Here is a 57,671-nt window from a genome sequence, read left to right as displayed (position 1 = left end):
CGTGGTGCTCGGCGGGGGCTACACCTGGGATCCACAATGGGCTCCCAGCTCCAATCTGATCAATAACAGCCTGCCGCGCCTCAATGAAGGCATGCGGCTGTGGCTGGCAAATCCCGGGTCGAAGATGATCTTCACCGGGGCGGCAGCACAAAGCAATCCTGTGAGTACCGCCGAAGCGGGCGCGCGCGTGGCGCAGTCGCTGGGCGTGCCGCGCGAGGCGATCATCACTCTCGACAGTCCAAAGGATACCGAAGAGGAAGCCGCCGCGGTGAAGCAGGCGATAGGCGATGCGCCGTTCCTGCTGGTGACCTCAGCCTCTCATTTACCGCGGGCGATGATCTTCTTTGAACGCCAGGGTCTCCATCCTCTACCCGCGCCCGCGAACCAGCTGGCGATTAGCGCCCCGCTTAACCCCTGGGAACGGATCATTCCGTCCCCGGTATGGCTGATGCACAGCGATCGCGTGGGCTATGAAACGCTTGGGCGCGTCTGGCAGTGGCTGAAGGGCCTGTCAGGCGAGCCAGGGAAGCAGTGATTTCGAGGCCAGATCGAAGTTGGCGCGGCTAAAATGCCCGGTATTCACCAGCTGCGCCACTTCGTCCCACAGCGTATAGAGCCAGCGCCGCCAGAGGAACGACTCTGAGACCGGCGCGCGCCGCAGGTAGTGCCAGAGTAAATCCTCCGCCTGCCCGCTCTCGCTCAGGCGAAACAGTTCATACTCCCGGGGGGCCCACAGCATCACGCCGGGCCCGACCATCGCCAGCAGCTGATCGCTGCGGGGATCTTTGAGCATACTGCGCAGCGTAAAATTACCGTGGATCAGCACGCTGTTGTCATTGAATCCTTCAAACAGGGTGGGCAGGCACTCGCGGGTACGAAACAGGATCCGTTTATCCTGCATGGTCAGGCCGGTGTTGTGATACTGGTTTAGCGTCCCCCACAGCACCTCGACCCGCTGGCGGTACCAGAGGGGCCAGAGATTTTCCTGGGTGCTGTCCACCGAGCCGACCAGCCCTCCGCTGTCCAGCCGGTGCCAGGCCAGCAGCGCTTCAACTATCTGATCTTTTAGCTGCTCCCAGCGTTCAGGCGTGCGGGCTGGCGCTTCCACCGGGACACCGCGCAGACGCTCAATCAGCAGGACATCCGGGCCCGGATGTTCTTCGTGGGTCATCACGCCATAAACGGTCGGCATTCTTACCGTGCCGCTGCGGGCCAGCATGGAGATTTTCCACGCCAGCTGTCGGGCCACATCCGGTGAAGAGAAGCTTCGCGCCAGTAACGGCATGGGGTTTCCCTGGCTGTCGTACAGCGACCATAGCGTGGTATCCGCCTTTTCATGCACACATTCCAGACGGCTCAGTTTTTCACCCAGCAGATGGCTGAGTTCGGCTCGCAGCTGTTCCATTTGAGATTACCCCCATTAAGACTACTGCTTTTATAATGAGCGTCTGGCAGGCGGATGTCACCCTCATGAGAAGATTCTGTAGCAGAAATTCAGAAAATTGAGACAAAAAAATCCCCTCAAAAGAGGGGATGACGGGGATTAGCGAAGTTCAGCGCGAACGCGGGCCAGATCGTCTGGCGTATCGACGCCTGTGCCCGGGACCTTATGCGCGACAGCGACGTGGATCTTTTCGCCGTACCACAGCACGCGCAGCTGCTCGAGCATTTCGATGTTCTCCAGCGGGCTCGGCTGCCAGTTGACATAACGGCGGATAAAGCCTGCACGATAGCCATAAATACCCAGATGACGCAGGATGCTGTCACCAATGTTATCCCGGGATTCGGCAAAGCGATCGCGATCCCAGGGGATGGTGGCGCGGGAGAAATAGAGCGCATAGCCTTCAGCGTCCAGTACCACCTTCACCGCATTAGGGTTGAATGCCTCTTCTGCGCTATGAACCGGCACGGCCAGCGTCGCCATGCCCACCTGACGCTGGGCCAGGTTTTCCGCCACCTGACGAATAATGACCGCCGGGATCATCGGCTCATCGCCCTGGACGTTAACAATCACCGTGTCGTCGCTGAAACCGCATTTTTCCACCACTTCGGCCAGGCGCTCAGTGCCGGACTGGTGATCGGCGCGGGTCATGCAGACTTCGCCGCCCGCCGCTTCGACCGCACGCGCCACCTCTTCATGATCGGTGGCGACAATGATCCGCTCCGCGCCGGACTCACGGGCACGTTCAAGCACATGCACGATCATCGGCTTGCCGTTGATATCGACCAGCGGTTTACCCGGCAGACGCGTGGAGGCAAAGCGCGCCGGAATAATGACAACAAAACTCATGGTTTGCTCTCTTCTGGCGCCAGGGCGCGGGCTTCGGTTTCCAGCAGGACGGGAATGCCGTCGCGCAGAGGGAAGGCAAGGCTATCCACTTTGCAAATCAGCTCCTGCTTATCCTGGCTGTAGTAGAGTTTGCCGTTGCACACCGGGCAGGCAATAATTTCCAGTAAACGGTGATCCATAGTTCCTCCGTATCAATAATCGGTAAAGTTTACCATATTCCTTTTTCAGACCGCGTCTATTTCCCAGCCCGTTCGACAGGCGTGAAAAAGTCCGTCAGGAAGATGGCCCAGCGCGATGCGTGTCGCCCCCTGCCAGCCCGCAAAATCACTGATTGCCGTGGCGAGCCCTTTCTCCAGCGCGACGCTTATCCGAACACCCTCTTCAAGATAAAGGGCGATAACCTGTAGCTCGCCGGTTTTGCGGTCCATCCTGGCATCCATCCGCCCTACCAGTTGCCCTCTATGCAACAGCGGCAGAACGAAATAGCCGTACTGGCGTTTCGGCGCCGGGGTATAACACTCCAGCCGGTAGCTGAAGTTAAAGAGCTGTTCCGCACGCTTGCGATCCCAGACCACCGGATCGAAGGGTGAGAGAACGGCGCTATGGGTTGCGGTGAGCTTCCCTTCCTGCGCTTCGTTAAGCAAAGGCAGCAGATCGGCATGCAGCCACATCTCCCCCAGCGTCTCCACCTCGACGCGGACCACCTGCTGCTGCGCCTGCCAGCGCTCAAGCAAGGGAGCCAACGCGGGCTGACGCAGGCGGTAATAGTCGGCCAACCACTGGGGGCGGAAAATGCCTAAGCTGCGGGCGCTGTTTTCCAGCATTATGGCCTCTGCCGCCGCCTGGGTCAGCATATCCCGGCTGTCATCCCACTGGGGCATCACCCGATGCGTGAGATCGTAAACGCGCTGAAAGTTACGCCTTTCGACCACCATCACCTTGCCAGCGGTGAATAATCCCTCAAGATGGCGTTTATGCGGCTTCCACTCCCACCATCCGCTCGTTCCTTTGTGGGGATGTTCAAAATCGGCGGAACGGACAGGGCCTTTCTCCTGAATATGGGCGATAAGCTTTTCTATTTCATCCGCATGTTCCTGCATCCAGGCCTGACTATATTTCCAGCCCATTTTATCGGGCGCGAGCATTCTGTGACGCACCAGCGCAAAGTCGCTGCGCGGCAGGAAACACGCCTCGTGCGCCCAGTACTCCATCAACTCTCCCTGACGCAGGGCGTTATCCAGCCAGTCGGGTGAATAGGGGCCGAGACGGCTGAAGAGCACCAGGTAAGGACTGCGGGCGACGATATTGATGGTGTCGATCTGGAGCAGCGACATGCGCTTGATGGTGGTAAGAATATCGGCGGGTCGGGCGCGACGACGGGGCTTTTTCAAAAGCCCCTGGGCGGCAAGATGCAGATGACGTGCGGCTGAAAGCGTGAGTTGCGGTAAAGCCATGCCTTTTCCTGTCAGTTAGTGCGCGGGCGAAACCTCTTTTACCTGCCCAGCAAGGGCGATAAGCGCCTGGAGCAGTTGTTCAGGCTGTTCACCCTGCAGTTGGGCATCAACCGGTAAATACCACCAGTTATCCCGGGCAAAGGCGCGGCATTTCACCGCATCTTTTTCGGTCATGATCAACGTCTGACCAGGCCCAGTAAACGCCGCAACCTGCTCCAGGCTCAGCGCCTGGTGGTCGGCCAGCGGCACGCTACGCTGAAGTTTGGCGCCGCAGGCTTCGAGGGTAGAGAAAAAGCGCGGAGGATGACCGATACCGGCCATCGCCACCAGATAGTTAAGCTCAGCAACGTCGCGCCGTTCGCCGGTCAGAAGATTCACGGCAAGTCCTGGGTGCAGCTGCATCGGTATCTCCCCCGCCTGCGCCGTACCACCATTGACGATAACCGCATCCACGGACCGCAAACGCGACGCGCGCTCGCGCATCGGTCCGGCAGGTAACCACCAGCCGTTACCAAAGCGGCGGACGCCATCAATCACCACGATCTCTTTATCCCGGGCCAGCGCGTAGTGCTGTAGTCCGTCGTCAGTAATCACGATCTGGACATCCGTCTGGTTCAGCAGAGCCTGCACCGCCTCGCTGCGCACCGGCGAAACCGCTACCGGCACTCCGGTACGCTGAAAGATTAGCACCGGTTCATCCCCCGCTTGCGCCGTGGTGGTTTGCGCGGTCAGCAGCAACGGATAGCGCTCCGCCTTGCCGCCATATCCCCGGGAGACGACCCCCACGCGAATCCCGCGTTTTGTCAGTTGTTCCACCAGCCAGATCACCACCGGCGTTTTACCGTTACCGCCAGCGGTGAGATTGCCTACCACCACCACCGGCACCGGCGCGCGCCAGGCCCGTTTGAGCCCCACTTTATAACTCAGGCGGATCAGGCCGCTGACCAGGCCATACAGCCAGGAGAGCGGCAACAGCAACCGCCAGAGCGGAGACTCACCGGACCAGATACGAGCGATCATTCGCCAAACTGCATTTTATGAAGCTGAGCATATACGCCCTGGTGCGCCAGCAGGTCGGCGTGGCTGCCCCGTTCGACGATGTAGCCATCTTCCACCACCACGATTTCGTCGGCTTTTTCAATCGTCGACAGGCGGTGGGCAATCACCAGTGAGGTACGGTTCTTCTGCAGCTCATCCAGCGCAGACTGGATAGCGCGTTCGGACTCGGTATCCAGCGCCGAGGTGGCTTCATCGAGGATCAGGATTGGGCTGTCACGCAGCAGCGCGCGCGCAATAGCGATACGCTGGCGCTGACCGCCGGAGAGCAGGACACCGTTTTCACCGATAATGGTATCCAGGCCGTTATCCATCTTATTGATGAAGTCCATGGCGTAGGCCATCCGCGCCGCCGCTTCGATCTGCTCACGGCTGTACTCTTCATTCCGGGCATAGGCGATGTTATTAGCCACGGTGTCGTTGAACAGGTGCACATTCTGGGAGACCAGCGCGACCTGATTACGCAGCGACCGCAGGGTGTACTCGCGCAGATCGTGGCCATCAATCAGGATCTCACCCTCATCAATATCGTAGAAGCGGGTGATCAGGCTGGCGATGGTCGATTTACCCGAGCCAGAACGGCCCACCAGGGCCACGGTCTTGCCTGCCGGAATTTTCAGATTGATATTGCGCAGAGCAGGCGTATCACGACCCGGATAGGTAAAGGTCACATTGCGGAACTCCACGTCGCCGGTTGAGCGCTCAATCACGCGTTTGCCTTCGTCTTTTTCCTGTTCGGAATCAAGGATCGCAAACAGCGTCTGGCAGGCTGCCATCCCGCGCTGGAACTGGGCGTTAACGTTGGTTAACGATTTCAGCGGGCGCATCAGGGCAATCATCGACGAGAAGACCACGGTAATGGTACCGGCGGTGAGGGTTTCCATCACGCTCGGGAAGCTGGCGGCATAGAGCACAAACGCCAGCGCCAGGGAGGCGATAAGCTGAATGATCGGATCGGAGATGGAAGAAGCAGACACCATCTTCATCCCCTGCAGACGCATCTTATTGCTGACCTTATCGAAGCGCTTGGTTTCGAGCTCCTGGCCGCCAAAAATCAGCACCTCTTTGTGGCCTTTCAGCATCTGCTCGGCGCTGGTGGTCACCTGCCCCATCGTGTTCTGCATGTTCTTACTGATGCTGCGGAAACGCTTCGAGACGACGCGGATCGCAATCGACACAATCGGCGCCAGCACAATCAGGATCAGCGACAGCTGCCAGCTGTACCAGAACATCAGGGCGAACAGACCAATAATCGACGCCCCTTCACGCACAACGGTGATCAGCGCGCTGGAGGAGGAGGAAGCCACCTGCTCGGAGTCGTAAGTAATGCGCGACAGCAGAGTGCCGGTCGACTGCTTGTCAAAAAACGCGACCGGCATGCCCATCATATGGCTGAACAGGCGGCGGCGCATGGTCATCACCACTTTGCCCGAAACCCAGGAGAGGCAGTAGCTGGAGATATAGCTGGTGATGCCGCGTAAAATCATCAGGCCGATAACCACCAGCGGCATCCATAGCAACACTGAGCGATCCGTTTTACCAAAACCGTCGTCCAGTAACGGTTTGAGGAGCGATAACATGAAGGTATCGCTGGCTGCGTTGAGGATTAACGCTACGCCCGCCACGATTAGGCCCGTTCTGAAGGGTGCAATCACCGGCCAGAGTCGGCGGAAGGTCTGCCACGTGGAGAGATCTTTGTCGTTATGCATTCAAAAAACCAGCATTTGTTGAAATAGCCGCATATTCTACCCGTTATCTCCGGGCGCGCCAAACCACTGATGATACCAACGGGGCAAAATTTGATCCCGTAAGCTATGGATTTGCCAGCCATGTTGCGAAAAAGAAACGGTAAGTTGTCCCAGTCGGGGTGTTGTTAGCCAGCGATACCCCTCCTTTTGGTAGCGGCGAGCCACTTTAAACGAAGGCAGTCGCCACGCGTTATAGCGGGAGGCAGACACCAGAGCGATCTGCCCACCCACGCGCTGCACCAGAGGGAGTGACGAGGAGGTATTACTGCCATGGTGCGGCACCTGGATAAGTGTAGACGCAAGATATTGCCAGTGACGACTGAGCATCGCTTTTTCTCCCTTCGCTTCAATATCGCCGGTTAACAACACGCTATGGGTACCGTCCTCAACTTTAACCACGCAGGAACCGTTATTGCCGCGCTGCGGTTTGTTGGCGAGGGGCCAGTGTGCGCTGAAGGTCAGCCCTCGCCACTGCCAGCGCTCTCCGCGCACACACGGGCCATGCCCGGCCCAGCGCAGCGGGCTTCTTATCCACATAGACGGCCACGCCTTACGTAGCGATACCAGCCCGCCGATATGGTCGAGGTGTTCGTGGCTGATAATCACCCCCTCCGGGCGTAAATGGTGCCACCGTAACCAGGGAATGATCAGCTGTTGCGCACTGTCCCCGCCCGTCCAGGCGGGGCCGGTGTCATAAAGGATCGCTCTCCCCTGCCGCTCGATCACCATTGCCAGCCCCTGTCCGACATCCAGCATATGCACCGCCCAGCCCTCGGTTTTATCAGCCCGCCATAGCGGACTACTTGCCAGCACCAGTGCCGAGACACAGACCACCGGACAGGTACGCGCCCCGCGCAGACGCCAGGCGACAATGGCGGCCCAGGGCAGCAGGGTCAGCCACAGCCAGCGTTTATCGACCGGGATCCAACCGTCAGGCAGCGCGGTTAAAAATCTGAACAGCAGCGACAGTGAGCCATCCGCCAGCGTCCAGACCATATTTTCCGCCCCCGGCCACCTCCAGAGATGCAGCCCCATTCCCAATAAGATCAACGGCACCGAAATAAAGGTTACCAGCGGCACCGCCACCAGATTCGCGACCAGTGAAGAGAGGCTGAAACCATGGAAGACGACAATCTGTACCGGCAGCAACAGCAACAGCATGCCAAGCTGCAGGTGCAGCAAGCTAACCACGGCCCTGACGACCCACGGGCCAGAAAAGCGCGGAGCAGGCACCCACTGATACCAGAAAATCAGCACCGCCACGGCAAAAGCGGACAGTAAAAGACTGTGCGACAGCACGGCCAGCGGATCGGCCAGTAAAATGGCAGCAATGCAGACGCGCCATACCTGCCAGGGCGACCAGAGACGACCGCTCAATTGCAACGCCAGGCAAGCGCCCAGTGAGACGACGGTACGCAACGCAGGAGGCTGCATTCCGGTAAGCCAGGCGTAAAAGGCGGCAAAGCAGAACCCTGCCACCAGCGGGGCTCGCCAGCTTACCCAACGCCCCGGAATGAAAAACTGTATGCCCCGCACCAGCAGCCAGACAACCGACGCCGCCAGGGCTATGTGCAAACCCGAGATCGCCATCAGATGCCCGGTGCCGGTTTCCCGCATCAGATTTTTTATCTCTGGCGTTACCGCCAGCCGCTCTCCCATCCCCAGCCCCAGCAGAACCGGCCCCTGGGTATAGGGAGAAAGTGTGGCCATCAGCGAGGTGAGATAGCGGGCGCGTAAGCTACAGCGAGCATCTGTTACATCGGCATGGGTAAAACGCCCGGTCAGGGGCTGATGCTGTGCCAGGGCATAGCGCTGGGAATCGAACCCGCCATCGTTGAGTTGCCCATGAACGGCGCGTAACGATAAGGTCATCGACCACCGCTGCCCGGCGCAGCCCGGTTGCGGCAGCGTGTTGCCATACAGCGTGACGCCTACTGCTGGCACCATCGCTTTGCCGTTGAGCTGGGTAATACGGGCCCGATAGGCCGCGTCGTTTTCAACCGCTACGATCTCTATCTCCGCTTTCTGCGGACCCCGGGTCAGATGCTGCATTGGCCAGACCGCACTTTGCGCGGCCAGCGCTCCCCAGGCGAAGAAGAGCAGCCAGAAACCACTGTAGCGGGCCACGTTATGACGAATTAAGGCGAGCAGAAATCCGGCAACCGCTATGGCCTGGATAAACGGCAGCGCTGGCAGAGCGGGCAGCCACAGAAGCGGCAGGATAGCCAGGATCAGACATGTCGCTAACGACGTTAAACGCATTTACACCTCCCTGTGTCAGGGCAGTGTGCGTTCAGACGTTACGTCTGTCAGGTGTGAAATCAGGCGGTTGCGACGCAGGCTGGCATAAATCGACGGCATGCAGCAAAAAGCCGTGCAATTTGCGGCGTAGCTTCCGGATAAAAAGGAGAAAAACAAAAAAAGCACCCGCAGGTGCTTTTCTTGTGGTCACTCAGTTTTGCCCGCAGGCGAAACTCAGTTGCCGTAAATATTGGCGCGATCGCGCAGCTCTTTACCCGGCTTAAAGTGCGGAACGTATTTACCTTCCAGCTCTACTTTGTCACCAGTCTTCGGGTTACGCCCGGTACGTGGAGCACGATAGTGCAGAGAAAAACTACCGAAACCGCGGATTTCAATGCGCTCGCCCTGTGCAAGAGTGGTAGCCATATGCTCCAGCATCTCTTTTACGGCATCTTCCACTGCTTTCGCAGGTATATGCGATTGCTGGCTGGCAAGTCTTTCAATCAATTCTGACTTGGTCATGATTCCTCCGGTTCCTTCAAACCAATTAGCTAAACAGCTTAAACAAGGGCGGCCGTAGCCGCCCTTTGTTATTGATTACAGGACGAATTCTGCAATCTGTCAAGTCACTCTACGAGTAACTTATTCGCCTTTAGCTGCTTTGAAAGCTTCAGCCATTGCGTTGTTAGAGAAGTTTGCATCTTCCTGTTTGTTAACAGTTGCGATTGCATCTTTCTCATCAGCTTCGTCTTTAGCACGAACAGACAGGCTGATTGCACGGTTCTTACGATCAACGCCGGTGAATTTAGCTTCAACGTCGTCGCCTACGCTCAGAACCAGAGTTGCATCTTCAACGCGGTCACGTGAAGCTTCAGAAGCGCGCAGGTAACCTTCAACGCCGTCAGCCAGCTCTACGGTTGCGCCTTTCGCGTCAACTGCAGTCACTTTACCGTTTACGATTGCGCCTTTCTTGTTCAGTGCAACCCAGTTGTTGAACGGATCTTCTGCGAGCTGTTTAACGCCCAGGGAGATACGCTCACGCTCTGCGTCAACCTGCAGAACAACTGCTGCGATTTCGTCGCCTTTTTTGTATTCACGTACTGCTTCTTCGCCTGCAACGTTCCAGGAGATGTCAGACAGGTGAACCAGGCCGTCGATGCCGCCGTCCAGGCCGATGAAGATACCGAAGTCAGTGATAGACTTGATTTTACCTTCAACACGGTCGCCCTTGTTGTGGGTTTCCGCGAACTGCTGCCATGGGTTGTTTTTGCACTGCTTCAGGCCCAGGGAGATACGACGACGTTCTTCGTCGATATCCAGAACCATAACTTCCACTACATCACCAACGTTAACAACTTTGGATGGGTGGATGTTTTTGTTGGTCCAGTCCATTTCGGAAACGTGAACCAGGCCTTCAACGCCTTCTTCGATTTCAACGAAGCAGCCGTAGTCGGTCAGGTTGGTAACGCGACCAGTCAGTTTAGTACCTTCTGGGTAACGTTTAGCGATAGCTACCCATGGATCTTCGCCCAGCTGTTTCAGGCCGAGGGATACACGAGTACGCTCGCGGTCGAACTTCAGCACTTTAACAGTGATTTCGTCGCCCACGTTCACGATTTCGCTTGGGTGCTTAACGCGTTTCCACGCCATGTCGGTGATGTGCAGCAGGCCATCAACGCCGCCCAGGTCAACGAATGCGCCGTAGTCAGTGAGGTTCTTAACGATACCTTTGACTTCCATGCCTTCCTGCAGGTTTTCCAGCAGCTGATCGCGTTCTGCGCTGTTTTCGGATTCGATAACGGCACGACGGGAAACAACAACGTTGTTACGCTTCTGGTCCAGCTTGATTACTTTGAACTCAAGCTCTTTGCCTTCCAGGTGCAGGGTGTCACGAACTGGACGAACGTCTACCAGTGAACCTGGCAGGAACGCACGAATACCATTCAGCTCAACAGTGAAGCCGCCTTTAACTTTGCCGTTGATAACACCGACCACAGTTTCAGCTTCTTCGTAAGCTTTTTCCAGCGTGATCCAAGCTTCGTGACGTTTAGCTTTCTCACGGGACAGCAGGGTTTCACCGAAGCCGTCTTCTACTGCATCCAGAGCAACGTCAACTTCGTCACCAACCTGGATTTCCAGCTCGCCCTGGGCGTTTTTGAACTGCTCTGCCGGGATGGCAGACTCAGATTTCAGACCGGCGTCAACCAGTACGATATCTTTGTCGATAGCAACAACAACGCCACGAACGATGGAACCCGGACGGGTTTCGATTTCTTTTAAGGATTCTTCAAACAGTTGAGCAAAAGATTCAGTCATGTTTAATCTTCAGGTTAATATTAACGTCCACCTGGCTCCGTGCCGGATGGGGTTGTTTCACATACCCGCCGTCAATCCATTGCAGCGGGGGTACTGCTAAATCGGTCGCGATTACGCGAGAGCCAATTTCTGGCGCGCATATTGTAGCGCTTTTTCAATCACTTGCTCAATAGTTAAACTGGTAGAATCCAGAACTAATGCATCATCTGCGGGAACAAGCGGTGCAACGGCGCGATTACGGTCGCGATCGTCACGCTCTTTTATCTCAGACAAAAGACGTTCAAAGTTAACACTAAAGCCCTTTTCCTGCAACTGCAGCATACGGCGCTGCGCGCGCTCCTCCGAGGAAGCGTCAAGGAAAATTTTCACCGGCGCATCAGGGAAAACCACGGTTCCCATGTCGCGTCCGTCAGCGATCAGGCCCGGGGCGTCGCGGAACGCGCGCTGGCGACGTAAAAGCGCCTCGCGTACGCGTGGGAAAGCCGCGACCTGAGAGGCAGCGTTCGCCACTTCCTGGGTGCGGATCTCAGCGCTGACATCTTCCCCTTCAAGGATCACTTCCAGATTGCCGTTGGTGGAGATGAAACGTACATCCAGATGGGCGGCCAGCGGCACCAGCGCCTCTTCAGAGGCGACATCGACATGATGATGCAAGGCAGCCAGCGCCAGCACACGATAGATTGCGCCCGAATCTAAAAGATGCCATTGCAGTGCTTCCGCCATGGCTTTGCATAGCGTGCCTTTACCTGCGCCACTCGGCCCGTCAATGGTGATTACCGGGGCAATTGCCGTCATCTTTTTCTCCTTAATTTAGGCATACCGATGTGTAAACGCCGCGCATTATACGCGTCAACGTGCACAACTGTTACCTTTGCGTGCAAATTACGAAATGTTTGAAGCTGAGTGTAGAAGAAATGGACGATGATGATGTCAGGAAGCGTAAGGAAACGCCGCATCAGGTGATGCGGCGTCGCGATATCATGCAGAAGTGCTAATACGCGCCAGCTGTTCGAAGTAGTCGGGGAACGTTTTCGCGGTACATTTCGGGTCAAGGATGGTGACCGGCGTATCGGAGAGCGCCACCAGCGAGAAGCACATCGCCATACGGTGATCGTTATAGGTGCCAATTTCCGCCGCCTGTAGCCTGGCCGGAGGCGTTACGCGGATATAGTCCTCGCCCTCTTCCACTTCCGCACCCACTTTACGCAGCTCGGTTGCCATGGCAAACAGGCGATCGGTCTCTTTCACACGCCAGTTGTAGATGTTGCGCAGCGTGGTGGTGCCTTTGGCAAACAGCGCCGCTGTGGCAATGGTCATCGCCGCGTCAGGAATGTGGTTCATGTCCATATCAATGGCGTTCAGCTCCCCGCGGGTGCAGGAGATGTAGTCATCGCCCCAGGTCACCACGGCGCCCATCTTCTCCAGCACATCAGCAAAGCGAATGTCGCCCTGCACGCTGTTGCGACCAATACCGGTCACTTTAACGGTACCGCCTTTAATGGCACCCGCCGCCAGGAAGTAAGAGGCCGACGAGGCATCGCCTTCTACCAGGTAATTGCCCGGTGTCTGGTACTGCTGCCCGCCGCGCACCACGAAACGCTGGTAACTGTGGTTTTCCACCTCAACGCCAAAGGTCTTCATCAGGTGCAGCGTGATATCGATATAGGGTTTGGAAACCAGCTCGCCTTTAATGGTGATAGTGGTGTTTTGTGGCGCCAGCGGTGCGGTCATCAACAACGCGGTCAGGAACTGGCTGGAAACGCTGCCGTCCACCGCCACTTCACCGCCGGTAAAACCACCGCGCAGACGCAGCGGCGGATAGTTTTCCTGCTCCAGATAGTCAATCTGCGCGCCGCCCTGACGCAGCGCATCAACCAGATGACCAATCGGGCGCTCTTTCATGCGCGGCTCGCCCGTCAGCACGATGTCATTACTGCCCAGACACAGGGCTGCCGCCAGCGGGCGCATAGCCGTGCCGGCGTTGCCGAGGAAGAGCTCCAGCGCGTCGGCGGAGTGCAGCGCACCGGCATTGCCCGTCACTTCACAACGGGTACGATCCGCAGACAGGGTATAGTGGACTCCCAACGCTTTCAGCGCATTAAGCATATGGCGAACGTCATCGCTGTCCAGCAGGTTAGTGAGAACAGTGGTGCCGTTTGCCAGCGCAGCCAGCAGCAAGGCGCGGTTCGAGACACTTTTTGAACCAGGCAGATTGATGGTGCCATCTACCCGCGCGATAGGGTGTAACGTCAGGGATTCCATGAAATTTAAGTCTCAATTCAACATAATAAAAACCCCGCAGCGAGGCTACGGGGGTGAACAGGGGCGTGATTAACCGTGGCGACGTTCGAAGTCAGTCATGAAGTCGGTCAACGCCTTAACGCCTTCGAGCGGCATGGCGTTATAGATGGAGGCGCGCATGCCGCCAACCACGCGGTGACCTTTCAGCGCATGCAGACCAGCAGCGAAGGACTCTTCGAGGAACAGCTTATCGAGATTGCTGTCGGCCAGCTGGAACGGCACGTTCATGCGGGAACGGTTCGCTTTGGCGACGTCGTTGCGATAGAAGTCGCTGCCGTCGATGACGCTGTAGAGCAGCTCAGATTTCTGCTGATTGATCTTATCCATCTGCGCCACGCCGCCGTTGTTTTTCAGCCATTTAAAGACCAGGCCAGAGAGATACCAGGCAAAGGTCGGCGGGGTGTTGAACATGGAGTCGTTATCGTTCAGCACGCTGTAATCCAGAATCGACGGGCAGGATTTGTGCGCTTTACCCAGCAGATCTTCGCGCACGATCACCAGGGTCAGGCCGGCCGGGCCGATGTTTTTCTGCGCGCCAGCGTAGATCACGCCGTAGCGGCTGACATCCAGCGGCGAAGAGAGAATGGTGGAGGAGAAGTCCGCCGTGACGACCACATCCTCGCTAAAGTTTGGCTCTTCGTGGATGGCGATGCCGTCGATGGTTTCATTTGGGCAGTAGTGCAGATAGGCCGCATCGCGGGAGAGCTGCCATTCGCTCATCGGTTTTACCGCGCGTAAGCCGTCAACGGTGACTTTGGCATCAATCACGTTCGGAGAGCAGTATTTGTGCGCTTCTTTTACCGCGCTGGCAGCCCAGTAACCGGCATCAACATAGTCGGCGGTGGTTTTGTCGCCCAGCAGGTTCAGCGGAATACCGGCGAACTGACCGCGACCGCCGCCGTGACAGAATAATACTTTGTAATTTGAGGGGATATTCAGCAGGAAACGAAAATCTGCTTCTGCCTCTTCCGCCACCTGAATAAACTCTTTACCACGGTGACTGACTTCCATTACCGACGTGCCAAGACCGTTCCAGTCGCACAGCTCCTGTTGAGCCTGTTTGAGCACATCCGCCGGTAACATTGCCGGACCTGAACTAAAATTAAAGACCTGAGCCATTTCCCCTCACCACGCTATAAAGCCATAAGTAATAACTGTGGATATCGGTTTTATCATTCAGTGACACGCGCCGCAATGTCTAAAACTCATGCCCCGGAAAATGTGCCCGCCATCACACAATACATTCTGCCAGCGGGCTGTCACAAAACCGACAAAATTGCTGTCAGGGGATGCGTTTGGCCCAGCTAACCTTCGTCCATTCCGGATTCGTACAACGTGGACATAATTGATGCGCCCCGGCCTGTAGAGTCTGAACATGACCGCAACGCCGACAGGCATATTCGCCGACTTCCGGTATCGTCATAAAACGTTCCACAAATTCATCCGGCAATATGCACAGCCCGGGCTTGACCTGCTCATCGTCATAAAAGTAAACGCTTATCTGCCCGTTGGTCTCCATAATGGCAAGCTTAACCTGCCCAAGCTGTTCGACGCCGCTCACCCGCAGTTCCATAAAGAACTCAAACTCGGTCATGTTGGCGCGCTTTACTTTTTCCCAGGCCAGCTTGCCCTCTTCGACAATGGCGACCGGTTTGCCCTCAAGCAGGTCTTCCAGCTTTTCACTTTTCGACATCAGCCACATCACCAGCCGGTAGAGCAACGCCAGGGTGATGAAAACAACAAAGACGGGAATCATCGGCACATCGTCATAAAATGCCACGTCCCCCGCCGCCGACCCCAGGGTCAGAATGATTAACACTTCGAAGAGCGACATCTGGCGCACGCCGCGTCGTCCGGTAAGTTTGAGGAACAGGAAAACCAGTACAAAGGTGTAGAGACTTCGCAGCGCGACCTCGCCTAAAAACTCAACGGGTACTTTATCAAAGGCCATTCGTTGAAGATCGAATGCTTTCATTTTTTATATTCCTTTACAGTAGGTTACTGAATATAAGCATAGCCCAGCCTTTTATTTTCGCCGAAACCGCCGGGGAGATAGCGCCTGTCATGCAAAACCCGTATCATTGCGCGCTTTCCGTACGATATAAGTGATCCCCATGACTCAAACGTTTATCCCCGGCAAAGACGCCGCCCTGGAAGATTCCATCGCTCGCTTCCAGCAAAAACTGACCGACCTGGGCTTTAACATCGAAGAGGCCTCCTGGCTCAACCCGGTTCCCCACGTCTGGTCTGTGCATATTCGCGATAAAGAGTGCGCGCTGTGCTTTACCAATGGCAAAGGTGCAACCAAAAAAGCGGCGCTGGCCTCTGCGCTGGGTGAGTATTTTGAACGTCTGTCCACTAACTATTTCTTTGCCGATTTCTGGCTGGGCGAGACCGTGGCGAATGGCCCGTTTGTTCACTATCCAAATGAAAAATGGTTCCCACTGACCGAAGATGACGAACTGCCGGAAGGGATCCTCGACGATCGCCTGCGTGCGTTTTACGATCTGGAGAATCAACTGACCGCCAGCATGCTGGTTGATTTGCAGTCAGGTAATGAAGATCGCGGTATCTGCGCCCTGCCGTTTACCCGCCAGTCTGACGAGCAAACCGTCTATATTCCGATGAACATCGTCGGCAACCTGTATGTCTCCAACGGCATGTCAGCCGGTAACACCCGCAACGAAGCGCGTGTTCAGGGTCTGTCCGAAGTCTTTGAGCGCCATATTAAAAACCGCATTATCGCGGAATCTATCAGCCTGCCGGAGATCCCGGCTGATGTACTGGCCCGCTACCCGGGCGTGGTGGAGTCCATTGCCAAACTGGAAGCAGAAGGTTTCCCAATCTTCGCCTATGACGGCTCGCTGGGCGGGAAGTATCCGGTTATCTGCGTGGTGCTGTTCAACCCGGCGAACGGCACCTGCTTCGCCTCCTTCGGGGCGCACCCGGACTTTGGCGTAGCGCTGGAGCGTACCGTCACGGAACTGCTGCAGGGCCGTAGCCTGAAAGATCTCGATGTCTTCACTCCGCCGACGTTTGATGACGAAGAAGTGGCGGAACATGCCAACCTGGAAACGCACTTCATCGACTCCAGCGGCTCTATCTCCTGGGATCTGTTTAAGCAGGACGCGGATTATCCGTTTGTTGACTGGAGCTTCTCCGGCACCACAGAAGAAGAGTTCGCCACGCTGATGGCTATCTTCACTGCCGAAGGGCAGGAAGTGTACATCGCCGATTATGAACATCTGGGCGTCTACGCCTGCCGTATTCTGGTGCCGGGCATGTCCGACATCTATCCGGTAGAAGATCTGTGGCTGGCCAATAACAGCATGGGCAGCCATCTGCGCGAAACCCTGCTGGCGCTGCCGGAGAGCACATGGGAGAAAGAGGACTACCTGAACCTTATTACCCAGCTGGACGACGAAGGTCATGACGACTTCACTCGCGTACGCGAGCTGCTGGGGCTGGCAACGGGTAAAGATAATGGCTGGTACACCCTGCGTATTGGCGAGCTGAAGGCGATGCTGGCGCTGGCAGGCGGCGATCTGGAACAGGCGCTGATCTGGACCGAATGGACCATCGAGTTCAACGCCTCGGTATTCAGCGCGGAGCGTGCAAACTACTACCGTTGCCTGCAGACCCTGCTGTTGCTGGCGCAGGAAGAAGAGCGTCAGCCGCTGCAGTACCTCAATGCCTTTACCCGTATGTACGGCGCCGAAGCGGTAGAGAATGCCAGCGCGGCCCTGAGCGGCGAAGCGCCGTTCTATGGCTTGCAGGCGGTGGACAGCGATCTGAAAGCCTTCCCTGCGCACCAGTCCTTGCTGAAGGCCTATGAGAAATTGCAGAAAGCAAAAAGCGCGTACTGGGCTAAATAACGTTACATACCATTACAAACAGTAGGCGAATACAATCACCTACGTTATATTACGGGGCAATTTTATTGCCCCGTTTTATTTTTACGGTAATAAATCTTTGGTTGTAATAATTAAGTTAAATATTGGTAGCTATAATAATAGCGGCCTGACAGTTATTGTTACTTTTTATATGAAATACTCCATTTTAATTAACTGTCGGAGTAAGCGTCAGGAGAAAAAAATCAACTCATTTTGTAACTTTTAAAATTTATTTTTATCAGGATAATCAAAAACTTACTCCGCATTTGCTGTAAAACCACGCACTTTGCGGGCCTATAAGCCAGGCGAGACATGATCTACATCAATTTCTCTTCTATAATGCTTTGTTAGTATCTCGTCGCCGACTTAATAAAGAGAGAGTTAGTGTGAAAGCTGACAACCCTTTTGATCTTTTACTCCCAGCTGCAATGGCAAAAGTTGCCGAAGAAGCGGGTGTCTATAAAGCAACGAAACAACCGATGACGACGTTCTTCCTGGCGATTACCGCCGGCGTGTTCATCTCCATCGCCTTCGTTTTCTATATCACTGCGACCACCGGTACCGCCGCGATGCCTTACGGTATTGCCAAGCTGATTGGTGGCATCTGTTTCTCGCTGGGCCTGATTCTCTGCGTCATTTGCGGCGCCGATCTCTTTACCTCGACGGTGCTTATCGTCGTGGCGAAAGCCAGCGGCAGAATCACCTGGGGTCAACTGGCCAAAAACTGGATCAACGTTTATATCGGTAACCTGATTGGTGCCCTACTCTTTGTTCTGTTGATGTGGTTGTCCGGGGAGTATATGACAGCCAACGGCGGCTGGGGCCTGAATGTCCTGCAAACCGCCGACCATAAAATGCACCATACATTTATTGAAGCCGTTGCCCTTGGCATCCTGGCGAACCTGATGGTCTGCCTGGCGGTCTGGATGAGTTACTCCGGTCGCAGCCTGATGGATAAAGCGATGATCATGGTTCTGCCTGTCGCCATGTTCGTTGCCAGCGGCTTTGAACACAGCATTGCAAACATGTTTATGATCCCTTTCGGTATCGTAATCCGTGACTTTGCCAGCCCGGAGTTCTGGACCGCAGTTGGTTCAAGCCCGGAGAATTTCTCTCACCTGACCGTTATGAACTTCATTACTGATAACCTGATCCCGGTCACAATCGGGAACATTATCGGCGGTGGTCTGCTGGTTGGGTTGACATACTGGGTCATTTACCTGCGTGGCGATAACCATCATTAACGGTTGTCTCAGGCAGTAAATAAAAAATCCACTTAAGAAGGTAGGTGTTACATGTCCGAACTTAATGAAAAGTTAGCCACAGCATGGGAAGGTTTTGCCAAAGGTGATTGGCAGAATGAAGTCAACGTTCGTGACTTCATCCAGAAAAACTATACCCCATATGAAGGTGACGAATCCTTCCTGGCCGGTGCCACCGACGCAACCACTGCCCTGTGGGATAGCGTTATGGAAGGCGTTAAGCAGGAAAACCGCACTCACGCGCCTGTTGATTTCGACACCTCCATCGCGTCCACCATCACTTCTCACGACGCGGGTTATATCAACAAGTCCCTCGAGAAGATTGTTGGTCTGCAAACTGAAGCGCCACTGAAACGTGCGATTATCCCGTTCGGTGGTATTAAAATGGTTGAAGGTTCCTGCAAAGCGTACAATCGCGAGCTGGACCCAATGCTGAAAAAAATCTTCACCGAATACCGCAAAACCCACAACCAGGGCGTGTTTGACGTTTATACCAAAGACATCCTGAACTGCCGTAAATCTGGCGTCCTGACCGGCCTGCCAGATGCCTATGGCCGTGGCCGTATCATCGGTGACTACCGTCGCGTTGCGCTGTACGGTATCGACTTCCTGATGAAAGACAAATACGCCCAGTTCCAGTCTCTGCAGTCCGACCTGGAAAATGGCGTAAACCTGGAAGCCACTATCCGTCTGCGTGAAGAGATTGCTGAACAGCACCGCGCGCTGGGTCAGATCAAAGAGATGGCAGCGAAATACGGTTGCGATATCTCCGGCCCTGCAACCAACGCTCAGGAAGCGATCCAGTGGACCTACTTCGGTTACCTGGCTGCGGTTAAGTCTCAGAACGGTGCAGCAATGTCCTTCGGTCGTGTATCCACCTTCCTGGATGCATACATCGAACGTGACCTGAAAGCAGGCAAAATCAACGAACAAGACGCTCAGGAAATGATTGACCACCTGGTCATGAAACTGCGTATGGTTCGCTTCCTGCGTACCCCAGAATATGATGAGCTGTTCTCTGGTGACCCAATCTGGGCAACGGAATCCATCGGTGGTATGGGCGTAGATGGCCGTACTCTGGTAACCAAAAACAGCTTCCGCTTCCTGAACACCCTGTACACCATGGGGCCGTCTCCGGAGCCGAACATCACCGTTCTGTGGTCTGAAAAACTGCCGCTGAATTTCAAGAAATTCGCCGCTAAAGTCTCCATCGACACCTCTTCTCTGCAGTATGAGAACGATGATCTGATGCGTCCTGACTTCAACAACGATGACTACGCTATCGCTTGCTGCGTAAGCCCAATGGTTGTTGGTAAACAAATGCAGTTCTTCGGTGCGCGTGCAAACCTGGCGAAAACCATGCTGTACGCAATCAACGGCGGCGTTGATGAAAAACTGAAAATGCAGGTTGGTCCTAAGTCTGAGCCGATCAAAGGCGACGTGCTGAACTATGACGAAGTCATGGATCGCATGGATCACTTCATGGACTGGCTGGCTAAACAGTATGTCACCGCGCTGAACGTCATTCACTACATGCACGACAAGTACAGCTACGAAGCCTCTCTGATGGCGCTGCATGACCGTGACGTCGTGCGCACCATGGCATGTGGTATCGCAGGCCTGTCCGTTGCGGCTGACTCCCTGTCTGCTATCAAATATGCGAAAGTTAAACCAATTCGTGACGAAGACGGTCTGGCTATCGACTTCGAAATCGAAGGCGAATATCCGCAGTTTGGTAACAACGACGCTCGCGTTGATGACATGGCGGTTGACCTGGTAGAACGTTTCATGAAGAAAATTCAGAAACTCACTACTTACCGTAACGCTATCCCGACTCAGTCTGTTCTGACCATCACCTCTAACGTTGTGTATGGTAAGAAAACCGGTAACACCCCAGACGGTCGTCGTGCTGGCGCGCCATTCGGACCAGGTGCTAACCCAATGCACGGCCGTGACCAGAAAGGTGCTGTTGCCTCTCTGACCTCCGTTGCAAAACTGCCGTTTGCTTACGCTAAAGATGGTATCTCTTACACCTTCTCTATCGTTCCAAATGCGCTGGGTAAAGATGACGAAGTGCGTAAAACCAACCTCGCGGGTCTGATGGACGGTTACTTCCATCATGAAGCGTCCATCGAAGGTGGTCAGCACCTGAACGTGAACGTTATGAACCGTGAAATGCTGCTCGATGCGATGGAACATCCGGAAAAATATCCGCAGCTGACCATCCGTGTATCTGGCTACGCAGTACGTTTTAACTCGCTGACTAAAGAGCAGCAGAAAGACGTTATTACCCGTACTTTCACTCAGTCCATGTAAGTGGATTTGACTGAAATCGCGCAGTAATAGGCGTACAATAAAGGCTCCACGCAAGTGGGGCCTTTTTAACACCCCCCGCTCCGCAGTCTCTTTTGCCCGCTATCTATAATAAATGGATAACAGCCAAAACAGACTCGACACAGCCAACGAGTTGTGCACATACACAGGCCCCGGAAGGGCCGAACCTGGAGATATCACCGCAATGTCAACTATTGGTCGCATCCACTCCTTTGAGTCCTGTGGTACCGTCGATGGCCCGGGCATCCGTTTTATTACCTTCTTCCAGGGCTGCCTGATGCGCTGCATGTATTGCCATAACCGCGATACATGGGATACCCACGGCGGCAAAGAGGTCACCGTTGAAGAATTAATGAAAGAAGTGGTGACCTATCGCCACTTTATGAACGCCTCTGGCGGCGGCGTAACCGCATCTGGCGGGGAAGCGATCCTGCAGGCCGAGTTTGTGCGCGACTGGTTCCGCGCCTGCCGTAAAGAGGGTATTCATACCTGTCTGGATACCAATGGCTTTGTCCGTCGCTACGATCCGGTGATCGACGAACTGCTGGAAGTGACCGATCTGGTGATGCTCGATCTCAAGCAGATGAACGATGAAATTCACCAGAACCTGGTGGGGGTCTCGAACCATCGCACTCTGGAGTTCGCAAAATACATCTCCGCCAAAGGCATTAAAACCTGGATCCGTTATGTCGTCGTTCCAGGCTGGTCAGATGATGATGACTCTGCCCACCGTCTGGGTGAGTTCACGCGTGATATGGGCAATGTCGAGAAAATTGAATTGCTGCCGTATCACGAGCTGGGCAAGCATAAATGGGTGGCGATGGGCGAAGAATACAAACTTGATGGCGTGAAGCCGCCGAAGAAAGAGACCATGGAACGCGTAAAAGGCATTCTGGAGCAGTACGGTCACAAGGTCATGTATTAGCAAAACGCCCGGTTTTTACCGGGCGTTCTATTTATTAGTCAAAGACACCATTAATAATGGTCGTCACAATTGCCGTACTCAGCGCAATTAACACCAGATCCTTGCCGACTACCCGCCATTCATAACCAGGGTAAGAAGGCAATTGACCTAACATTGAAGCCGGTACACTCTTTTTCGCAATTCCCGGCGGCAGAGGTTTACCGCGGGCGAGGTTTTTCGCAATCCCCGGCGGCAGTGAGTCATAACCTGTTAAGCCATAGTTCAGTGCCAGATGACGGGCATGATCGTAACTGACACGTGCATCCACATCCTCTCTTACGCTTTTATTGGATTTGCCGGAAGTGTGGTTACCGTTATTTTGTTTATTACCATGATTATCGGAATTCCCCTTCCCGGAATTTCCGTTACCATGATTACCGCTATTACCTTGCCCGCCGCCATTGCCGTGGCCATTTCCATTCCCATTGCCTGGATTAGCCATAACAGGTGCAGTTGCAAATGATAAAGACAACACTACTGCCAGCGCGGTAGTGGTAAAACGACGAGTAGACATAATCGCTGCCTTTTAGTGGAAGAACGCCTCTGAATTATCGCCTGGCATGATAAACAAACAATGCGTAAAACTCTTAGATGTGACAAAGACAAAAAAGCCTGTCATCGACAGGCTTTTATTTGTTCAGGCATGCGCCACTGGCGTCGGGTGTTCGCCCGCCTTGCGCAGCAACATTAAGAGATAAATAAACGACACGCTGGCGATCATTATAAACAGCAGATTGTCAGAATAGTTCTGCATCAGCATGGCAGTAAAGGTCGGGCCCAGCAAACTGCCGATGGTGTAACTCAGCAGCAGCGCCTGGTTCATCGCCACCAGCTGATGATGCTCCACTTTTTCACAGGCCCAGGCCATCGCCACCGGATAGAGGGTAAAGCCAGCCGCGCCCAGAATAAACAGTGCAGGCGCCATGGCGGCATTACTGAGCATGGCAAAGCACCCCATGATCACCACGAAGACCTGTACGCGCAGCACCAGCAGACGCCCGAAGCGGTCGGCAAGACGCCCCACCGGCCATTGCCCGACAATCCCGGCGCTGACCATCACCGCCATCCAGAAACCGATCCCGGAATCACTGACCCCCTGATGGTTGAGATAGAGCGGCATCAGACCATACAGCGAACCCAGCACAATCCCGGAGATGATGCAGCCATTAACGCCCAGACGCGCCTGGCGCAGTCTCAGCATCGACCAGACGTGGGTCGCTTCCTGATGCTCGCTGCTCTGGTTCACAATGCGCGTAAAGAGCAGCGGCAGAATCGCGGCCAGCACCATGCCCGTCACCCACGGCAGGACGCTCATCAGGTCGGTCGGAAGCTTGCTGACCATCAACTGGCCCAGCACGGTCCCGACATAATAGACCATCATATAGGCCGCCAGCAGGCGACCGCGGTTGCGGGAGGTACCGCTGCACATCAGGGCGCTTTCCACGACCACCCAGATCATGGCGCAGCCTACGCCGGCAATAAAGCGCCAGACCATCCAGCTCCAGAAGCCCACCATCAGCCCCAGCCCGGCACAGCCGGCAGCAAAAATAAGCGACGCCAGATAGTAGCTGCGGTTAAAGCCAAAGCGTTTGATCAGGCTTCCCGTCATTAATGTTCCCAGCAGGTTGCCGGTAAAAAAGGACGAGCTGACCATGCCAACCTGCCAGGTCGGTAGATTTTCATGGGCGAGCCACAGCGGGACGAGCGTGTTTAACACCGCGATCGCGAGGGTCAGCAAAAGCAGGCCACAGAGCAACAGGAGCACTGGCCGGGTATAGGTCGACATGGATTAAAAACCGTGAGGAAGTTCAGATTTCGTGCGCATCATGCCACTGGCAAAAACAAAGTCAATCCACCCTCTTGAGCCGCAAGCACGATAAGGTCCCTGTCGATTGAAAAAACTCATCCTGCTAATGGAATGGTGGCTATCAATAATAGTTATGTGTTTGTTTTTATTTATGTACCGACAAACTTAAAGCCAAACGACAGAAGAAAAATTTCATGATCGAAAATAAAAAAACCGGGCACTATGTCCCGGCTTTATATAACAAAAATCAGCGTTAACTGGCGACAGCCATCCCAACAGTCATATGCAGACCGTAAAAGACGCCGCGCCCCAGTAATTCGCCCGCCAGCACCAGCACAAATGCCAGCGACAATATCGGTAACGCAGGTTGATAGCCTTTAAGCTGCGGTACAATCCAGCAGGCCAGCGCGACCGCTAACAGCACCACGCGCCAGGCCATCAGCGAGCCGTAATCCGGCACGAGGGCTGACGCCTGCTGAATGGAGCTGCTGATGGTTGCGAGTTCCGCCCCCTGCATCAGGGCAACGATGGCGCTCACCACCAGCGCCAGCAGGGAGACGACGGGCAGCAAACGCATGGCCCAGCCATCCACACCCGCCACGCGCAGCAGCAGGAAACCCAGCAGAGGCCCGCCGATAAACATCGTCAGGAAGAAGCTCATTGGGGTCCAGACGCTGTACCAGGTCGGCACGGTGTCGATCGTGTTATAGACCCGAACCATCATCCAGACGAACACCACGCCCAGCACCATAGTAACAATCAGCCACAGGCTGCGCAGCCCGGCAGGCAGCTTCTTCATCGCGGCCAGCAGCCAGCCCAGACCACCAACAGCAAAGAAGATCGCCCCGCTGGCAATCTCATTGCTGAGGGATGAGGCCCCCACACGGTTGAGGGAGTTGAACGCGCGCATCGGCGAGCCCAGGTGCAGCGTGGAGGCGATAAAGCCTATGCCCATCAGCACCCACAGGCCAAACATGCTCAGCACCAGACGCTGCTGTTGTTCAGCCTTCAGATCACCTTTTAACAGCGCCAGCGCGAGCACAATAAAACCGCCCGCCACGCACTGTCCGAAGACGGTAAAAATCATTAACGGCCATTCATGCCATCCGCTTCCCATCTCACACCTCCTTTGGATTGGCCAGATAGCCGGTGGTATCACCCGTTGGTCGGCTGTTGGCATTGGGTTTAATGACGATACTCGGCTTCGTAAAGTGCGCAGACGGCAGCGGCGCGACCGCAGCCAGCTTGCCGTACTTCTGGCGCAGCTCGGCAATCGGACCGAAATCCAGCGCCCGTAGCGGGCAGGACTCCACGCAAATCGGCTTTTTGCCTTCCGCAACGCGGTCATGGCAGCCGTCGCACTTGGTCATATGGCCTTTGGCGGCGTTGTACTGCGGTGCGCCGTATGGGCAGGCCATATGGCAGTAACGACAGCCGATGCAGACATCTTCATTCACCACGACAAAGCCGTCGTCGCGCTTGTGCATCGCGCCGCTCGGGCACACCTTGGTACAGGCGGGATCTTCGCAGTGGTTGCAGGCAATAGAGAGATAGTAGGCAAAGACGTTCTGATGCCAGACGCCGTTGTCCTCCTGCCAGTCACCGCCCGCGTACTCGTAGATGCGGCGGAAGCTGACATCCGGCGTCAGATCCTTATAGTCTTTACAGGCCAGCTCGCAGGTTTTACACCCGGTGCAGCGGCTGGAATCAATAAAAAATCCATACTGAGTGGTCATCGGCTACTCCTTACGCCTTTTCAACCTGAACAAGGTTACTGTGAGACGGATTGCCTTTCGCCAGCGGCGACGGGCGTTGCGTGGTGAGCACGTTAATGCAGCCAGCCTGATCGACGCGGTTGGCGTCCGGGTTGTACCAGGCGCCTTCACCTAGCGCGACGACGCCCGGCAGAATACGCGGCGTCACTTTGGCTTCAATGTGCACTTCGCCACGACTGTTAAAGATCCGTACCCGGTCGCCGTTGGCGATCCCGCGGGCCTTAGCATCCAGCGGATTGATCCACATCTCCTGACGGCAGGCCGCCTTAAGGACATCAACGTTACCGTAGGTAGAGTGCGTACGCGCCTTGTAGTGGAAGCCGGTCAACTGCAGCGGGAAGGATTTGACCTGCGGATCGTCGTAGTTTTCGAAGCCCGGGCTGTAAACCGGGAGTGGATCGATCACATCGTCTTTCTCAAGCTCCCACGTCGCGGCAATCTGCGCCAGTTCAGCGGAATAGATCTCAATTTTGCCTGACGGGGTGGTCAGCGGATTGGCAACAGGATCGGCACGGAAGGCTTTATACGCCACGTGGTGCCCTTCCGGGTCACGCTTTTTGAACATGCCTTGCTGGCGGAATTCATCAAATGACGGCAACTCCGGGATGGCCTCACGGGACTGCTCGTACAGGTGGCGCATCCACCCTTCCTGGGTGCGTCCCTCGGTGAACTGTTGCTCAACGCCCATACGTTTCGCCAGCTCTGTGGTCATCTCATAGATGGTTTTGCAGCCGAAGCGCGGTTTGATCGCCTGGTCCGCAAAAATCACATACGACATATTGCCGCAGGAGGCATCAAGGGCGAAATCCATCTGTTCAGAGGCGGTGCAGTCTGGCAGCAAAATGTCGGCATACTTCGCCGAGGAAGTCATATGGCAGTCCACCACCACAATCAGCTCGCATTTTTTATCATCCTGCAGGATCTCATGGGTACGGTTGATCTGCGAATGCTGGTTGATCAGGCAGTTCCCGGCGTAGTTCCAGACCATTTTAATTGGCACGTCGAGTTTATCTTTGCCGCGTACCCCATCACGGGTGGCGGTCATTTCCGGGCCGCGCTCGATGGCATCGGTCCACATAAACATTGAGATGCTGGTCTTAACCGGGTTTTCCAGGGTCGGCATGCGTACAAAGGGCAGTGAATATGAGCCTTCACGCGCGCCGCTGTTGCCACCGTTAATCCCCACATTGCCGGTCAAAATCGCCAGCATGGCGATAGCGCGGGAGACCAGTTCGCCATTCGCATGACGCTGCGGCCCCCAGCCCTGAGAGATAAAGGCAGGCTTCGCCCCGGCAATTTCACGTGCCAGTTTAATGATGCGCGCCTCGGGAATGCCGGTGATGGCCGCGGCCCAGGCCGGGGTTTTGGCGATGCCGTCATTGCCCTGGCCGAGAATATAGGCTTTATAGTGGCCGTTCGCCGGTGCCCCTTCCGGCAGCGTTTTTTCGTCGTAGCCGACGCAATATTTGTCGAGGAAAGGCTGGTCGACGAGGTTTTCAGTGATCATCACCCACGCCAGGGCAGAGATCAGCGCTGCATCGGTGCCAGGACGGATGGGGATCCACTCATCTTCGCGCCCTGCCCCGGTGTCGGTATAGCGCGGGTCAATGACGATCATCCGGGCTTGCGATTTTTCCCGCGCCTGTTCGACGTAGTACGTTACCCCGCCGCCGCTCATGCGCGTTTCGCCAGGGTTATTGCCGAACAGGACCACCAGCTTGCTGTTTTCGATATCCGACGGGCTGTTGCCATCTGCCCACCCGCCATAGGTGTAGTTCAGGCCAGCGGCAATTTGTGCGGTTGAGTAGTCACCGTAATGGTTAAGGTATCCCCCGCAGCAGTTCATCAGACGGGCGATCAGGGTTTTTCCCGGCGGCCAGGAGCGGGTCATGGTGCCGCCGAGGGTGCCGGTGCCGTAGTTCAGATAGATAGATTCGTTACCGTAATCTTTAATCAGACGCTGCATCGTACCGGCGATGGTGTCAAAGGCCTCTTCCCAGCTGATGGGTTCGAACTTGCCTTCGCCGCGTTTACCCACGCGCTTCATCGGCTGCTTCAGGCGATCCGGGTTATAGACACGACGGCGCATTGAGCGGCCGCGCAGGCAGGCGCGAACCTGATGTAATCCTTCGTAGTTATCGTCCCCGGTATTGTCGGTCTCAACATATTTAATTTCACCGTCAACGACATGCATGCGCAGTGGACAGCGGCTGCCGCAGTTTACCGTGCAGGCGCTCCAGACCACTTTCTCATCAGGTTTAACGGTCTCAGTGGCTTGTGCAGCCGATGCCAGACGTGAAAAAGGCAATGTGAATGCGCTACTGGCAACAGCCAGGCCGCCAATCGCCGTGGTTTTCATCAATCCACGTCGACTCACCTCAGCAGCCAGCAGAGCTTCAGGCGTTTTCATTTTCATAGACTCTCACTTTGATTGCTCACAAAGTTCAAAGGTGCGGTAACAACCGCTATATAGTTTTTTATATAAAGATACCGTGCGTTAGCAGACGTTTACGCTAACCAACTGTTTGGAAAGTATTACTACTTTAGAGGGAGGGGATATTGCCTGACATCAAAACCGGGGCATAAAAAAAGCGCCCGCAGGCGCTTTTTACTTAAAAACAATTTAACCGATGTACTGCTGGCCTTTCATATACGGACGCAGCACTTCAGGAATTTCGATACGGCCGTCCGCCTGCTGGTAGTTTTCCAGCACCGCGACCAGCGTACGTCCCACTGCCAGACCGGAGCCGTTCAGGGTGTGCACCAGACGGGTTTTCTTGTCGGATTTGCTGCGGCAGCGAGCCTGCATGCGGCGCGCCTGGAAATCGCCTACGTTAGAGCAGGAGGAGATTTCACGGTAGGTTCCCTGCGCCGGTACCCACACTTCGAGGTCGAAGGTTTTGCAGGCGCCAAAGCCCATGTCACCGGTACACAGCGCCACGCGGCGGTACGGCAGACCCAGCAGCTCCAGCACTTTTTCCGCGTGACCGGTCATCTCTTCCAGCGCCGCCATGGACTCTTCCGGACGCACGATCTGCACCATTTCGACTTTGTCGAACTGGTGCATACGGATCAGACCGCGGGTATCACGGCCATAAGAGCCCGCTTCAGAACGGAAGCATGGAGAGTGCGCCGTCAGTTTGATCGGCAGATCGTCTTCGTCGATGATCTCATCGCGCACAAGGTTGGTCAGCGGCACTTCTGCCGTTGGGATCAGCGCGTAGTTGCTGCTGTCGGCTTCTTCATCCAGTGGACGGGTGTGGAACAGATCGCCGGCAAATTTCGGCAGCTGGCCGGTACCATACAGCGTATCGTGGTTCACCAGATACGGTACGTAGGTTTCGCTGTAGCCGTGCTGCTCGGTGTGCAGATCCAGCATGAACTGGGCCAGCGCGCGGTGCAGATGGGCGATCTGACCTTTCATCACCACAAAGCGGGAACCGGTCAGCTTAACGGCAGCGGCAAAATCGAGCCCCGCGTGCATTTCGCCCAGCGTAACGTGATCGCGAACCTCGAAGTCGAACTCGCGAGGCGTGCCCCAGCGTTTCACTTCGACGTTGTCGTTTTCGTCTTTACCGACAGGAACACTGTCGTCAGGGGTATTCGGGATCGCCAGCGCGATTTCACGAATTTCGGCCTGAAGAACGTCCAGCTCGGCTTTCGCCTGATCCAGTTCTTCACCCAGCTTGTTCACTTCCAGGCGTAATGGCTCAATGTCTTCCCCGCGCGCTTTCGCCTGGCCGATGGATTTCGATCGAGAGTTACGCTCTGCCTGCAAGTTTTCTGTTTGTACCTGCAGAACTTTACGACGCTCTTCAAGAGCGCGCAGCTTATCTACATCCAGTTTATAGCCCCGGCGTGCCAGTTTTTCAGCGACTGCGTCTGGCTCATTACGCAGCAGATTGGGATCGAGCATGCTTATCCTGTGCTTATCGAATTAAAATAGGAAATGTGACCACAGCCTGCGGTCACAAGGATACAATTGCCAACATTACCGCAACGATAGCCCTAACGGTAGCGTTTTATAGGGCTATTTTGATCCTGTCCGGCAAGCCAGGCGAGCTTTTCGCCAATCTTACCCTCAAGGCCTCTGTTTGTCGGGTGATAGTAGCGTGTTTGTGCCATTTCCTGCGGGAAATACTCCTCCCCGGCGGCGTAGGCGTTGGGCTCGTCGTGGGCATAGCGATACGCCTCACCGTAACCCATCTCTTTCATCAGTTTGGTCGGCGCGTTGCGCAGATGGACTGGAACATCGTAATCAGGACGTTCGCGGGCATCGGACATCGCCGCTTTGAAGGCGGTATAGACAGCATTACTTTTGGGTGCGCAGGCCAGATAGACAATGGCCTGGGCAATGGCGCGTTCGCCTTCGGCAGGTCCGACACGGGTAAAGCAGTCCCAGGCGGAAAGTGCCACCTGCATGGCGCGCGGATCGGCGTTACCGACATCTTCGGAGGCAATCGCCAGACAGCGGCGGGCGACATACAGCGGATCGCCTCCGGCAGTGATAATGCGCGCATACCAGTAAAGCGCGGCATCGGGCGCACTGCCGCGCACTGATTTGTGTAGCGCCGAGATCAGATCGTAAAAACGATCGCCTTTATTATCAAAACGCGCGCTACGTTCACCGGCGATTTCGGTCAGCAGCGCCGGGAGCAATACCCGCTTGCCGCTGTCGTCGGTTTCGGCCATATCGGCCATCATCTCCAGGGTATTCAGCGCCCGGCGCGCATCACCGTTAACCAGCTCGGCAATGGCGCGACGCGTCTCGTCAGGCAGCACGATATCCTGGCCGCCGTAGCCCCGGGCCTTGTCGGTCATCGCCTGCGTCAGCACCTGCTCGATATCATCGGTGGTTAACGATTTCAGCAGATAGACACGGGCGCGGGACAGCAGCGCCGAGTTCAGTTCAAACGAGGGGTTTTCCGTGGTGGCGCCGATAAAGGTGATGGTGCCGTCTTCAATATGCGGCAGGAAGGCATCCTGCTGGCTTTTATTGAAGCGGTGGACTTCGTCAACAAACAGGATCGTGCGGCGTCCGGCATTGCGGTTCTGCCGCGCCCGTTCGATGGCTTCGCGGATCTCTTTCACGCCGGAGGTGACGGCGGAGATGCGCTCGACATCTGCATCAGCATAGCGGGCGATCACTTCCGCCAGGGTCGTTTTACCGGTGCCCGGTGGCCCCCAGAGGATCATCGAGTGCAGATGCCCGGCCTCAATCGCGCGTGGCAAGGGCTTGCCCGCGGCCAGCAGATGCTGCTGGCCGATATACTGCGCTAAATTTTCTGGCCGCATACGGGCGGCCAGAGGTTGAAACGCATTATCTGAAAAATCGAGCGACAGGTTGCTCACTCACGCCTCTTACTTATTACGTTGATCGTCCACCGTTACGCCCTTCGGCGGGGTAAAGGTGAATTTCGATGCATCGACGGCACCGTTCTGCTGGGATTTCAGCTGATAGCTGCTGCGCTGATCGTCCTGCTCCACGGCGCTGAATTGATTGATGGTGCCGTTGCTGCTCACGTTGATGGTGAACTGTTTCAGGTTGCCCGTGCTGCCTTTCGGGGTCAGCACAAACTCATCGCCGGTCTGTTTGATGTTGTACTGCTGCCAGTCGCTGGACTGGTTACGGGCGATCAGCATAAACGGCGTGTTGCTGGTGGCATCTTTCAGCCAGGTGGCGGTGGCCTGCTCAACAAACGGGTTAAAGAACCACAGGGTTTTACCGTCGGAGACAAGGATACTTTCGTCCGGCTGGGTCATATGCCAGTTAAAGAGATTCGGACGTTTAACCCACAAGTCACCCTGGCCTTCCTGCACCGCGTTGCCGCTGCCGTCAGTCACTTTCTGCGTGAAGCTGGCATGGAAGCTGCTCACTTTATCCAGGCGGCTTTTCAGGTCGCTGGCGGCATCAGCCCAGACGCTGCTTGCCACAAAGCCAGTCAGTAATGCACAGGTGATTGCGATTTTTTTCATTGTTCATCCTTACAAAGCGTCTTCCCGAAATGGGGGTTTCTGTCACTATTCTGGACCTGCCCGCAGGCAGGCGACAGAAGAAAATGCTTAATTTTTGCAGCTTTACCCATCTTTGCAATCGAGGCCGTTATTCAAACGGTGGCGGGGCCAGCACTTCACGGTTGCCGTTATGTCCCTGCTCGCTGACGATGCCCTGCGCTTCCATCTGCTCAATAATGCGCGCCGCCCGGTTATAGCCGATGCGGAACTGGCGTTGTACGCCGGAGATAGAGGCTTTACGTTTCTCGGTAACGAAGTTAACCGCCTGATCGAATAGCGGATCCAGCTCTTCGCCGCCGTCAAAGCCGCCACCGCCGCCGCCTTCGCTTTCGCTGTCAGAGGTAATGCCTTCGACATATTGCGGGCGACCGCGCGCTTTCCAGTCCTGCACCACGGCATGCACTTCCTGGTCACGAACAAACGCCCCGTGAACACGCACCGGCGAAGTCGAGTTCGGCCCGGAATAGAGCATATCCCCCATACCGAGCAGCGATTCTGCGCCCCCCTGGTCAAGGATGGTACGGGAGTCGATTTTACTCGACACGGTAAAGGCGATACGGGTCGGGATGTTAGCTTTAATCAGGCCGGTGATCACATCCACCGACGGACGCTGGGTCGCCAGCACCAGATGGATCCCTGCCGCACGGGCTTTTTGCGCCAGGCGGGCGATGAGCTCTTCCACTTTCTTGCCGACGGTCATCATCAGGTCAGCAAATTCATCCACCAGCACCACGATATACGGCAGTTTTTCCAACACCGGATGTTCGGCGTCCATACTGTCGCCCGGTTTCCAGTACGGATCCGGAATTGGACGGCCCATTTTCGCCGCTTCGGCGATGATCTCGTTATACCCGGCGAGGTTACGCACGCCCAGCGCAGACATCAGCTTGTAACGACGCTCCATCTCGTTGACGCTCCAGCGCAGGGCATTGGCAGCATCTTTCATGTCGGTCACGACTTCGGTCAGCAGATGCGGGATGCCTTCGTAGACCGACAGCTCCAGCATTTTCGGGTCGATCATGATGAAACGCACATCTTCCGGCTGCGCTTTATAGAGCATGCTGAGGATCATGGCGTTAACGCCGACAGATTTACCGGAACCGGTGGTACCCGCCACCAGCAGGTGCGGCATTTTAGCCAGATCGGCCACCACCGGCTCACCCGCAATGTCTTTACCCAGCACCACGCTCAGTGGCGACGGGTTATCGCGGAACTTGGCGTTATCAAGCACTTCACGCAGGTAAACGGTCTGGCGTTTTTTGTTCGGCAGCTCCAGACCGACATAGGGTTTGCCTGGGATCACCTCAACCACGCGCACAGCCACGGTCGACAGCGAACGCGCCAGGTCACGGGAGAGATTGGAAATACGCGCGGCTTTAACACCCGGCGCCAGGTTCAGCTCGAACCGGGTGATCACCGGCCCAGGAGAATAGTTCACCACATCCGCTTTAATACGGAAGTCGGCCAGACGCGCCTCAACCAGACGAGCCATCTGCTCCAGGGCAAAGGTATCGACCGGCTCGACTTCCGTTGGCGGCGGCGTTAACAGATCCAGCGACGGCAGCGGCGTGGTTGGCTTTTGCAGTGGGCGGCTGTCGCCATTGCGCATCAACAGCGGATGGATCAGGCTCTGCTGAGGCTGAGCGGCTGGCTGCTGTGGCTGCACCGGCTGTTGCGGCTGCGCATACTGCTGAGGCTGTACAGGCTGCTGCGGCTGCACGGACTGTTGAGGCTGTGCATACTGCTGCGGCTGAACAGGCTGCTGCGGTTGTGCATACTGCTGCGGCTGAACTGGCTGCTGCGGTTGTGCAACATGTTGTGGCTGAACGGGCTGCTGCGGCTGTGGCGGCGTAACCGCCTGACGCGGCGGCTCGGCTTCCGGCATCACGCCCGGCGTGAACAGCGGCTCACTCGGCGTATCATCCACCAGATCTTTCATTGGCGAGAATTCAAAGTCCGCCAGCGAGAACGGATTAGCCCCTGTCGGTTGCTCACCGGAATAACGCTGCTGCTGCGTGGCGGCGAACTGGCGAGCCAGCTCCGCTTCGGCGGCACTATCTTCGTCATCCTGCGTTTCAAAGGACTGTGGCTGGACCTGATGCTCATCACCACCATACCGCTGCTGTTGCTGCTGAGCGAACTGGCGGGCCAGCTCCTCCTGCTGCTGCATTTCATCGGCCTCGTCGTCGTAGTGTTCATCATACGGCTGACGTCCGGCTTCACGCGCTTTCTCTTCGGCCATTCGTTGGGAAGGCAGCTTGATGCCATACGAGGCCAGTTCACGGCGGGTCGGAACACGTACGCGATTAGGGCGCGGTAACTGCGGACCAATCCCCTCTTTTACCTGCGGACGCGGTGCGCCGCCGGTTGCCAGGCTGAATAACGGCGCGGCAGCGCTGGCCGCCGCGGCGCCTGCGCTTGTTGCCTGCTGCACGCTTGCGGCAACAGGTGCAACGGCGGAGGCGGGTTCCACAGCGGGAACCGGAATCGTCGGGGTTTCAGCGGCCTTAATCGGGGCTGGCTCTTGTGCCGCCTCGGGCACCGGCTGATACCAGGCCGCAAGCTGCTCGCGTTCCCGGGCACGTTTTTCTTCCACCTCTTCGAAATAGTAAAGCGGCGGACGGGACGGTTTCACCTCTTCAACCGGCGGCTCTTCGACAACCGGCGGGGTGATAACAGGCTCCGGCTGATAGACCGGCTCTGGCTGATAAACAGGCTCAGGCTGATAAACAGGTTCAGGCTGATAGGCAGGCTGCTGCGGCGGCTCATACTGCGGCTGCGCATAGACAGGTTCAGGCTGATAAGGCGGTTGCCACTCCTGCGGTGCCGCGGCGACATACGGTTCCGGCTCCGGCGCAGGGATCGGCGATGCAGGTTCCGCTTGCCATTCAACCGCATGTTGCTGCAGCGGCATCTCTGGCACAGAAGGCGTCGGAGTGACCGGTTCAACCGGCGCAGCAAAGGCCTGGGTTGCCGTGGTTGCGGCGGCAGCGGCAGCAAGGGGCTCAGCTACTGAGTGACCGTTGAGCAGCGGATCGAACTCATCATAATCGGACGGCAGCGCACGATTACCGGAGAACAACACATCATCCGGATCGGCGGCAACACCACGGGCACTATAAGCCACCTCTTCTTCGTCATCCATCCGTTTGCCGGAGAACAATGCCGCATCGGTTTTGCGGCCTAATGGATTGGCGAATTTCTCTGCCACACGCTTACGGCGCGCCAGCGCCCCGCGCATAATGCGGGCGCGGCGAGATTCACGACGCTCAGCGCTCGGCTCCGCGTCTTCGTAATCATCTTCGTACTCTTCGTCGTTAACCCAGGTATCGTCGCGACGGGTACGGTTGCTGGCAAAGGTCAGGATATTGAGGATCACGCTGCCGATTTTCTCGGCGATGGTGACCCAGGACCAGCCGGTAAACAGCGTCAGCCCCGCCCCCCAGACGCAGAGCAGCGCCAGAGTACCACCGCTGCTGTGCAGCATCGGCTGTAGCGCGGTGCTCAGCAGGCTGCCAATCACGCCGCCGGAGGCAAAATACCAGATGTCGTCGGCATTAATCGCCGCCAGGCCGCAGGAGGTGAGGATTAAAGCCAGCGCACCAATCAGGCGCAGCGAGACAGCAAAATAGTCGATGTAGTCATCGTTCTGGCGATGGCGCCAGGCAAACCAGCAGCCGCCAATAATAATGACGGGAAGGGTGTACGCCATTATGCCAAAGATAAAGAACAGCGTGTCCGCCAGCCATGCCCCCGGTACGCCGCCTAAATTATGGATAGGCTCATGCCATGCGGTTTGTGACCAGCTGGGATCGGAGGGGTTGAAACTGAGTAAGGCTGCCATCAACCAGACGGCAAAAAGGGCAACAAGGATCAGTAACGCCTCAAGGAGTCGGCGCCCACTGCTAAGCTTGGTTAAATTGACTTCTTTGTCTTCAGTATATTCCTGGCTCAAGAAAGGCTCTCCAGGTATCAGGCAATTCCTGCCTGAGTGCTAAACGGACAACAGTGCCGGGGAGCCCGACACTGTTGCTGTATGGATTACCAGGAGTGTAATCAAAGTACGCTGATATTGCACCTGTTCCGTATTAGCGCGTCTTAATAACCAGACGATTGCTCTGTTTGACTTCTTCCATTACCACATAGGTACGGGTGTCGTTCACACCAGGCAGTCGCAGCAGGGTTTCGCCCAGCAGCTTACGGTAGGCGGACATATCAGGCACGCGGGTTTTCAACAGGTAGTCGAAATCCCCGGAAACCAGATGACACTCCTGAATTTCTTCAAGTTTTTGTACGGCGGCATTAAATTGCTCAAACACATCCGGCGCACCACGATTCAGAGTAATCTCAACAAATACCAGAAGTGAGGCATCCAGATAATGCGGGTTCAGCAGCGCTGTATAGCCCTGAATAAAACCCTGTCTTTCCAGTCGGCGCACACGCTCAAGGCATGGCGTCGGGGAAAGTCCCACACGTTTTGAAAGCTCGACGTTGGAAATACGCCCATCCTTTTGCAGTTCATTAAGAATGTTACGATCGATGCGGTCGAGATCTTTGCCAGGGCGCTTCTTGCTATCTACCATTATTATTGTCTCTCTGTATTCCTTCCCTAACTCCTGCCAGGACCCTGTGCACTTCACTGTTCAGAGTCTTTCCCCGCGGTTAATCGCATCGCCTGTTTTATAGTTTGCGCGATCCGATTGGGGTTATGTGGTATGAAGACCGTTGCCCAGAGGCGGCCATCAACATCACGTATGGCATCTGTCCACACCATGCGTAGATTTCGCTGACCCGGTAAAAATGGTGATTTTGTGCATGACTATGCGTTACACAAAGACCATTTTTTTTCTTCCTTGAATGTTTTCGCAAAAGCGCAGGGGATTGTCAAAGCAAAACATCGATTTTTAGTACAACATGCCGGATATTCATTACGTCCGGCGATTAATCCTCATTTTATCGCCGTCGTTTCGACCGATTACCTATGATTATTGTTATAAAATCACCTTTTCTTACCTCTCGTTGATTGGCCCTTTCTATCACACACATCGTTAACAAAATCGCTGCGCCCTTTTTTTACGCCAACAAATTCCCTACAATCCAGGAAAATGTCTGCCAACAACAATGAGGATCTCATGGGCACGGCCAAACACAGTAAGCTGCTAATTCTTGGTTCTGGACCTGCGGGATACACCGCAGCGGTCTACGCTGCACGCGCTAACCTGCAACCGGTACTGATTACGGGCATGGAAAAAGGCGGTCAGCTGACCACCACCACCGAAGTAGAAAACTGGCCAGGCGATCCTGAAGGCCTGACCGGGCCGCTGCTGATGGAGCGCATGCACGAGCATGCCGCCAAATTTGATACCGAAATCATTTTTGACCACATCAACAAGGTCGATCTGCAAAACCGTCCGTTCCGCCTGACCGGTGACAACGCGGAGTACACCTGCGACGCGCTGATCATCGCTACCGGCGCTTCAGCCCGCTATCTGGGTCTGCCTTCTGAAGAGGAGTTCAAAGGTCGCGGCGTCTCTGCCTGTGCAACCTGCGACGGTTTCTTCTATCGCAACCAGAAGGTGGCGGTCATCGGCGGTGGCAATACCGCGGTTGAAGAGGCACTCTATCTGGCGAATATCGCCTCTGAAGTGCACCTCATTCACCGCCGTGATACTTTCCGCGCGGAAAAGATCCTGATCAAACGTCTGATGGACAAAGTGGCCAGCGGCAACATCGTGCTGCACACCCACCGCACGCTGGAAGAAGTGACCGGCGATCAGATGGGCGTGGCGGGCCTGCGTATCCGTGACACCCAGAACACCGACAACGTTGAAACGCTGGAAGTGGCAGGTCTGTTTGTTGCCATCGGCCACAGCCCGAACACCGCTATCTTCGACGGCCAGCTTGAGCTGGAGAACGGCTACATCAAAGTGCAGTCAGGTATTCACGGCAATGCTACCCAGACCAGCATCCCGGGCGTATTCGCTGCGGGCGACGTGATGGACCACATTTATCGTCAGGCGATCACCTCTGCGGGCACCGGTTGTATGGCCGCGCTGGATGCAGAACGATATCTCGACGGACTGGCCGATCAGAGTAAATAATTTTTACAAATCAGCAACAAACGTAAAAAAGGCGGCGATAAGTCGCCTTTATCGTCTCTGCGTTGTAACATTGCCGTGCCCAATACCTAATAACATCACCTGCAAAGCACGCAATGGAAAAAACCCGTCAACAAGAGTTAACTCGCTGGCTGAAAAAGCAAAGCGTTATTTCCCGCCGCTGGCTGAATATTTCCCGTCTTTTAGGGTTTATCAGCGGACTGTTGATTGTCGGCCAGGCATGGCTTCTGGCCCGCATTCTTAACCATATGATTATGGAAAATATCCCGCGCGAGGCGCTGTTACTGCCTTTCATTGTGTTGATTCTGGTCTTTATTCTGCGTGCCTGGGTGGTCTGGTTGCGCGAGCGCGTGGGCTTCCACGCCGGGCAGAACATTCGCTATGAAATTCGCCGCCAGGTGCTGGACAGGCTACAGGAGGCCGGACCTGCCTGGATCCAGGGCAAGCCCGCCGGAAGCTGGGCGACGCTGATCCTCGAACAGATCGATGACATGCACGACTACTACGCCCGCTATCTGCCCCAGATGGCGCTGGCGGCTTTCGTTCCCCTGCTGATCGTGCTCGCGATTTTTCCTTATAACTGGGTCGCCGCGCTGATCCTGCTGGGTACCGCCCCGCTGATCCCGCTCTTTATGGCGATGGTCGGTATGGGGGCTGCCGACGCCAACCGCCGCAATTTCCTGGCGCTCGGACGTCTCAGCGGCCACTTCCTTGACCGTCTGCGCGGCATGGAAACGCTGCGTATTTTTGGTCGCGGTGAAGCCGAAACCGACAACATCCGCCACGCCTCCCAGGATTTCCGTCAGCGCACCATGGAAGTGTTACGCCTGGCATTTTTATCCTCCGGGGTGCTGGAGTTCTTCACCTCACTGTCGATTGCGCTGGTTGCCGTCTACTTCGGTTTCTCCTACCTGGGCGCCCTTGATTTCGGTCATTACGGTACCGCCGTGACCCTTTTTGCAGGCTTTCTGGCGTTAATTCTGGCGCCGGAATTTTTCCAGCCGCTGCGCGATCTGGGCACTTTCTATCATGCGAAAGCGCAGGCCGTGGGCGCCGCCGACAGCCTGAAAACCTTCCTTGAAACGCCGCTGGCTCATCCGCAGCGTGGCGACGTGACCCTGAACACCACCCGACCAGTCAGTATTGAAGCAGAGAATTTCTGCGTACTGTCGCCGGAAGGTAAGGTGCTGGCGGGGCCATTAACCTTCACCCTCGCGGCAGGCCAGCGCGTGGTGCTGGTTGGCACCAGCGGCTCCGGTAAAAGCTCCCTGCTGAATGCATTATCTGGCTTTATGGCCTACAGCGGCTCGCTGCGGATCAACCAGGCCGAGCTCTCAGCGCTCGATCCTGACGAGTGGCGCACCCACTTAAGCTGGGTAGGACAGAACCCGCAGCTCCCTGCGGCCACGCTGCGGGAAAACGTGCTGCTGGCGCGCCCGGATGCCAGCGAAGAGGAGCTGCAGTCGGTGCTCGACCGTGCCTGGGTTAGCGAATTCCTGCCCCTGCTGCCGAACGGCGTGGACACGGTGGTGGGCGATCAGTCGGCGGGGCTTTCCGTCGGCCAGGCGCAGCGCATTGCCGTGGCCCGCGCCCTGCTTAACCCGTGTCAGCTTTTACTCCTGGATGAGCCTGCCGCCAGCCTGGATGCGCACAGTGAACAGCGTGTGATGATGGCGCTGGATGCCGCCTCGCAGCAGCAAACCACGCTGATGGTGACGCACCAGCTGGTGGGCATCTCCCGGTGGGATCAGATCTGGGTCATGGACAATGGTCAGCTTGTTGAGCAGGGCGATTACGCCACGCTCGCGGCGGCACAGGGGCCGTTTGCGGCCCTGCTGGCAAACCGTCAGGAGGAGATTTGATGCGCGCTTTACTGCCTTATCTGGCGCTTTATATGCGCCACAAATGGATGTTGACGCTGGGCGTGGTGCTGGCGATCGTCACCCTGCTGGCGAGTATCGGCCTGTTGACGCTCTCCGGCTGGTTCCTCTCTGCCTCGGCGGTCGCCGGTTTTGCCGGGCTCTACAGCTTCAACTATATGTTGCCCGCCGCCGGGGTGCGCGGTACGGCCATCACCCGTACCGCCGGGCGCTACTTTGAACGTCTGGTCAGCCATGACGCGACCTTCCGCGTGCTGCAACACCTGCGCGTTACCACCTTCAGCAAGCTGCTCCCCCTCTCCCCTGCCGGACTGGCACGCTATCGCCAGGGGGAACTGCTTAACCGCGTCGTCGCCGACGTGGATACCCTCGATCACCTCTATTTGCGCGTGATCTCTCCGCTGGTGGGCGCCCTGGTGGTCATTGTGGTGGTCACCCTGGGGCTGTGCCTGCTGGACGTTCACATTGCGCTGGTGCTCGGCGGGATCATGCTCGCAACGCTCTTTATCTTACCCCCGCTGTTTTACCGCGCCGGAAAACCGACCGGTGAAAAGCTGACGCGTCTGCGGGGCGAGTATCGCCAGCAGCTGACGGGCTGGCTACAGGGTCAAGCGGAGCTGACGATCTTTGGTGCCAGCCGCCGCTACCGCGTGCAGATGGAAAATACCGAGCTGAACTGGCACGAAGCCCAGCGCAAGCAGTCGGAACTCACGGCCCTCTCCCAGGCGCTGATGCTGTTAATTGGCGGAGGCGCAGTCATGGCGATGCTGTGGATGGCTTCCGGCGGCGTGGGCGATAACGCGCAGCCAGGCCCGTTAATCGCCCTGTTTGTCTTCTGTGCGCTGGCGGCGTTTGAAGCCCTGGCGCCGGTGACCGGTGCCTTTCAGCACCTGGGCCAGGTGGTGGCCTCCGCGCTGCGTATCACCCAAATTACCGGCCAGCAGCCGGAAGTGCAGTTCAGTACGACCGCATCAGCGGTCCCTGAGCAGCTGGCCCTGTGCCTTTCGGATGTCAGTTTTGCCTATGAAGGTCAGGCGCAGCCCGCGCTGGACCACATTAACCTGACGATCCCCGCGGGCGCCCATGTGGCGGTGCTGGGTCGCACAGGCTGCGGTAAATCGACACTGCTGCAGCTGCTGACCAGAGCATGGGACCCGGCGCAGGGTCAGATCCTGTTTAACGACACGCCTCTGGTGCAGATGAGCGAGACTGCGCTGCGCAAAATGGTAAGCGTGGTGCCCCAGCGGGTTCATCTTTTCAGCGCCACCCTGCGCGATAACCTGCTGTTAGCCGCGCCCGGCGCTGCCGATGAAGCATTACGCGGGATGCTGGAAAAAGTAGGTCTGCACAAGCTACTGGAAGATGAAGGGCTCAACAGCTGGCTTGGCGAAGGCGGCCGTCAGTTATCCGGCGGCGAGCTGCGCCGCCTGGCCATTGCGCGTGCGCTGCTTCACAATGCGCCGCTGATGCTGCTGGATGAACCAACCGAAGGGCTGGACGCCACTACCGAGCGGCAAATCCTTGATTTACTGAAAAAAGAGATGCAGGACAAAACCGTGCTGATGGTGACGCACCGTCTGCGCGGCCTGGCGGATTTCGATCAAATTATTGTGATGGACAACGGACAAATTATTGAGCAAGGTAATCACGCTGAACTGTTGGCAAAACAGGGCCGCTACTACCAGTTCAAACAACGTCTGTAGTCTATATTTGAACCGATCCCCACTTTGCGTACTGGAGTTTTGTTGTCATGCGCCTGGTCCAGCTCTCTCGTCACTCTCTTGCGTTCCCTTCTCCGGAAGGGGCGCTGCGTGAACCTAATGGTTTGCTGGCCCTGGGCGGCGATCTGAGTCCGTCGCGTTTACTGATGGCCTACCAGCGGGGGATTTTTCCGTGGTTCTCTCCCGGCGATCCCATCTTATGGTGGTCGCCCGACCCCCGCGCCGTTCTCTGGCCTGCGGAGTTTCATATCAGCCGCAGCATGAAGCGTTTTCACGCTCGCTCCCCTTATCGCGTCACCCTCAACCATGCGTTTGGTCAGGTGATCGAGGGCTGCGCCAGCGATCGCTTTGAAGGAACCTGGATCACGCCCGAGGTGATCGTCGCCTACCATCGCCTGCACGAGCTGGGCTACGCCCATTCGATTGAGGTATGGGATGATAAGGATGAACTGGTGGGCGGCATGTACGGCGTGGCGCAGGGCACGCTGTTTTGCGGCGAGTCGATGTTCAGCCGCGCGGTTAACGCCTCGAAAACCGCGTTGCTGGTCTTCTGCGAACGCTTTGCCTGTAGCGGCGGCAAGTTAGTTGACTGCCAGGTGCTGAACGAACATACCGCCTCTCTGGGTGTCGTGGAGATCTCGCGCCATGAATATCTGGCGCAGCTGGCGACCCTGCGCATGCAAAAATTACCGCAAAATTTCTGGGTGCCGACGACGTTATTTACGCCTCAGGGATAAATGTTTTCCGCATATTTTTCCTCAAGGTGCTATAATTCTGCCGCAGAGTAGGTTCTGCCTGTTGCCCCGCCGCCGTTTGGGAATAGTTCGCATCCGATAACGCCCTATCGTTTATCCTGCCACCTCCCCTTTACGTATGCGCTTTTCGTACGGTTGAACCGTGACGTCCGGGCAATACGCTGAAACTGCTTTGTTGCGTTTTAAACGCACAAATCTTTACTTAATTGAGGAATTTCGGCATTATCTTGCCGGTTCAAAACTTGGTAGTGATACCCCAGAGGATTAGATGGCCAAAGAAGACAATATTGAAATGCAGGGTACCGTTCTGGAAACGTTGCCTAACACCATGTTTCGCGTAGAACTGGAAAACGGTCACGTCGTTACCGCGCATATCTCCGGTAAAATGCGTAAGAACTATATCCGTATTCTGACGGGCGACAAAGTGACTGTTGAGCTGACCCCGTACGACCTGAGCAAAGGCCGCATTGTCTTCCGTAGTCGCTAAGAGTATTTCGCCTGCAATGGCGTACAAAGAATAATAAAGGCCGGGTTATCCCGGCCTTTTTTTATGCCCCGCCCGTATCAGTGGATACGCACTACGGTCAGATCCGCCAGCATGGTATGCGCAATATCATGCAGCAGCCCGGTAAGGTGCGGGAGCATCTCGCGGTCGAAATGCGACACCAGCAGCACATGGTTTAAGGCCCGGCAGTAATCGCACTGGGCTTCGGTGCTGTCCAGCAGCCACTCCTGTTTGTGCACGGGCGGGATATCGTTCTCATCCAGCACGCGAAAGTCGGTCATGGATTTTGCCAGCTCAGCGCTGAATGCATCAAGGTAGGCCGCCAGGCAGCGGCAGACAGGCTGCGTTTGCGGCAGCGAGTCGCAATCGACCAGGATTTCGGTGAGCAGGTTGCAGCGCGCGGCAAGGGTGGAGAGATCGGGGGTAGACAGTTCGAGTTCGCTGTAAAGCTGGGTGATGGTGTTATTATCCATAATCATAATCTCCGAAAGTAATTTTTTGCTGACCACCCGAACGCCAACTCAGGCGGTGGACTGAACCAGGTTGGCGTACCGACTACCCTCGGAAAAATCGGCGCTTCAAAGAAGCCCTGGCCCAGCCCACCATAATCTGAGCATGCGGATTATATCCGCAGCTTTCAAAAGAGTGAACGAAACCGCTAATGTTGCGCATGCAACATCATTTCCGAAGTTTGTTCAGGACGCCAATCCTGGCACCTGATTTTGCAGGTGCATCGCCATTCTATTACTGTGGTTTTATCCAGCAATACCCATAATTAAATTCTGGATAACGCCTCGCAAAATTTTCATCCCCCCCTACAGCAACACAAAAGCCAGAGACAGACCCTCTACTCACAGCGGCACCCTGGTCCGGCTGAAAATCGCTGAGGCGTTGACCGCAGGCCGGGGCGAGGCGCATGGCCCGACCCGAAAGCCGAAGGGAAAAAGCCGAGGGGACCGCGAAGCGGCGATTTTCCTGGCCGGGAGCCGGGGTGGTCAGGGGGCGGCGGCGAGCCCCCCTGACACGTTCACCGGTGACGTGGTTTACAGAGAAGCAGCGAACGCAAGGTGAACGGAACCATCACAGCCGCCACATGTTCTCACCCACCGTGCATCGCCCTGCGGCGCTGCGCTTGCACGGGCCTACAACGACTAAAAAACCATAAAAAAAACCGGGCATTTGCCCGGTTTTTATCATCACATAACAGCGTTAGTGAGCCGCCTCCGGCTTATGTTTCGCCGCACTCTGGAAATCATACGTCAGCTCATTCTTCGCCTGATCCAGCGCCACTGTCACCTGGCCGCCGTCCACAAGCGAACCAAACAGCAGCTCGTTAGCCAACGGTTTCTTCAGGTTGTCCTGAATCACACGCGCCATCGGACGGGCACCCATCGCACGATCGTAGCCTTTCTCTGCCAGCCAGTTGCGGGCTTCCTGACTCACTTCCAGAGAGACCCCTTTCTGATCCAGCTGAACCTGCAGCTCGACGATGAACTTATCCACCACCTGATGAATCACCTCGGTAGAGAGATGATCGAACCAGATAATGTTGTCCAGACGGTTACGGAACTCCGGCGTAAAGACCTTCTTGATCTCTTCCATCGCATCGGTGCTGTTATCCTGGTGGATCAGGCCGATGGATTTACGCTCGGTTTCACGCACCCCGGCGTTGGTGGTCATCACCAGCACCACGTTGCGGAAGTCCGCCTTGCGCCCGTTGTTATCGGTCAGCGTCCCGTTATCCATCACCTGCAGCAGGATGTTGAACACGTCCGGGTGCGCTTTCTCGATCTCATCGAGCAGCAGTACCGCGTGCGGATGCTTGATCACCGCGTCGGTGAGCAGGCCGCCCTGGTCAAAGCCCACATAGCCTGGAGGCGCACCGATCAGACGGCTGACGGTGTGGCGCTCCATATACTCGGACATATCGAAGCGCAGTAGCTCGATGCCCAGCGCTTTGGAGAGCTGAACCGTCACCTCGGTTTTCCCCACCCCGGTCGGGCCGGCGAACAGGAAAGAACCGACAGGTTTGTGCTCATGCCCCAGCCCGGCGCGGGCCATCTTAATGGCTTCGGTTAAGGCCTCAATGGCTTTATCCTGCCCAAAGACCAGCATTTTCAGGCGATCGCCAAGGTTTTTCAGCGTATCGCGGTCGCTCTGAGAAACACTCTTCTCAGGGATACGCGCGATGCGGGCCACCACGGATTCGATATCCGCCACGTTGACCGTTTTCTTACGCTTGCTGACCGGCATCAGACGCGCACGCGCGCCCGCTTCGTCGATCACATCAATCGCTTTATCCGGCAGGTGGCGATCGTTAATGTATTTCACCGCCAGCTCCACCGCCGCACGCACCGCTTTCGCGGTATAACGCACATCATGGTGCGCCTCGTACTTCGGCTTCAGGCCGTTGATGATCTGCACCGTTTCTTCTACCGACGGTTCAGTAATATCGATTTTCTGGAAGCGACGCGCCAGGGCACGATCTTTTTCGAAAATATTGCTGAACTCCTGATAGGTGGTTGAACCTATTACCCGGATCTTACCGCTGGAGAGCAGCGGTTTAATCAGGTTAGCGGCATCCACCTGACCACCCGATGCCGCACCGGCGCCGATGATGGTATGGATCTCGTCGATAAACAGGATGCTGTTGGTATCCTGCTCCAGCTGTTTCAGCAGCGCTTTGAAACGTTTTTCAAAATCACCGCGGTATTTGGTGCCGGCCAACAGGGAACCGATATCCAGCGAATAGATGGTGCAGTCGGCGATCACTTCCGGGACGTCGCCCTGCACGATGCGCCAGGCCAGCCCTTCGGCAATGGCGGTTTTACCAACGCCAGACTCCCCCACCAGCAGTGGGTTATTCTTGCGGCGGCGGCACAGCACCTGAATCGCCCGTTCCAGCTCTTTATCGCGGCCTATCAGCGGGTCGATACCGCCAACACGGGCAAGCTGGTTAAGATTGGTGGTGAAGTTTTCCATACGTTCCTCCCCGCCTGCCTGCTCTTCGCTGTTGACCTGATGGCTGGAATCCGAAGACGGATTCGATTCGTCTTTTCGCGTTCCGTGAGAGATAAAGTTCACCACATCGAGGCGGCTGACTTCGTGTTTGCGCAGCAGGTAGGCGGCTTGCGACTCCTGCTCGCTGAAGATGGCAACCAGCACGTTGGCACCGGTGACTTCGCTACGTCCGGAGGACTGGACGTGAAATACCGCACGCTGGAGTACACGCTGGAAGCTGAGCGTCGGCTGCGTGTCGCGCTCCTCTTCACTGACGGGCAGTACAGGTGTGGTCTGTTCGATGAAGGCTTCAAGTTCCTGACGCAGCGCCACCAGATCCACGGAGCAGGCTTCAAGCGCTTCGCGGGCGGATGGGTTACTGAGCAGTGCAAGCAGCAGGTGCTCGACCGTCATAAACTCATGTCGGTGCTCACGCGCTCTGGCGAAAGCCATGTTTAAACTGAGTTCCAGTTCTTGATTGAGCATAGGCACCTCCCCCAATTTTCATTGCCTTATTCAGGCTTTTTCCAGCGTACACAGCAACGGATGCTCGTTCTCCCTTGCATACTGGTTCACCATTGCCACCTTGGTTTCGGCGACTTCAGCGGTATAGACACCGCAGATGGCTTTGCCATGATAGTGAACCGTAAGCATCAGTTGCGTTGCACGTTCAACATCATAAGAAAAGAACTTTTGTAGCACGTCAATAACAAATTCCATCGGCGTGTAATCATCGTTCATTAACATAACTTTATACATAGATGGCGGTTTTAGCGCGTCGCGCACTTCATCTTCCGCCAACTTATCGAAATCGAGCCAGTCGTTCGTCTTACCCATTGTCAGTCGTCATCTTCGTTTACGGTCTCCGGTCGCGTGTCTCAGTGATGCTGACGGGAGGCTATACATAACCTGAATCTACCTTAGATGTCAGATAACCTATATCTATTATTGCCATCCGCGATGTCTGTCACAATACCGTTCAATAGCGTTAACTGCTTCAAATTTTGACGCATTTTTCACCTTCCTTACCCGGCAAAGGCTTGACGATCCCTTTGGTTTATCTAAATTGAACAGGCGTGAGTTGGCGAGGTTTTGAACAGCCCCCACTTCACCACCGGTTCATTACATCTAACTCAATAAGATTTACGAAGGATGTCGAAGCATGGAAACGGGTACAGTTAAGTGGTTCAACAACGCCAAAGGGTTTGGTTTTATCTGCCCTGAAGGCGGCGGCGAAGACATTTTCGCACATTACTCCACCATTCAGATGGATGGATACAGAACGCTGAAAGCCGGGCAGGCCGTCCGGTTCGATGTACACCTTGGGCCAAAAGGCAATCATGCCAGCGTTATTGTGCCCATCGAAGCAGAAGTGGTGGCATAGCCCTCTGTTTCATTGTGTACACCCCGCACTCAAAATGCCAGCCCGACGCGCTGGCATTTTTATTTGTGGGCTGCCGTGCGGTCTGCTGCCCGGCGGCGCTGCGCTTGCGCGGGCCTACGGATTTCGTAGGCCGGGTAAGGCGTAGCCGCCACCCGGCAACAGATTCACTCCCGGGCTAACGCATCCACCGGATCTAATCGCGCGGCGTTTCTGGCCGGCAACCAGCCAAACAGTACCCCGGTAAAGGTAGAACACAGGAAGGCAGTTAGCAGCGCCATCGGTGAAAAACCAATTTCCCAGCCGGGTAAAAACAGCTGCAGCGTAAATGCGATGAGCAGCGAGAGCGTAATCCCCAGCGCGCCGCCCACCAGACAGACCAGCACCGCTTCAATCAAAAACTGTTGCAGCACATCGCTGGCCCGGGCGCCCACCGCCATCCTGATGCCGATTTCACGCGTCCGCTCCGTCACCGACACCAGCATGATATTCATTACCCCGATCCCCCCGACCAGCAGGGAGATGATCGCCACCAGCGTGAGGAAGAGCTGAAGAGTACGTGTGGTCTTTTCTGCCGTTTTCAAGAGCCCGTCCATGTTCCAGGTGAAGAAATCTTTCTTCCCGTGGCGCAGGGTCAACAGGCGCTCAAGCTGTTGCTCTGCCTGGGCGCTGTCGTAACCCTCTTTCACCCGGACGGTGATGGAGTTAAGCCACGACTGCCCCATAATGCGCCCGGAGATGGTGGTGTAAGGCAGCCAGACGCGCAAAATCTTGCTGCTGCCAAACATCGACTGCTTCTCCTCCGCCACGCCAATCACCGTTGCGGGCATATTCCCCACCAGCACGATCTCGCCCACCACCTTCGCTTTATTGGGGAACAGCTGTCGCCGGGCGTTACTGTCGAGCACCACCACCTGCGCCCGCCCTGCAAGCTGCTCTGCATTGAAGGTGCCCCCTTCGCTGAAGGTCATACCGTAGACGTTGAAATAGTCGCCGCTGACGCCGTTGGCGCTGGCCGCCACATCGATATTGGCATAGCGCAGACGCAGGCTCTGGGACACCGCCGGGGTGGCGGAGTTAACCCACGGCTGCTTCTGAATGGCCGTGAGATCGTCATACTTCAGCGCCTGCTGGTACTGCGGCTCGTCATCGCCAAAATCTTTGCCGGGATAGACGTCAATGGTATTGGTGCCGATGGAGCGGATATCCGACAGCACCAGCTGTTTGGCCGCGTCGCCCACCACCACAATCGACACCACCGAGGCGATGCCGATGATAATGCCGAGCATGGTCAGCAGGGTGCGCATTTTGTTGGCGGCCATCGCCAGCCAGGCCATGGTCAGCGCTTCGCGAAAGCTGCTGGCAAACTGCCGCCAGCCCGACGGCGGCGGTAACGCCACCTCCTGACGCCGGGTAGCATTGAGGGCGGGCGGCGGATTACTGACCAGCTCGCCGTCGCGGATCTCGACAATGCGTCCGGCCTGGGAGGCCACCTCCGGATCGTGGGTGACAATAATCACCGTGTGCCCCTGATCCCGCAGCTGGTGCAGGATTGCCATCACCTCTTCCCCGGAGTGGCTGTCCAGCGCCCCGGTCGGTTCATCCGCCAGGATCACCTGCCCGCCGTTCATCAGCGCCCGGGCGATACTCACCCGCTGCTGCTGGCCGCCGGAAAGCTGCGACGGCTGATAATCCACCCGCTCCCCCAGCCCCAGCCGGGTAAGCAGCGCCTGCGCCCGCTCAAGGCGTTTTTTGCGCTCTACGCCAGCATAGACCGCGGGCACCTCGACGTTTTGCGCCGCGCTCAGATGCGAAAGCAGATGGTAACGCTGGAAGATAAAGCCGAAATGTTCCCGACGCAGTTTGGCCAGCGCGTCGCTGTCCAGCGTGGCGACGTCGGTGCCCGCCACGCGATAGGTGCCGCTGGTAGGTTTATCCAGACAGCCAAGAATATTCATCAGCGTCGATTTACCGGAGCCTGACGCCCCGACAATCGCCACCATCTCCCCCGCCTCTACCTGCAGGGTGATGCCCTTCAGCACCTCCACCGGCCCGTCGCCAGAGGGGTAGCTGCGGCGGATATCATTCAGCTCCAGCAGGGCGGTCATTTCGCCGCCCCCGGCTGGCTCTCGCTGATGACCACCTCTTCACCCTCTTCCAGCCCTTTCACCACCACCACATCGGTGTCGTTGCGCGAGCCGAGGCTCACCTCACGCTCGCGGATTTCACCGTTACGCAGCACCTTCACGTTATAGCGGTTATCTCCTACCGGTTGGCCCAGCGCCGCCAGCGGAATGGTCAGCACGTTTTTCACCCCGGAGAGCTGAATATGCACCTGGGCGGTCATGTCCAGGCGCAACACCCCCTGCGGGTTGGGGACTTCAAACCGGGCGTGATAGAAAATGGCGTCGTTGACCTTCTCCGGCGTCGGGAGAATATCCTTCAGCACCCCTTCATAGCGGGTTTGCGGGTCCCCCAGCACGGTAAACCAGGCTTTTTGCCCCGGCTTCAGGTGGATCACATCCGCTTCCGAAACCTGCGCCTTCACCAGCATGGTACCCATATCCGCCAGGGTCAGGATGTTCGGCGCCTGCTGGGCGGCGATAACCGTCTGTCCCTGCAGGGTCGTAATCTGCGTCACTTCCCCGGCCATCGGCGCAACGATGCGGGTGTACTCGAGGTTAGTTTTGGCACTGTCCAGCGAGGCCTGGTTGCGTTTGATCTGCGCATCGATGGTGCCAATCTGCGCCTGCTTCACCGCCAGCTCGGTGGTCGAGGTATCCAGATCCTGCTGCGAGATCGCCTGGGTGGTCGCCAGCTGCCGCTGACGGTTCAGGGTCACCTGGGCGAGCTTACGCTCCGCTTCCGCCTGGCTGCGCTGGGCGCGCAGCTCCATCAGCGTCGCTTCCACCTCTTTGATCTGGTTTTCGGCCTGCTCCGGGTCGATAACCCCCAGCAGTTGCCCTTTTTTCACCTTGTCGCCAATCTCCACCGATAGGGTCTTCAACTGGCCGCTGACCTGGGCACCCACGTCAACCTTGCGTAGCGCGTCCAGTTTGCCGGTCGCCAGCACGCTCTGCTGCAACTCGCCCGGACGGACAATCAATGTCTGATATTGCGGCACCGGTGCGTTTAGCACCCGCCACAGCCAGAATCCACCCACCAGTACAATCAGCACCAGCAGCAGAAACAGCTTCCTGCGCTTTCCCTTTAAGTTCATAAATATTCCAAATAGCAATTCCGGCTTACATAACTGTTGATTCTAACTAAACCGCGCCTCAACGAAACCCCTGCTTTTCGTGGCGCGTGAAAGTTGTTGAGGAGAGGTTGATAAAACCCCTGCTGAAATAAAGGCCTGGCAACAAGACCGGGATCTATTATGTCCTCCATCGCAGAGTCATCTTATTCACATCAGCAGCAACCTAAATCAGCCTGGCAGCTATTTCAGCATCTGGCCTCCGGGACATTAACCCCCGGCCTTGCCTGGCGTAATCCGGCCTATCGCCGCAAGTTTATGCTGCGCTCGCTGATGACGCCGTTCAGCACTGCACGTCTGCTGGCAAGCCTGACAAAACAGCCGCAACTGCTGCAACTGTTACAGGCCCAGCCGGGACTGCCCTGCCGCCTGCATCGCCCGTGGCTCTCGGTGGCGATGAATCGCCAGCAAACGCTCCAGGCGCTGAACTGGCACTATCAGACCCTGCAGAGCCGGCTCCCGGCCGCGCTGATGAACGGCTATCTCTCCCGGGAGGGGGTCACGTTACTGACCCTGACCGGGAAAGACGATCGCGCCTTTACCCTGCGTCTGTGCGCTGATGCCTTCCTCGATAAAGAGGGCGAAGCGACGCTGGCGTTTTGCGACGAACAGCAGACGGTGCTGGCGGAGATGACCTTTACGCTGTGTCAGGTTAACGGCACCCCGACGCTGTTTATCGGCGGGATGCAGGGGGCAAAAGCCTTTGTGCCGCACGAGGCGATTCAGAGCGCCACCAAAGCCTGTCACGGCCTGTTCCCGAAACGTTTGCTGGTGGAAGCCGCCATGACGCTCGGCAGCGCCCTGGCCGTGGAGCAGATTATCGCCGTCAGCAACAGCACCCATATTTATCGCAGCTGGCGCTATCGCAAGAAAAAAGAGGGGAAACTGCTGGCCGACTACGACAGTTTCTGGCTGTCGCTGGGCGGGGAGCGCGACAGCGAGGGCAACTTCAGGCTGCCGCTCGCCATGCCGCGCAAACCGATGGAGGAGATCGCCAGCAAAAAACGCGCCGAGTACCGCCGCCGGTTTACCCTGCTGGACAGCCTGATCGATCAGGTCAACCAGGCGACCCGCCGCTAGTCCGCCCTCCCGCGTGCCAGCCACAGCACGCGGGAGAACATCTTCCGTAACAGCGTGGGCACCGCCTCCACGCCGCGACGACCAGCCTCCATCGCCACCTCAATCGCCAGATCGGGTTTCGAGGAACGGTGAATGGCCTTCATGATCACCCGTCGCATGTTCATCGGGACGTCGTCCGGGATCATCGCCACCCGGTGAAAGACATCGGCAAAGCCCTGCCGGTACATGAAGTGTTCCATGTCCATGGCGGGCAGCGCCGTCAGGTGCTCGCGCTCCTCCTCCCGATCGTTATTGATCAGCCCGCGCACGGTCGCGGCATATTTCTTACCCGCTTCGTCACCATCCACCAGCACATGCCATTCGATGCCCATCCGCCGGGCAAATTTAATCAGCGGTTTCAGGCCCGACTGGGCAAACTCGATTACTTTGATGCCCTCGGCATCAAAGTGGTGCCCACACTGACGGGCCAGCTCGTTAATCACCCAGGTTTCGGTCTCCCCTTCCACCAGCAGCCAGCAGCGGGCAAACAGCGAGGAGGCGCGGTTGAAGCGAATATGGAAGGCGATACGGCGACTGTCTTCCGCATTCATGCCCCCCGGACCCAGGCGGTAAGCCGAGACGCGCGACGACTCACGCACCAGACGGCAGACGTGCTCGACCGGGGTTAGCGACAGCAGTTCGCCGGAGTTGGTGGTGGTGATGCGCTGCAACGGCAGCAGATTCAGCAGGTGCCAGGCCACCGAGAGCATGATTGGGTGCAGGCGCGTCTCGGGATCTTCCACCAGCAGCAGCGGACGGGCATCCCGGTCCAGCCGGACGGTGCCTTTGGCCTGCAACAACGTGGAGAAGAGCCCCAGCAGGATCACCCGGTGCGAGCGGCCGCCGGGACGGTCGATCATCCGGTTGATGATATCGAGATAACGCCAGCTGCGTTGCTCGTCATGGGAGCGCCGCCGCATCAGCCGGTTGCGCACCGGGGAGGTGCCCTGTTCGGAGAAGTAGTGCTCCAGCAGCTGTACCATTGCCGACAGCCCCTGGCGGATCTGGCCGTCGGTCAGGTTTTGCGGGCGGGCGACCAGTTCCCGGGCCAGATAGTCCAGCTCCCGGGCGGTGACCTCCACATCAGGCATGTCGGGGACGGTACCGTTGCGAATGCGGCGCATAAAGCGGGCATCACGCAGGCGCAGCACCGGCATCAGACGGACCAGATGGCGCGCCCGCTCGTCGATATCCTCCAGCGGCAGGACCTGGCCGTCAGTATCGAGAAAACCGCGCAGGGTCAGCACACTGTCATCAGTGGCAAGCTCACCCTCCAGACGATAAAAAATGCGCCGATAGCCATCATCACAGGGCACCCAGCAATCGGCAAGAGGACGATAGCGGCGAACGCGATGGCGCCCCGGCTCGCTTTCACGAAAGGTAAGGATAATATGCAGATGGTGTTCACGCCCCTGCAGATCCCCGGGGGGGAACCAGAAATCTTCCCGGACAAAATGGTACAGACTGGATTCCGGCGATAGCAGCAACGTCAGGGCGTCCAGCAGGCTCGATTTACCCCAGGCGTTTTCTCCGATCAGCACGTTGTTGTGCTCAAGCATCAGCGACAGACGGTTAATGCCGCGAAACCCCACGATTTCCACACGCTCTAGCAACATGTACCCTCCGGGAGAAATGAACTTTTTCCTTTAAGTTATCAGGAGTATAACGCCAGCGGGCCCGGACGGACACTCCATCGTCGGCGGAATAATGATTGCCAGAAGGGAAAATTAAGAATTTAACCAGACAGTTTCATTTGTAATAACGATTTCCGCCGCATACTCTTGCTGCCGAAAATGTAACTCTGCTTTACTCGCCATAATTTAGCAAGGAAGCGCAACACATTGCCCTACATCAAACTTACCGTATTTATTTAACTGGTGAGAGGGAATATTCATTTTTAGAATAGTGGCGTTTTAAAAATCGTCGCTTGTTTTGGCGATAAATAACAATGGCGCAGGATTGCGCTCATTTTTTCTTTGAGGTGGTTATGTTCAGAAAATTAGCAGCGGAATGTTTTGGGACATTCTGGTTGGTATTTGGTGGCTGCGGTAGCGCCGTCCTGGCAGCAGGGTTCCCGGAACTGGGAATTGGTTTTGTCGGCGTTTCGCTGGCCTTTGGTTTAACGGTTTTAACGATGGCGTATGCCGTGGGGCATATTTCCGGCGGTCACTTTAACCCGGCGGTAACATTAGGATTGTGGGCCGGCGGCCGTTTTCCGGCAAAAGAGGTTGCTGGCTATATTATTGCCCAGGTCATTGGTGGAATTATTGCTGCCGCTATTTTGTATGTTATTGCCAGCGGTAAAGCGGGCTTTGATGCTGCGGCCAGCGGCTTTGCCTCAAACGGCTTTGGCGAACACTCCCCGGGCGGTTTCTCCATGCTCTCTGCCATCGTGATTGAAATTGTGCTGACTGCGGGCTTCCTGCTGGTGATCCACGGCGCAACGGACAAGCACGCCCCGGCCGGTTTCGCGCCGATTGCGATTGGCCTGGCGCTGACCCTGATCCACCTGATCAGCATTCCGGTGACCAACACCTCTGTTAACCCGGCGCGCAGCACAGCGGTAGCCATCTTCCAGGGCGGCTGGGCGCTGCAACAGCTGTGGCTGTTCTGGGTGATGCCGATTATCGGCGGTATTATTGGCGGCGTGCTGTACCGCACCCTGCTGGAAAAACGCGATTAAGCGTGCGCGCGTTGTGGCGCCGGGTGATGGCTTCGCCTTACCCGGCCTACGGGACAGCATTTCGTAGGCCGGGCAAGCGAAGCGCCGCCCGGCACTGTTTTCACCTTTACTGAACCGTCTGAATTGGGTAGTGTCACAGCGCCACTCATATACAGGACCGGTTGTTCATGTTTTCAGGACTCTTAATCATTCTGCTCCCACTGATCGTGGGCTATCTCATTCCTCTTCATCAGCTGTCAGCGTTAAAACTGATCAACCGACTTTTGAGCGGAATTGTCTACGTCATTCTCTTTTTTATGGGGATCAGCCTCGCCTTCCTCGATAATCTTGCCACCAATCTGCTCTCTATCCTGCACTACTCCATTATTACGATGGCCGTTATTTTGCTCTGTAATATCGCGGCCCTGTTCTGGCTGGAGCGCGCTATTCCGTGGAAAAACCATCACCATCAGGAAAAATTGCCTTCACGTATTGCCATGGCGCTGGAGTCATTAAAATTATGCGGCGTGGTGGTGCTCGGTTTTCTGCTGGGGCTGACAGGATTCTCTTTTTTACAACACGCCACCGAGGCCAGTGAATATACCCTGATCTTCCTCCTGTTCCTTATTGGTATTCAGCTGCGAAATAATGGCATGACCTTAAAACAGATCGTTCTCAACCGTCGCGGCATGATAGTGGCGGTGGTGGTGGTGGGCAGTTCGCTGATTGGCGGGGTGATTAACGCCTTTATTCTCGACCTGCCGCTGAATACTGCCCTGGCGATGGCCTCCGGTTTTGGCTGGTATTCGCTTTCCGGCATTCTGTTAACCGAGTCTTTCGGTCCGGTCATTGGCAGCGCCGCCTTCTTTAACGATCTGGGGCGCGAGCTGATCGCCATCATGCTGATCCCCGGTCTGGTGCGCCGCAGTCGTTCCACGGCGCTGGGGCTGTGCGGTGCCACCTCAATGGATTTCACCCTGCCGGTGCTGCAACGCTCGGGCGGGCTGGAGATGGTACCTGCCGCCATCGTTCACGGCTTTATTTTAAGCCTGCTGGTGCCCGTCATGATGGCGTTCTTCTCAGCCTGATACTTCTTTGGCGGTAGCCTGCTGCCGCCAAAATTGCGCTAAATCAATATCCCTCTACTTTGTGGCAGAAAGCGCTTCCCACCGTATCGCCACAGGCATAATCTTAAACATGTATATCAAATATAACTTTAACAGGTGTGATTATGTTTTGTGTGCAATGTGAACAAACCATCCGTACCCCAGCTGGCAACGGCTGCTCTTACGCACAGGGCATGTGCGGTAAAACCGCAGAAACCTCCGATCTGCAGGATTTACTGATCGCCTCCCTGCAGGGTTTATCCGCCTGGGCAGTTAAAGCCCGGGAATATGGCATTATCGACCACTACGTTGATCACTTCGCCCCGCGCGCGTTTTTCTCTACCCTGACTAACGTGAACTTCGACTCCCCGCGCATTGTGGGCTACGCCCGCGAAGCCATCGCCCTGCGTGAAGCCCTCAAAGCGCAGTGCCTGAATGTGGATGCCAGCGCCCAGGTCGATAACCCGATGGGTGACCTGCAACTGGTCAGCGACGACCTCGGCGATCTGCAGCGCCAGGCGGCTGAATTTACCCCGAACAAAGACAAAGCGGCGATTGGCGAGAACATTCTCGGCCTGCGTCTGCTCTGCCTGTACGGCCTGAAAGGTGCCGCGGCCTATATGGAGCACGCCCACGTTCTGGATCAGTACGACAACGACATCTACGCCCAGTACCACAAAATTATGGCGTGGCTCGGCACCTGGCCTTCCGACATGAACGCCCTGCTGGCGTGTTCCATGGAGATCGGCCAGATGAACTTCAAAGTGATGAGCATCCTGGATGCCGGTGAAACCACCAAATATGGCCACCCAACCCCGACGCAGGTCAACGTCAAAGCGACCGAAGGCAAATGCATCCTGATCTCCGGTCACGACCTGAAAGATCTCTACAACCTGCTGGAGCAGACCGACGGCACCGGCGTTAACGTCTACACCCACGGCGAGATGCTGCCCGCCCACGGCTACCCGGAACTGCGTAAATTCAAACATCTGATCGGGAACTACGGCAGCGGCTGGCAGAACCAGCAGGTGGAATTCGCCCGCTTCCCGGGCCCTATCGTGATGACCTCGAACTGCATCATCGACCCGACGGTGGGTGCCTACGATGACCGCATCTGGACCCGCAGCATCGTCGGCTGGCCGGGCGTGAGCCACCTCGAAGGCGACGATTTTGGTCCGGTGATTGCCCAGGCCCAGCAGATGGCGGGCTTCCCCTACAGCGAAATTCCGCACCTGATCACCGTCGGTTTCGGTCGCCAGACCCTGCTGGGTGCGGCGGATTCCCTGATTGACCTGGTGAGCCGCGAAAAACTGCGTCACATCTTCCTGGTGGGCGGCTGCGACGGCGCGCGCGGGGAACGTAACTACTTCACCGACTTCGCCACCAGCGTGCCGGACGACTGCCTCATCCTGACCCTGGCCTGCGGTAAGTACCGCTTCAACAAGCTGGAGTTCGGCGATATCGAAGGGCTGCCGCGCCTGATCGATGCCGGTCAGTGTAACGATGCCTACTCAGCCATCATCCTCGCGGTCACCCTGGCGGAAAAACTGGGCTGCGGCGTAAACGATCTGCCGCTGTCGCTGGTGCTCTCCTGGTTCGAGCAGAAAGCGATTGTGATCCTGCTGACCCTGCTCTCGCTGGGCGTGAAAAACATCGTCACCGGCCCGACGGCGCCTGGCTTCTTTACCCCGGATCTGCTGGCGGTTCTCAACGAGAAGTTCGGTCTGCGTTCCGTGACCACCGTTGAAGAAGATATGAAGCAACTGCTGAGCGCGTAAGGAGTAAAAGTATGACGATGCCAACCCATCAGTGCCCATGGCGGATGCAGGTTCACCACATCCATCAGGAAACGCCGGATGTCTGGACGATTTCGCTGCTGTGTCACGACTATTATCCTTACCGTGCCGGGCAGTATGCGCTGGTCAGCGTGCGTCACTCCGCAGAGACGCTGCGGGCGTACACGATCTCCTCGACGCCGGGCATCAGCGAGTACATTACGCTGACGGTTCGTCGCATTGATGAGGGGGCGGGCTCACAGTGGCTGACAGGTGAGGTGAAGCGTGGGGATTATATCTGGCTCTCTGACGCGCAGGGAGATTTTACCTGCGACGATAAGCCGGACGACAAATTCCTGCTGCTGGCCGCCGGCTGCGGCGTCACGCCGGTGATGTCGATGCGGCGCTGGCTGGCGAAGAATCGCCCGCAGGCTGACGTGGCGGTGATCTTCAGCGTGCGCTCGCCGCAGGATGTCATTTTTGCAGACGAATGGCGTCACTACCCGGTTACCCTGGTGGCGGAAAACAACGCCACAGAGGGGTTTGTCGCCGGTCGCCTGAGTCGCGAACTGCTGCAAAGCGTACCGGATATCGCCTCCCGCACGGTGATGACCTGTGGTCCGGCGCCCTATATGGCAATCGTTGAAGAAGAGGTGAAGGCCCTGGGCGTGACCCGCTTCTTTAAAGAGCAGTTCTTTACCCCGGTCGCGGAAGCCGCCACCCACGGGTTGAAGATCACCAAACTGCAGCCTGCGCAAACCTTCTTTGGCCGCGTGGGCAGCACGCTGCTGGAGGCGCTGGAGAGCAATAACGTGCCGGTGGTGGCTGCCTGTCGTGCAGGCGTGTGCGGCTGCTGTAAAACAAAAGTGGTGGACGGGAACTATACCGTTACCAGCACCATGACGCTGACGGATGCCGAAGTGGCGGAAGGCTATG

The 57,671-nt window shown here is 56.5% G+C and carries 45 protein-coding genes and 1 pseudogene (2 of these 46 cut by a window edge); 17 read left to right on the top strand and 29 right to left on the bottom strand.

What is annotated here, in order from left to right:
- Positions 1-535, top strand: the 3' portion of a protein-coding gene (gene elyC / locus GNG29_RS07785) for an envelope biogenesis factor ElyC (protein ID WP_103178929.1). 245 nt of this gene lie to the left of the window's left edge; only the last 535 of its 780 coding nucleotides appear in the window; its start codon lies beyond the left edge, outside the window; its stop codon occupies positions 533-535.
- Here the strand turns inward: elyC and GNG29_RS07780 are convergent.
- The 13 genes from GNG29_RS07780 to GNG29_RS07720 all read right to left on the bottom strand — a co-directional run bounded on the left by GNG29_RS07780 (position 512) and on the right by GNG29_RS07720 (position 15,381).
- The gene (locus GNG29_RS07780; protein WP_103178928.1) at positions 512-1,405 is read right to left on the bottom strand and encodes a YcbJ family phosphotransferase; all 894 of its coding nucleotides are present in this window, start codon (positions 1,403-1,405) and stop codon (positions 512-514) included. The genes elyC and GNG29_RS07780 overlap by 24 nt on opposite strands.
- A 138-nt stretch (positions 1,406-1,543) precedes the next feature.
- Positions 1,544-2,290: a 3-deoxy-manno-octulosonate cytidylyltransferase gene (gene kdsB / locus GNG29_RS07775; protein WP_156654214.1), complete on the bottom strand. Its 747-nt coding sequence runs from the start codon at positions 2,288-2,290 to the stop codon at positions 1,544-1,546.
- Positions 2,287-2,469, bottom strand: coding sequence for a protein YcaR (gene ycaR, locus GNG29_RS07770; protein ID WP_103178926.1), 183 nt, complete (start codon positions 2,467-2,469; stop codon positions 2,287-2,289). Before ycaR ends, kdsB begins: the two co-directional genes overlap by 4 nt.
- Before the next feature lie 45 nt (positions 2,470-2,514).
- Complete coding sequence (locus tag GNG29_RS07765) at positions 2,515-3,744, bottom strand: winged helix-turn-helix domain-containing protein (RefSeq protein WP_103178925.1); 1,230 nt, start codon at positions 3,742-3,744, stop codon at positions 2,515-2,517.
- A gap of 15 nt (positions 3,745-3,759) precedes the next feature.
- Entirely contained in the window at positions 3,760-4,764 is a 1,005-nt protein-coding gene (gene lpxK, locus GNG29_RS07760) for a tetraacyldisaccharide 4'-kinase (RefSeq protein WP_103178924.1), read from the bottom strand.
- Positions 4,761-6,509, bottom strand: coding sequence for a lipid A ABC transporter ATP-binding protein/permease MsbA (msbA, locus tag GNG29_RS07755; protein ID WP_103178923.1), 1,749 nt, complete (start codon positions 6,507-6,509; stop codon positions 4,761-4,763). Before msbA ends, lpxK begins: the two co-directional genes overlap by 4 nt.
- Positions 6,510-6,545: 36 nt before the next feature.
- Positions 6,546-8,810: a ComEC family protein gene (locus GNG29_RS07750; RefSeq protein ID WP_156654213.1), complete on the bottom strand. Its 2,265-nt coding sequence runs from the start codon at positions 8,808-8,810 to the stop codon at positions 6,546-6,548.
- A 213-nt stretch (positions 8,811-9,023) separates the two neighbouring features.
- A complete protein-coding gene (ihfB, locus tag GNG29_RS07745) occupies positions 9,024-9,311 on the bottom strand; it encodes an integration host factor subunit beta (RefSeq protein ID WP_039029484.1) in 288 nt (95 codons plus the stop codon).
- A gap of 120 nt (positions 9,312-9,431) precedes the next feature.
- Complete coding sequence (rpsA, locus tag GNG29_RS07740) at positions 9,432-11,105, bottom strand: 30S ribosomal protein S1 (RefSeq protein WP_032617357.1); 1,674 nt, start codon at positions 11,103-11,105, stop codon at positions 9,432-9,434.
- 111 nt (positions 11,106-11,216) lie between these two features.
- On the bottom strand, positions 11,217-11,900 hold the full coding sequence (gene cmk / locus GNG29_RS07735) for a (d)CMP kinase (RefSeq protein ID WP_103178921.1): 684 nt from the start codon (positions 11,898-11,900) through the stop codon (positions 11,217-11,219).
- A gap of 183 nt (positions 11,901-12,083) precedes the next feature.
- Positions 12,084-13,367, bottom strand: a complete 1,284-nt coding sequence (gene aroA / locus GNG29_RS07730; protein WP_103178920.1) for a 3-phosphoshikimate 1-carboxyvinyltransferase — start codon at positions 13,365-13,367, stop codon at positions 12,084-12,086.
- A 69-nt stretch (positions 13,368-13,436) separates the two neighbouring features.
- Complete coding sequence (serC, locus tag GNG29_RS07725; protein WP_156654212.1) at positions 13,437-14,525, bottom strand: 3-phosphoserine/phosphohydroxythreonine transaminase; 1,089 nt, start codon at positions 14,523-14,525, stop codon at positions 13,437-13,439.
- Positions 14,526-14,688: 163 nt separating this feature from the next.
- Entirely contained in the window at positions 14,689-15,381 is a 693-nt protein-coding gene (locus GNG29_RS07720) for a DUF421 domain-containing protein (protein WP_156654211.1), read from the bottom strand.
- Between the two features lie 139 nt (positions 15,382-15,520).
- On the opposite strand from GNG29_RS07720, the gene ycaO reads away from it, so the two are divergent.
- From ycaO to pflA, 4 genes are all read left to right on the top strand, one after another.
- A complete protein-coding gene (gene ycaO / locus GNG29_RS07715; protein ID WP_156654210.1) occupies positions 15,521-17,281 on the top strand; it encodes a 30S ribosomal protein S12 methylthiotransferase accessory factor YcaO in 1,761 nt (586 codons plus the stop codon).
- Between the two features lie 404 nt (positions 17,282-17,685).
- A complete protein-coding gene (focA, locus tag GNG29_RS07710; RefSeq protein WP_139156327.1) occupies positions 17,686-18,543 on the top strand; it encodes a formate transporter FocA in 858 nt (285 codons plus the stop codon).
- Positions 18,544-18,594: 51 nt separating this feature from the next.
- Positions 18,595-20,877: a formate C-acetyltransferase gene (gene pflB, locus GNG29_RS07705; RefSeq protein WP_103178915.1), complete on the top strand. Its 2,283-nt coding sequence runs from the start codon at positions 18,595-18,597 to the stop codon at positions 20,875-20,877.
- A 202-nt stretch (positions 20,878-21,079) separates the two neighbouring features.
- A complete protein-coding gene (gene pflA / locus GNG29_RS07700; protein WP_114315454.1) occupies positions 21,080-21,820 on the top strand; it encodes a pyruvate formate lyase 1-activating protein in 741 nt (246 codons plus the stop codon).
- Positions 21,821-21,854: 34 nt separating this feature from the next.
- On the opposite strand, the gene GNG29_RS07695 is transcribed toward pflA, so the two are convergent.
- The 10 genes from GNG29_RS07695 to lrp form a co-directional block, all read right to left on the bottom strand.
- The gene (locus GNG29_RS07695; protein ID WP_103178913.1) at positions 21,855-22,373 is read right to left on the bottom strand and encodes an anti-virulence regulator CigR family protein; all 519 of its coding nucleotides are present in this window, start codon (positions 22,371-22,373) and stop codon (positions 21,855-21,857) included.
- Positions 22,374-22,496: 123 nt separating this feature from the next.
- A complete protein-coding gene (locus tag GNG29_RS07690; protein WP_156654209.1) occupies positions 22,497-23,645 on the bottom strand; it encodes an MFS transporter in 1,149 nt (382 codons plus the stop codon).
- 274 nt (positions 23,646-23,919) lie between these two features.
- Positions 23,920-24,783, bottom strand: a complete 864-nt coding sequence (locus GNG29_RS07685) for a dimethyl sulfoxide reductase anchor subunit family protein (RefSeq protein ID WP_156654208.1) — start codon at positions 24,781-24,783, stop codon at positions 23,920-23,922.
- 1 nt (position 24,784) lies between these two features.
- A complete protein-coding gene (locus GNG29_RS07680; RefSeq protein WP_156654207.1) occupies positions 24,785-25,402 on the bottom strand; it encodes a DMSO/selenate family reductase complex B subunit in 618 nt (205 codons plus the stop codon).
- A 10-nt stretch (positions 25,403-25,412) separates the two neighbouring features.
- Complete coding sequence (gene dmsA / locus GNG29_RS07675; RefSeq protein WP_156654206.1) at positions 25,413-27,857, bottom strand: dimethylsulfoxide reductase subunit A; 2,445 nt, start codon at positions 27,855-27,857, stop codon at positions 25,413-25,415.
- Between the two features lie 207 nt (positions 27,858-28,064).
- Positions 28,065-29,357 (bottom strand): serine--tRNA ligase, encoded by a 1,293-nt coding sequence (gene serS / locus GNG29_RS07670; RefSeq protein WP_103178909.1) that lies wholly within the window; start codon positions 29,355-29,357, stop codon positions 28,065-28,067.
- Positions 29,358-29,449: 92 nt separating this feature from the next.
- Entirely contained in the window at positions 29,450-30,793 is a 1,344-nt protein-coding gene (gene rarA, locus GNG29_RS07665; RefSeq protein WP_103178908.1) for a replication-associated recombination protein RarA, read from the bottom strand.
- Between the two features lie 9 nt (positions 30,794-30,802).
- Positions 30,803-31,417 (bottom strand): outer membrane lipoprotein chaperone LolA, encoded by a 615-nt coding sequence (gene lolA / locus GNG29_RS07660; RefSeq protein ID WP_103823389.1) that lies wholly within the window; start codon positions 31,415-31,417, stop codon positions 30,803-30,805.
- A 127-nt stretch (positions 31,418-31,544) separates the two neighbouring features.
- On the bottom strand, positions 31,545-35,411 hold the full coding sequence (ftsK, locus tag GNG29_RS07655) for a DNA translocase FtsK (protein WP_156654205.1): 3,867 nt from the start codon (positions 35,409-35,411) through the stop codon (positions 31,545-31,547).
- 133 nt (positions 35,412-35,544) lie between these two features.
- Complete coding sequence (lrp, locus tag GNG29_RS07650) at positions 35,545-36,039, bottom strand: leucine-responsive transcriptional regulator Lrp (RefSeq protein ID WP_000228469.1); 495 nt, start codon at positions 36,037-36,039, stop codon at positions 35,545-35,547.
- Between the two features lie 549 nt (positions 36,040-36,588).
- On the opposite strand from lrp, the gene trxB reads away from it, so the two are divergent.
- From trxB to infA, 6 genes and pseudogenes are all read left to right on the top strand, one after another.
- A complete protein-coding gene (gene trxB, locus GNG29_RS07645; RefSeq protein ID WP_103178905.1) occupies positions 36,589-37,557 on the top strand; it encodes a thioredoxin-disulfide reductase in 969 nt (322 codons plus the stop codon).
- 113 nt (positions 37,558-37,670) lie between these two features.
- On the top strand, positions 37,671-39,437 hold the full coding sequence (gene cydD, locus GNG29_RS07640; protein WP_156654204.1) for a heme ABC transporter permease/ATP-binding protein CydD: 1,767 nt from the start codon (positions 37,671-37,673) through the stop codon (positions 39,435-39,437).
- Positions 39,437-41,158 carry a heme ABC transporter ATP-binding protein/permease CydC gene (cydC, locus tag GNG29_RS07635; RefSeq protein WP_156654203.1) on the top strand — a complete coding sequence of 574 codons (1,722 nt, stop codon included), beginning with the start codon at positions 39,437-39,439 and terminating at the stop codon, positions 41,156-41,158. Before cydD ends, cydC begins: the two co-directional genes overlap by 1 nt.
- 47 nt (positions 41,159-41,205) lie before the next feature.
- Positions 41,206-41,913, top strand: a complete 708-nt coding sequence (aat, locus tag GNG29_RS07630; RefSeq protein WP_156654202.1) for a leucyl/phenylalanyl-tRNA--protein transferase — start codon at positions 41,206-41,208, stop codon at positions 41,911-41,913.
- A gap of 173 nt (positions 41,914-42,086) precedes the next feature.
- Positions 42,087-42,272, top strand: a pseudogene (locus tag GNG29_RS23285) (hypothetical protein); the annotation flags it as partial.
- Positions 42,200-42,418, top strand: coding sequence for a translation initiation factor IF-1 (infA, locus tag GNG29_RS07625; protein WP_001040187.1), 219 nt, complete (start codon positions 42,200-42,202; stop codon positions 42,416-42,418). The pseudogene GNG29_RS23285 and the gene infA, both read left to right, overlap by 73 nt.
- A 77-nt stretch (positions 42,419-42,495) precedes the next feature.
- On the opposite strand, the gene GNG29_RS07620 is transcribed toward infA, so the two are convergent.
- From GNG29_RS07620 to clpS, 3 genes are all read right to left on the bottom strand, one after another.
- Positions 42,496-42,909, bottom strand: coding sequence for a hypothetical protein (locus tag GNG29_RS07620; protein ID WP_103181057.1), 414 nt, complete (start codon positions 42,907-42,909; stop codon positions 42,496-42,498).
- Between the two features lie 736 nt (positions 42,910-43,645).
- Complete coding sequence (clpA, locus tag GNG29_RS07615) at positions 43,646-45,922, bottom strand: ATP-dependent Clp protease ATP-binding subunit ClpA (protein WP_103178901.1); 2,277 nt, start codon at positions 45,920-45,922, stop codon at positions 43,646-43,648.
- Between the two features lie 30 nt (positions 45,923-45,952).
- Entirely contained in the window at positions 45,953-46,273 is a 321-nt protein-coding gene (clpS, locus tag GNG29_RS07610; protein WP_103178900.1) for an ATP-dependent Clp protease adapter ClpS, read from the bottom strand.
- A gap of 325 nt (positions 46,274-46,598) precedes the next feature.
- On the opposite strand from clpS, the gene cspD reads away from it, so the two are divergent.
- Positions 46,599-46,820: a cold shock-like protein CspD gene (gene cspD / locus GNG29_RS07605; RefSeq protein WP_032617324.1), complete on the top strand. Its 222-nt coding sequence runs from the start codon at positions 46,599-46,601 to the stop codon at positions 46,818-46,820.
- Positions 46,821-46,984: 164 nt separating this feature from the next.
- On the opposite strand, the gene macB is transcribed toward cspD, so the two are convergent.
- On the bottom strand, positions 46,985-48,925 hold the full coding sequence (gene macB, locus GNG29_RS07600) for a macrolide ABC transporter ATP-binding protein/permease MacB (protein WP_156654201.1): 1,941 nt from the start codon (positions 48,923-48,925) through the stop codon (positions 46,985-46,987).
- On the bottom strand, positions 48,922-50,037 hold the full coding sequence (gene macA / locus GNG29_RS07595; protein ID WP_103178898.1) for a macrolide transporter subunit MacA: 1,116 nt from the start codon (positions 50,035-50,037) through the stop codon (positions 48,922-48,924). The genes macB and macA overlap by 4 nt, the downstream gene beginning before the upstream one ends.
- Before the next feature lie 159 nt (positions 50,038-50,196).
- Between macA and GNG29_RS07590 the strand changes: the two genes are divergently transcribed.
- Positions 50,197-51,153, top strand: coding sequence for a VirK/YbjX family protein (locus GNG29_RS07590; protein WP_103178897.1), 957 nt, complete (start codon positions 50,197-50,199; stop codon positions 51,151-51,153).
- On the opposite strand, the gene GNG29_RS07585 is transcribed toward GNG29_RS07590, so the two are convergent.
- Complete coding sequence (locus GNG29_RS07585) at positions 51,150-52,808, bottom strand: ATP-dependent endonuclease (RefSeq protein WP_156654200.1); 1,659 nt, start codon at positions 52,806-52,808, stop codon at positions 51,150-51,152. The two genes, GNG29_RS07590 and GNG29_RS07585, sit on opposite strands and share 4 nt — an antisense overlap.
- 371 nt (positions 52,809-53,179) lie before the next feature.
- Between GNG29_RS07585 and aqpZ the strand changes: the two genes are divergently transcribed.
- The 4 genes from aqpZ to hcr all read left to right on the top strand — a co-directional run.
- Entirely contained in the window at positions 53,180-53,875 is a 696-nt protein-coding gene (gene aqpZ, locus GNG29_RS07580) for an aquaporin Z (RefSeq protein ID WP_156654199.1), read from the top strand.
- Between the two features lie 167 nt (positions 53,876-54,042).
- Positions 54,043-54,942 carry a lysine exporter LysO family protein gene (locus GNG29_RS07575; RefSeq protein ID WP_103178895.1) on the top strand — a complete coding sequence of 300 codons (900 nt, stop codon included), beginning with the start codon at positions 54,043-54,045 and terminating at the stop codon, positions 54,940-54,942.
- Between the two features lie 143 nt (positions 54,943-55,085).
- The gene (gene hcp, locus GNG29_RS07570) at positions 55,086-56,738 is read left to right on the top strand and encodes a hydroxylamine reductase (RefSeq protein WP_156654198.1); all 1,653 of its coding nucleotides are present in this window, start codon (positions 55,086-55,088) and stop codon (positions 56,736-56,738) included.
- An 11-nt stretch (positions 56,739-56,749) separates the two neighbouring features.
- Positions 56,750-57,671: the 5' portion of an NADH oxidoreductase gene (hcr, locus tag GNG29_RS07565; RefSeq protein ID WP_103178893.1), read on the top strand. It continues 47 nt past the right edge of the window; the window shows 922 of its 969 coding nt (coding positions 1-922); the start codon lies at positions 56,750-56,752; its stop codon lies off the right edge, out of view.

The sequence above is a fragment of the Leclercia sp. Colony189 genome, assembly GCF_009740165.1.
In the GTDB taxonomy this organism is placed as follows: domain Bacteria; phylum Pseudomonadota; class Gammaproteobacteria; order Enterobacterales; family Enterobacteriaceae; genus Enterobacter.
Note: the sequence above shows the minus strand (reverse complement) of the source record. Positions and strands in the feature narration are given on the sequence as shown.

What these genes read in the sequence shown, in the direction of transcription:
- GNG29_RS07780 (WP_103178928.1), bottom strand. Translation starts at nt 1,405, where the DNA reads ATGGAACAGCTGCGAGCCGAACTCAGCCATCTGCTGGGTGAAAAACTG.
- kdsB (WP_156654214.1), bottom strand. Translation starts at nt 2,290, where the DNA reads ATGAGTTTTGTTGTCATTATTCCGGCGCGCTTTGCCTCCACGCGTCTG.
- ycaR (WP_103178926.1), bottom strand. Translation starts at nt 2,469, where the DNA reads ATGGATCACCGTTTACTGGAAATTATTGCCTGCCCGGTGTGCAACGGC.
- GNG29_RS07765 (WP_103178925.1), bottom strand. Translation starts at nt 3,744, where the DNA reads ATGGCTTTACCGCAACTCACGCTTTCAGCCGCACGTCATCTGCATCTT.
- lpxK (WP_103178924.1), bottom strand. Translation starts at nt 4,764, where the DNA reads ATGATCGCTCGTATCTGGTCCGGTGAGTCTCCGCTCTGGCGGTTGCTG.
- msbA (WP_103178923.1), bottom strand. Translation starts at nt 6,509, where the DNA reads ATGCATAACGACAAAGATCTCTCCACGTGGCAGACCTTCCGCCGACTC.
- GNG29_RS07750 (WP_156654213.1), bottom strand. Translation starts at nt 8,810, where the DNA reads ATGCGTTTAACGTCGTTAGCGACATGTCTGATCCTGGCTATCCTGCCG.
- ihfB (WP_039029484.1), bottom strand. Translation starts at nt 9,311, where the DNA reads ATGACCAAGTCAGAATTGATTGAAAGACTTGCCAGCCAGCAATCGCAT.
- rpsA (WP_032617357.1), bottom strand. Translation starts at nt 11,105, where the DNA reads ATGACTGAATCTTTTGCTCAACTGTTTGAAGAATCCTTAAAAGAAATC.
- cmk (WP_103178921.1), bottom strand. Translation starts at nt 11,900, where the DNA reads ATGACGGCAATTGCCCCGGTAATCACCATTGACGGGCCGAGTGGCGCA.
- aroA (WP_103178920.1), bottom strand. Translation starts at nt 13,367, where the DNA reads ATGGAATCCCTGACGTTACACCCTATCGCGCGGGTAGATGGCACCATC.
- serC (WP_156654212.1), bottom strand. Translation starts at nt 14,525, where the DNA reads ATGGCTCAGGTCTTTAATTTTAGTTCAGGTCCGGCAATGTTACCGGCG.
- GNG29_RS07720 (WP_156654211.1), bottom strand. Translation starts at nt 15,381, where the DNA reads ATGAAAGCATTCGATCTTCAACGAATGGCCTTTGATAAAGTACCCGTT.
- ycaO (WP_156654210.1), top strand. Translation starts at nt 15,521, where the DNA reads ATGACTCAAACGTTTATCCCCGGCAAAGACGCCGCCCTGGAAGATTCC.
- pflB (WP_103178915.1), top strand. Translation starts at nt 18,595, where the DNA reads ATGTCCGAACTTAATGAAAAGTTAGCCACAGCATGGGAAGGTTTTGCC.
- pflA (WP_114315454.1), top strand. Translation starts at nt 21,080, where the DNA reads ATGTCAACTATTGGTCGCATCCACTCCTTTGAGTCCTGTGGTACCGTC.
- GNG29_RS07695 (WP_103178913.1), bottom strand. Translation starts at nt 22,373, where the DNA reads ATGTCTACTCGTCGTTTTACCACTACCGCGCTGGCAGTAGTGTTGTCT.
- GNG29_RS07690 (WP_156654209.1), bottom strand. Translation starts at nt 23,645, where the DNA reads ATGTCGACCTATACCCGGCCAGTGCTCCTGTTGCTCTGTGGCCTGCTT.
- GNG29_RS07685 (WP_156654208.1), bottom strand. Translation starts at nt 24,783, where the DNA reads ATGGGAAGCGGATGGCATGAATGGCCGTTAATGATTTTTACCGTCTTC.
- GNG29_RS07680 (WP_156654207.1), bottom strand. Translation starts at nt 25,402, where the DNA reads ATGACCACTCAGTATGGATTTTTTATTGATTCCAGCCGCTGCACCGGG.
- dmsA (WP_156654206.1), bottom strand. Translation starts at nt 27,857, where the DNA reads ATGAAAATGAAAACGCCTGAAGCTCTGCTGGCTGCTGAGGTGAGTCGA.
- serS (WP_103178909.1), bottom strand. Translation starts at nt 29,357, where the DNA reads ATGCTCGATCCCAATCTGCTGCGTAATGAGCCAGACGCAGTCGCTGAA.
- lolA (WP_103823389.1), bottom strand. Translation starts at nt 31,417, where the DNA reads ATGAAAAAAATCGCAATCACCTGTGCATTACTGACTGGCTTTGTGGCA.
- lrp (WP_000228469.1), bottom strand. Translation starts at nt 36,039, where the DNA reads ATGGTAGATAGCAAGAAGCGCCCTGGCAAAGATCTCGACCGCATCGAT.
- trxB (WP_103178905.1), top strand. Translation starts at nt 36,589, where the DNA reads ATGGGCACGGCCAAACACAGTAAGCTGCTAATTCTTGGTTCTGGACCT.
- cydD (WP_156654204.1), top strand. Translation starts at nt 37,671, where the DNA reads ATGGAAAAAACCCGTCAACAAGAGTTAACTCGCTGGCTGAAAAAGCAA.
- cydC (WP_156654203.1), top strand. Translation starts at nt 39,437, where the DNA reads ATGCGCGCTTTACTGCCTTATCTGGCGCTTTATATGCGCCACAAATGG.
- aat (WP_156654202.1), top strand. Translation starts at nt 41,206, where the DNA reads ATGCGCCTGGTCCAGCTCTCTCGTCACTCTCTTGCGTTCCCTTCTCCG.
- infA (WP_001040187.1), top strand. Translation starts at nt 42,200, where the DNA reads ATGGCCAAAGAAGACAATATTGAAATGCAGGGTACCGTTCTGGAAACG.
- GNG29_RS07620 (WP_103181057.1), bottom strand. Translation starts at nt 42,909, where the DNA reads ATGGATAATAACACCATCACCCAGCTTTACAGCGAACTCGAACTGTCT.
- clpA (WP_103178901.1), bottom strand. Translation starts at nt 45,922, where the DNA reads ATGCTCAATCAAGAACTGGAACTCAGTTTAAACATGGCTTTCGCCAGA.
- clpS (WP_103178900.1), bottom strand. Translation starts at nt 46,273, where the DNA reads ATGGGTAAGACGAACGACTGGCTCGATTTCGATAAGTTGGCGGAAGAT.
- cspD (WP_032617324.1), top strand. Translation starts at nt 46,599, where the DNA reads ATGGAAACGGGTACAGTTAAGTGGTTCAACAACGCCAAAGGGTTTGGT.
- macB (WP_156654201.1), bottom strand. Translation starts at nt 48,925, where the DNA reads ATGACCGCCCTGCTGGAGCTGAATGATATCCGCCGCAGCTACCCCTCT.
- macA (WP_103178898.1), bottom strand. Translation starts at nt 50,037, where the DNA reads ATGAACTTAAAGGGAAAGCGCAGGAAGCTGTTTCTGCTGCTGGTGCTG.
- GNG29_RS07590 (WP_103178897.1), top strand. Translation starts at nt 50,197, where the DNA reads ATGTCCTCCATCGCAGAGTCATCTTATTCACATCAGCAGCAACCTAAA.
- GNG29_RS07585 (WP_156654200.1), bottom strand. Translation starts at nt 52,808, where the DNA reads ATGTTGCTAGAGCGTGTGGAAATCGTGGGGTTTCGCGGCATTAACCGT.
- aqpZ (WP_156654199.1), top strand. Translation starts at nt 53,180, where the DNA reads ATGTTCAGAAAATTAGCAGCGGAATGTTTTGGGACATTCTGGTTGGTA.
- GNG29_RS07575 (WP_103178895.1), top strand. Translation starts at nt 54,043, where the DNA reads ATGTTTTCAGGACTCTTAATCATTCTGCTCCCACTGATCGTGGGCTAT.
- hcp (WP_156654198.1), top strand. Translation starts at nt 55,086, where the DNA reads ATGTTTTGTGTGCAATGTGAACAAACCATCCGTACCCCAGCTGGCAAC.